The following is a 49,142-nucleotide window of genomic DNA, read 5'->3' as shown; positions in this document are numbered from 1 at the left end:
CTACTTAACATAATGATAATAATAATTGACCTAAAGTTGCCCCTAATACTGGGGTAGGCACGGGGGCGCTACTTAACATAATGATAATAATAATTGACCTAAAGTTGCCCCTAATACTGGGGTAGGCACGGGGGCGCTACTTAACATAATGATAATAATAATTGACCTAAAGTTGCCCCTAATACTGGGGTAGGCACGGGGGCGCTACCCCTACTCAAAATACTTAGTTTTTAAACTAACATAAGTATTACATAGCCTAAGAATATCAGCCGATAAAGTTTCTTAACAAAAGCGATCGCTACTAGTTATAATTTTCTGTAAGTTGAAAAAAACATTAAGATTAGCGTAAAAATTACATTAAAATAAAGATTACGCTTCTATTAAACTGACTAGCTAAATACCCAAATTAGGAGGAATATATATGGCTCTCGTACCAATGCGGTTGCTTTTGGATCACGCTGCTGAACACGGTTACGGTATCCCCGCTTTTAACGTCAACAACTTAGAGCAGATTCAAGCAATCATGAAAGCGGCGGTGGAAACAGATAGCCCCGTAATCTTACAAGCTTCTCGCGGCGCTCGTAACTATGCCGGGGAAAACTTCCTCCGTCACCTGATTTTGGCTGCGGTAGAAACCTATCCTGAGATTCCCATTGTCATGCACCAAGATCATGGTAATGCTCCTTCTACCTGCTATTCAGCTATCAAGAACAACTTCACTAGCGTCATGATGGATGGTTCTTTGGAAGCTGACGCTAAAACCCCTGCCAGCTTTGAATATAACGTTAGAGTTACCAGCGAAGTTGTTAACGTTGCTCACTCTTTGGGTGTCAGTGTTGAGGGTGAATTAGGCTGTTTGGGTTCTTTAGAAACTGGTGCTGGTGAAGCTGAAGATGGTCACGGTTTTGAAGGTACACTAGACCATTCTCAACTATTAACTGACCCTGATGAGGCTGTTGACTTCGTAGAAGCAACTCAAGTTGATGCTTTAGCTGTGGCTATCGGTACAAGTCATGGTGCTTACAAGTTTACTCGTAAGCCTACAGGTGAAATTTTGGCTATTAGCCGCATTGAAGAAATTCACCGCCGTTTACCTAACACCCATTTGGTAATGCACGGTTCTTCTTCTGTACCTGAAGATTTATTGGCGCTCATTAACCAATATGGTGGTGCTATTCCTGAAACCTACGGTGTACCAGTAGAAGAAATCCAAAAAGGTATTAAGAGTGGTGTACGTAAGGTAAATATTGACACCGATAACCGTTTGGCTATTACTGCGGCTGTGCGTGAAGCTTTGGCTTCTAATCCCAAGGAATTTGATCCTCGTCACTTCCTCAAGCCTTCTATTAAATATATGCAAAAGGTTTGTGCTGACCGTTATCAACAGTTTGGTACTGCTGGTAACGCAAGCAAGATTAAGCAAGTTTCTTTAGAAGATTATGCTGCTAAGTATGCTAAAGGCGAATTGGTCATGAGAGCGGCTGCTAAAGTTTAATCTTTTTCAGCAATAAATTAGGACATAGCAGTGCTATGTCCCTACAAGAATAAACCAGGTGACGCTAAAGTTTCCTGGTTTTATTAATTAATGTGATAGACTTAGGTAATAGCAGTAAATAAGGCTATTTGTATGACTACCAATTTACAATCTACATCCTTGAGTAGTTATCTTTATAATCAGGATTATTGTTTATGGCTAGAAACGACAGCTAAGTTATTGCGTAATCATCAATTAGATCACGTTGATTTTGAGCATTTGATTGAAGAAATAGAGGACATGGGGAAAGAGAAAAGACGTGAACTTAAAAACCGACTCATAGTTTTACTCATGCTCTTACTCAAGTACCAATATCAATCTGAAAAACGTTCTTCTAGTTGGGTAAGTACAATTTGGGAACAGTTTTATCAAATTGAATCTTTATTGGAGGATAGTCCTAGTCTCAAACCTTATTATTTAGAACTATTTTCTGATTGTTATTTAAAAGCTGTTCGCGCTGCTAGTACGGAAACTAAATTATCTATTCAGATGTTTCCTGTTGACTCTCCTTTTCTGCCTTTAGATGTCATTAATGCTGATTTTATAATCACGCTGCTTAGTCAAGAGGAAATTTAATTTTTATTTTTCGTTCAATTAGTCTAAATTGTCGTGAGCTAAACCCAAATTTAGTTTATGTTCATTGTGTATTTTCATATATCTTCTATAATATTTGTATCAAGTCCAATCACTTGCAGCCTCATTAATTATTTGTTCCATTTCTTCCAAAGTTGTAGGTTTAATGCCTTTTCTGTGCAAAATTCCAGATAATTTTTGAATAGGTATATTGAGAGGAATAAGTTTAACTATGCCATTTTCATCAATGACAAAATCAATTTTACTTCCTGTATCTAAATTTAGATAATCCCTAATTTATTTAGGTATAGTTACTTGCCCTTTTGTAGTAATTGTTGCGTTAGTCATTACTACTTTAACTCCTTACTTGAGAATATACTCAAAAAGGTTAAAAATTTAACTTTTTCCAAAAAACTTAATCATTCTAAAGCAATATACCTAATCAGGCTATTGGGGAAAAAAGGCCAAAAAATAGGGGGAAGTTGAACTTTCCCCCTGGTTATTGTTGTGATGATCATTTGGCTTGTGATTTTCTTTGAGTTTCTGTCTGAGCATTTGTCTTTGTTTTTTCAGTTGGCGTTTTCTCGCAGAACCACCTCGACCTTTATCGTTTCTGCCTTCTCGACGTGGGGATTCCCAGCGTTTTAGTCGCATAGTTTTTGTTGGTAAAGTTTCACGATGTGGTTCTAGAGTAACATAGTTTTTACTCGGTGGCTACTTTATTTTGCCGTAGGGAGAAAATATTTAACTTTGCTGAATATGACTATGTAACATGACTAAGGTTTCTGCTAATTGACTCAAGCGATTTTCTAGGTCTTGTTTGCGTCCTAAGAGTTGTCGTAATCTTTGGTGACGAGCGATCGCTATACTAACACTAGGAACTTGTTCAACTGGACAGGGACGAGACCATACTTGACCGGCTGTATCTACTCCACATAGTCGGTAGTCAGCATGTAGCGGTTTATGAGATCCTTTTTCACCATTAGCACAGATTTCTTCGACATAGTTCATGAGACGCTCTACTTCTGCATGGCGTAATGTCGCTGTTCCAACTGTTTCTATTTCTTGGACATTAGATTCCAACCAACCATTAATAATTGGTCCTTCCAAGTAAATATCCTGAATCTGCTGTATTATTTTTTGTAGTTCTAGTTGCCAATCAGCTACTTTATCTTGAATCTCTTGGAGCATATTCATCGCTAGTGCTGGGTTAGCACCGTGACGATGATTGCTGAAGGATGGAGTTTTAAATTTCGGGAGAGTTGGCGTTTTTTCTCCATTGTCTTGGGCTGGAAAGGCTGAGACGGAATTATGGTGAGGAAATAAATTTGCCTCTGGAGTTTCATGAATAACTGGATCTGCTTCTAAGTTACTATTATGGGTTGTATTTTGGGAATTTTCTGGAGATTCCTGGGGACGGATACTAATCCGAAAGGAAAAGGAACGTTTGCTTTCCTCACCTGGTTCTGTGGTGACATCATCATTGCGAGTTTTCAAATCATGTAGCGTGGCCTCTATCCGTTTTAACCCTGGTTTCATAACAATATCCTAAAATTTATGGTCTTTAGTAAGAAAGAATTCAGGAGTACAGAAGGGTGGTGATTTTGGGGATACTTGATTTAACTCGTGTATTCTTCCTGATGAAACATTATATGATCAAATGATGCGGAAAATAATTTTGGTGACAGGTGCAGCCCGCTCTGGTAAAAGTGAATGGGCGGAAGATTTGGCGATGAATTCGGAAAAAAAGGTTGTCTACATTGCCACAGCTACACAAAATCCTGATGATCTAGAATGGCTTGAACGCATTCAAAAACATCAACAACGCCGTCCTCAAGATTGGATAACTCTTGCTGTTCCTGTGGAACTAACTGCTGCTTTGGCTCAATCTCAGGCGCATACTTGCCTGTTGGTGGATTCTTTAGGAACTTGGGTGGCTAATTTTCTCGAAGAAGAGGATTTAGTTTGGGAAAATACTGTGCGGGAGTTTCTGGCAATTCTGCCATTAGTGAGGGCTGATGTCATATTTGTGGGGGAAGAAACAGGTTGGGGTGTAGTTCCAGCTTATCCTTTGGGACGCAAATTCCGCGATCGCCTGGGCGCTTTAGTGAGACAATTAGGGACAATATGTGAACCGGTTTATTTGGTAACGGGTGGTCATGCCTTGAATCTGAGTTTATTAGGTGTACCATTACCAGCAACTAAATAGGGGTAAAGGGACTGGGGAAAGATATTTGCAACTGACAACTGACAACTGACGCTAGAATAGGTCTTAAAGTGAAAATTCATTAATTCTAAATGTTTACCATTGACTTAAGCATCAGAAATACTGCTTTCCCCATATCAGTACAACGTAAGTCTACTGAAGATGCCGAGGCTGTTTACCAGCTAATTTTGGCGGCAATGCGTGCTGGAAATCCTGATATTGTGGAACTCAAGTGCGAAGGCAAAACAGAGAAAAAAATTGCTGTCCGTGCTAGTGAAATTTCGGGAGTTCAGATTATTCAAAAAGATAGTGCGTCTACTAGCAGTGGTAAACCACCGGGCTTTGCTGCTTTTACTGCTGAATAACACAAGGTATAAACATGACAGCAGTAGGCATTGAAGTTAATAATTTAAACTTCTTTTGGCCTAATGGGGAGCAAGTGATTAGATCTTGCTCTCTTCAAGTACCTAAAGGTGAGTTTTGGATGCTTCTGGGGACAAATGGCAGTGGTAAATCTACGCTTCTGAGATTAATAGCGGGTTTATTAGCTCCTCAATCTGGAGAGGTGACTATTTCACCTGCTGTTGGTTTTGTGTTCCAAAATCCTGATCATCAATTGGTAATGCCAACGGTTGGTGCTGATGTGGCTTTTGGATTGGTGGCGGAAAAGTTACAACCGGCGATGGTGAAGGCTAGGGTTGAGGAGGCTTTGGGGGCGGTAAATTTATTGTCTCTACAGCGACGACCTATTTACGCGCTTTCTGGTGGACAAAAACAACGGGTGGCTATTGCTGGAGCGATCGCTCGTCATTGTGATGTTTTATTATTAGATGAACCTACTGCTTTACTAGATCCAGATAGTCAACTCGATTTAGTGGCTAGTGTCCGTAATCTCGTTAAGAGTCGTGGCATTACGGCATTATGGGTAACTCATCGCTTAGAAGAGTTAAATTACTGTGATGGTGCTTTTTTATTGGAAAAGGGTTGTTTAGTTGATTCCGGTGAAGCGGAACGTCTCAAACAGCGATTAATTCAAGTACATCAATAGGCAGGAGTTCGGAGTTCGGAGGCAGGAGTTCGGAGGCAGGAGGAAGAAGAAATAAGTTTCTTACCTGTCACCTGTCACCTGTCACCTGTTCCCTGTTCCCTCTCTCAACAAGTGAATTTAATTTTGTCCGGCTATTTAATTAGGGTCTGGTTAATAACCCTAGAGCTGAGATATATCAAGAGTTTGAAGGTAAAAAAGGTGAAACAAGTGCAAGGAATAAGCGTTGAAACTACCAAAACCCTATCACTTGACCAAATTCAAGACTATTTTGATCTTCTTCTAATTCTTCCTCCTGACTCCTGACTCCTGACTCCTAGCCCTAACCAAAAGACTTTTTCAGCAACCCCTAATTAATTATGAATGAAGCTTTATTTAGTGTTGAAAATCTCCGTGTAGCTTATCCTCAACGTGATGAAGAGGTGGAAAGCTGGGCGGTTGATGATGTATCTTTTATTATTCAATCTGGGGAAAAAATGGGATTGGTGGGAGAGTCTGGTTGTGGAAAATCCACCATTGGACGGGCAATTATGCGTTTATTGCCTAATTCTAGTCGCACGGAAGGATTAGTAAAATTTCAGGGACAATCTGTATTAGATTTGACACCATTGCAAATGCAAAAGTTTCGTGGTGAAGCGGTAGCTTTGATTTTTCAAGATCCCATGACCCGCCTTGACCCATTGATGACAATTGGCAATCATTGTATTGAGACTTTACAAGCTCATACACCGGAGTTATCCAAACAGCAAGCGAAAGAAAAGGCTTTAGCGACTTTGGAAAAGGTGAAAATTCCTGCTAGTCGTTGGAGTCAATATCCTCATGAGTTTAGTGGGGGAATGCGTCAACGGGTAGCTATTGCTTTGGCTTTGTTGTTGAGTCCTAAGTTAATTGTGGCGGATGAACCAACGACAAGTTTAGATGTGACTGTTTCTGCTCAAATTCTCCAAGAACTAACGCGATTGTGTGGGGAAGAAAACATGGGATTATTATTGATTTCCCATGATTTAGCAATGGTGGGGGAATATTGCGATCGCATTGGAGTTATGTATCAAGGTAAAATGGTGGAAATGGGGAAAACGGAAACTGTATTTGCAAATCCCCAACATGAATATACTCAATCTTTATTAAAAGCAGCTTTACATATTCAAGCAGTTGACGAAGAGGGAACAAAGAATGGAGAACAGAGAACAGAAAAAGCAAATCCCATTTTAAAAATTACAGAACTTAAACAGCATTACACCATAGAACCGAATTTTATTGAACGGATATTTAAAGGAGAAGGACAAACCATTAAAGCCGTAGATGGCATTAATTTAGAATTGTATGCTGGGGAAATTTTAGGCTTAGTCGGAGAATCTGGTTGTGGAAAAAGTACACTTTCGAGAACCATCTTACAATTGATTAGTCCCACATCGGGAAAAGTCGAATTTTTAGGACAGGAATTAACCAGTTTGTCCCGTCAAGAAATCCGTTCTTCCCGTAGACAAATCCAAATGATCTTTCAAGATCCTCATGCTTGTTTAAATCCAGCCATGACGGTAGGACAAAGTATAGCAGATCCTTTATTAATTCACAATTTAGCTAATTCTGAAAAAGCGAAAGAACAGGTTTTATGGATGTTGGAAAAAGTGGGATTAACCCCAGCAGAATTATATTATCACCGTTATCCCGCCGATTTGTCTGGGGGACAACAACAACGGGTAGCCATAGCCAGAGCTTTAATTACTCGTCCCAAACTGATAATATGTGATGAACCAGTGAGTATGTTAGATGCCAGCGTGCAAACACAAGTTCTTGATTTGATGTTACAACTCAAAGCAGAATTTGATTTAACCTATTTGTTTATTACCCATGATTTGTGGTTAGCAAGATTTTTGTGCGATCGCATCGCCGTCATGAATGGTGGTAAAATAGTAGAATTAGGACAGACTAAACAAATCTTTGCCCACCCCCAACATCCCTACACCCAAACCCTTCTCGCTGCTGCACCTCTCCTCGCAAAAGCATGACAGTAGGGGCGGGGTTTCCCCGCCCTTTCAGGGGTTTCAAAGTCAAGAGAAATAATAAAATTACCAATTACCCATTACCAAACTAATTAATGTCTAAAAATCCGCCTCCCAATTCTTATCAAAGGAATACTTATTCCTCAGACAAATGGCAAGAGAGACTTGCACAAATAGCATATCGCTTTAATCGTCAATATCAAAATCAGAAATTTGAAGTTCCAGACGAAGTTCAAGAAATGCCAATATATAAAGAATGGAAAAATGGTAGATTAAGTGAAAGAATAGTTTCACCATTTTGGGAAATTGCTCAACCTCAAAAAAACGAACATTGTTTAGATATTGGTTGCGGTGTCAGCTTTTTAATCTATCCTTGGAGAGATTGGCAAGCATTCTTTTATGGACAAGAAATTAGTAATATCGCAAGAGATGGTCTTAACTCTCGCGGTTCACAGTTAAATTCAAAATTATTCAAAGGTGTGAAATTAGGACCATCCCACCATTTAAATTATCCTGAAAATCAATTTGATTTAATAATTGCCACAGGCTTTAGTTGTTATTTTCCCCTAGAATATTGGCAAGCCGTTTTAGTCGAAGTCAAACGAGTATTAAAACCAGGGGGAAATTTTGTATTTGATATTCTTAATTCCGAACAGCCTTTAGCGGAAGATTGGGCTGTACTAGAAACTTATTTGGGTGCAGAGGTGTTTCTCGAAACTGTTACAGAATGGGAAAAAACCATTAAAGCTGGGGGTGCTAAAATAGTCAAAAGACAATTAGGAGAATTATTCGAGTTGTACAAAGTCCGGTTTTAAAAAATTATCGAATAAATGGCCTCTTAACGCTGTATTATTTGGAAAGATTTTATCAAGAATTTTGCCCAAATAGCCGCAATGATGATCCGCCATGCCCTAGAATCTGATTTACCCGCCATTGTCGCCATTTACAACGCTGCTGTTCCTAGCCGCATGGCTACTGCTGATTTAGAACCTGTGTCTGTGGAAAGTCGTTTGGCTTGGTTTCAAGGACGAGTCCCCTCTAAGTTTCCCCTGTGGGTAATGGAAACGGAGGGTGTAATTGCTGGATGGTTGAGTTTTCAATCATTCTACGGTAGACCAGCTTACTATGCCACAGCGGAAATTAGTATTTATATTTCCCCAGATTTTCAAGGACGTGGTTTAGGAAAACAACTTTTAGAAAAAGCCATTCAGGAAAGTCCTAACTTAGGTTTAAAGACTTTAGTGAGTTTTATTTTCGCGCACAATCAACCCAGTTTAAAGTTATTTGCTTGGTTTGGTTTTCAAGCTTGGGGAAATTTACCGAAAATTGCTGATTTAGACGGAGTGGAACGGGATTTAATGATTTTGGGTTTGCGGGTGATGTAGGCATGAATTATGCTCAATTTGTTGATAATCATTAGGTGTATCAATATCAATTGCCCCCAAAGGAAAGGGAATACTAAAAACTTCGTGATAGTGGTTTTTAATTAATTTCTTCGCGCCTACATCTTCAGTTAAATTTGCTAATTTTGAGAAAAAACTCTGATTAAATAAAACGGGTACACCTAATGTATTTGCATATTCACAAGCAATAATAGGTTTCTTTGTATTATGGTATTTTGAGACTAAATTATTGATAATTTCAGCCGAAAGAAACGGCTGGTCACAAACAGTAATAACTACTGCATTTATATTTTGATAATCAGTGATAATTGATGAAATTCCTCGACGAATTGAAGAACTCATTCCTAAATGCCAATCTGGATTTTCAACTATTTTAATATCAGATTCGCTAATTTGAGAACGGATATTTTCTGCATTTGATCCCAATACTACTACTATAGGTTTGCACACCGAAGCAACTGCATTTTCAATTGTATGCCTTAGTAAGCTAATTCCTTGATAGGGTAAGAGTTGTTTCGGTCTACCCATGCGAGTTGATGCCCCTGCGGCTAGAATAATTATAGCAATATTTGATTTAGTCATTGTTCAATTTTAATTTCTTGCATCTGATTTCGAGAGTAAATTGGTTCATTGCGATCTTTTAAAAAACCACCATTACGACTTTTAAGTATAGCTTGAATTTCTGTAATTATAGATAATGCTATTGTTTCTGGTGTATCTGCACCAATATCTAAACCCACAGGAGTATATAACTTTTGTAATAGTTCTGGTGTTTGTTCTATTCCTTCAGTTAGTAAATCATTTAATAATCTTGCAGTTCGCTGTTTTGATCCTAAACAACCTAAATATTTCAAATTAGATGGTATTAGCAATTTCAAAATTTCTAAATCATCAAAATAATTATGATTCATGACCACAGCAATAGTATTTTCTTTGATAGATATATGTTGATGAACAATTTCCCGATGAGTTAGAATCACGTTATTAGCCATCATAAAACGTTCTTTAGTTGCTTCAATAGCACGACAATCAATAATAGTAACTTGCCAACCCAAAGCTTTAGCAAACTCTACAACTGGTACAGCATCACGACCTGCACCAAAAATAATTAGGTGTGGGGGAGGCTGAATGAATTCAATAAAAACATTAACTTCACCTGATAAAAGTTGATATTTATGAAAACTTGAATATTGATTTTTTAATGCCGATTTAGCATCTTTAATTAAGGATTGAGTTAAACTAGATTCAGCAATGTTAGTATTTATATTCCCGTCAGAATTGAGAATTAATCGCGCTCCTAACTGGACATTAATAGTACCCTCAACACTAAAAATAGTGGCAATAATTCCTGGTTTTTGATTGTTAAAACATTGATGAATAAAAGTTAATGGATTAAGTGAATCATCTTGATAAAGACACTCAATCAAAACATCTACCACACCATTACAACCCAAACCAAATCCCCAAATAATATCTTCATCAGCATTGGTGTCATAAGTAACCAGTTTTGGCTGACCATCTGTGATTAAGCGAGTATGTTGAAATACATCATTTTCCAGACAACCACCACTGATAGTTCCCACCATTTTACCTGTTGACGTGATCAACATTCGCGCTCCCGGTTGACGATAGCTAGAACCTTGAACATTGACAACAGTTGCGAGAAAAACTGGTTCACTATTGTCTTGACTGTCTAAAAATGCTGTAATAATAGAATTTATCTCTTTCATATTTTTGCAGTATCCTCATTTGGGAAACTGGTTTAATAAATTACGTCAACCACCCATCACTTCCCTTCGGGTAAGTGAGGGCTTGTAAAAGCCTAGTTGACCTTCGTAATCACCCCATCCTCAAAACCACAAATCAAACAAAAATCCTAAAGCTCTCTCTGCGACTCTGCGCCTCTGCGTGAGAAAAAAAGAAATTGATTCCCACACAGAGGCAAAACACACAGCTAAATTAACTTATCCGGCGTAATTGGTAACTCACGAATCCGTTTACCCGTAGCATGATAAACAGCATTAGCGATCGCTGGTGAAACACCTGTAATCCCGATTTCACCCACACCACGCACCCCAGCAGAATTAAAATTCAGATCAGGTTCACCCACAAAAGAAACTTCAATGCGGGGAATATCTGCATGAGTTGGGTAATGATAGGTAGCCAAATCATAAACCACCGGATAACCGATATTCGGATCAAACTGGCAATCCTCCATTAAAGCGTGACCAATCCCCATAATTACAGCCCCTCGCACTTGAGAAGCGGCAGTTTTAGCATTCATCACCTTGCCAATATTCATCACAGACACCCACCGCGTCACCTGTAAGCGGCCGATTTCTTCATCTAGGCTGATTTCGCAAAAATGTGCGCCCCAGGACTGGAAAGCCCATTTTTTAGCTTCCTCACCTGGTGCAGAAGAACCCGTCGCTTCAAAAGCAGCCCGTTGGGACTGACGCAGACTTGTAAACGCCTCTTGGGCAGTTTTCGCTTGGGCAGTTTTCAGCACCTCCTCACAGGCCGTCATCACTGCTGGTACAAGACTTGCCGTCATTTGCGAACCACCAGCAAGACCACCGTTAGGGAATAAAGAATCACCCAATTCCACCCGCACCTTTTCCACTGGTAGCCCTAAAGCATTGGCCGCCGTACTGGCAACAATGGTATAAGCACCCGTACCCATATCATTACCACTGGTGAGAACATGAGCCGTACCATCTGCTAATAATCGGACTTTGACTGAAGCTGAACTTCTTAAACCGGGAAAAGTGGAAGCAGCCATACCCCAGCCGATGAGTTTACCGTCGCGGGATAAAGAACGGGGTTTTTGAGTTCGATTTTCCCAACCAAATTGTTTTGCACCCACCTGCAAGCATTCCGCAAAATGTTTCGCAGAGAAAGGTAAACCCCGGCTTTGATGTTCCTTTGTTTCGTTCTTTAACCGTAATTCTACGGGGTCTATGCCCAATTCCCAGGCTAATTCATCCATTGCGGACTCTAAAGCATACAAACCGGGATTTTCCCCAGGCGCTCGCATAAAGGTAGGTGTACCAATATTCATGACTCCCATTTGTTGGGATGTTCGCAGATTCGGAGTAGCATACATTGCCGGGGTAATACCTGTACATGGTTCAGCAAAAACATCTACAGGGGAAGTATAAGATTTTGCTGTATGTTCAATTCCCTGCAAACTACCATCAGTTTTAGCAGCTAAACTAATAGTTTGCTCAGTTTGCGAACGGTGTCCCGCATTTGCTGTCATTTGTCGCCGACTGAGAACCACTTTCAGCGGACGCTGAAGTTTTCGCGCTGCTGCGGCACAGAGAATAGCGTGTGGCCAGGGAAAGGCTTTAGAACCAAATCCCCCACCTAAAAACGGCGTAATAATTCTTACCTGTTCTGGTGCAAGTCCAAATAATTCTGAATATGTGCGTTGGCTACCTCCTACCCATTGAGTCGGTTCATAGACTGTCAGCGAGTTGGAATTTTGCCACTGGGCGATAATGGCATGAGGTTCCATGGGTGCGTGGAGTTCCGTCGCTGTTTTGTAGGTAGCGGTAATTTTCGCTGCTGCACCTGCCATTGCATCCGTTGAATTACCAGTAGCAAAACTACCCTTGGCAAATTTCAAGTCTTCCCCAAACATGGAGGGAGCATTTTTTAAGGTAACTTTTTGGGCATCTAAAATTGGTTTTTGGCTAGTATATTCAACTTTAACTAAATGTGATGCTGCCTTTGCTTGTTCAAAGGTTTCTGCTACTACTAAACCGATAATTTGCCCGGCATAATGAATTGTGTCATCGGCTAAAGGTAGTCGCGCTTCGTAAATTTTAGAATTGACAAAATTATTGCTAGGCTTAGAAATTTTGGGGGCATTTTTATGGGTGAAAATGGCAATTACACCGGGATATTTTTCTGCTGTTTGGGTGTTGACACTTTTTATTTTTCCACTGGCAATACTAGCAGTTATTAAATAACCATGAACTAAATTTGGTATTTGATGTTCGGCGGCATAGGTGGCTGTACCTGTTACTTTTGCCTGTCCATCTTTACGATTAATATTGGTTGTAGTTATTTTATTCATGCTATACCTCCTCCTTGAGCCGAAACCGTGAGAGCGCGACGAATTGCCCGTTTTGTTAGTTCAATTTTATAACCGTTATGAGCTAAAGGTTTTGCTCCCTGTAAAGCGATATTTGCCGCTTGGCTAAATGTGGAAATATCTGCGGTTTTACCAATTAAAAACTTTTCTGCTTCTACTGCTTGCCAAGGTTTATGGGCGACTCCACCCATTGCTAAACGAGCATCTTTGATTTTGTCTCCAGCAATTTGTAAAGCAGCCGCTACAGATATTAAAGCAAAAGAATAGGAAGTGCGATCGCGCAGTTTTAAATAAACTCCTGATTTCGCAAAAGCTAAAGGTGGTAAAATCACAGAAGTAATTAATTCTCCTGGCTGTAAATTACTATCTTTTTCTGGTGTATTTCCTGGCAAGCGATGGAAATCTCCAAAGGGAATTTGTCTTTTACCTTGATGTCCTTCCACTTCTACCACCGCATCTAAAGCCGCCAATGCCACACACATATCAGAAGGATGAACTGCGACACATTGATCACTTGCAGCGAGTATTGCGTGCATTCGATTTATCCCCGTTGCTGCTGGGCATCCAGTTCCTGGCTCACGTTTATTACAAGCAAAAGCAGTATCGTAATAATAAGGGCAACGAGTTTTTTGTAAGAGATTACCACCGACTGTGGCCATATTGCGAATTTGTTGAGATGCACCAGACAGAATTGCCCTAGTTAACATCGGGTAATCACGGCGAATATCAGTATGATCAGCTACAGCCGTATTTGTCACCAACGCCCCTAACCGCAGACTACCATTAGCCATTTTTTCGATCTTCTGCATCTGTAGGCGGGAGATGTCAATTAGTTGTGATGGCTCGTCCACAAAGGCTTTGAGACGATCAACTAAATTTGTACCGCCACCAATAAACATAGCATTTTGGTCAGCAACGGCTCGGTTGACGGCATCTTTTACCGTGGTAGCGCGAATATAAGTAAAGTTATTCATTATACTGGTACTCCCTGGGATTCACTGGTAATGATATTTGCCATTGGCGAAGGAGGTTTTTGTCCAATTGCTTGTTGAACTGCGGCAACAATTCCGTTATAAGCACTGCACCGACAAAGATTCCCACTTAATCGTTCTTTAATTTCCGCTGTCGAAAGTTGAGCTAATTGGGGAGGAGCTTGTAAATCGGAGGTGACTGCACTAGCACAACCGCGTTTAACTTCCTCCAGTAGTGCCACAGAGGCGCAAATTTGCCCTGGTGTACAGTAACCACACTGAAAGCCATCGTTGTCAATAAAGGCTATTTGCATGGGGTGGAGACTATCACCGCTGGCTAGTCCTTCAATGGTGACAATTTTTTTGCCTTCCTGCATGACTGCCAAAGAAAGACAAGAATATACTCGTTCACCATCAATCAGCACAGTACACGCGCCGCACTGTCCATGATCACAGCCTTTTTTACTACCAACTAATCCTAAACGTTCCCGCAGGGCATCCAGGAGAGTCACACGCGGCTCAATACTGAGGGGGCGTTGCTCACCATTAACATTGAGTGTTATATTCATCTCGCCGTTGCCTCCTAGAGTAGTTTCTTTGGCTGCACTTTCTTGAGTCAGCAATGCAGGAACAGTAATAGCCGCCCCGGCTGCGGTGAATGCTTGTCCGAGAAACCCACGTCGGGATGTTTTCCCTGGTTTCTGGTTAGATTGTTCCATAATTGGGAATTGATAACAATATTACTGATGATATAGCAGGAGTCATGATGTAGGAGCGCAGAGTCAAAAGAGATCGCACTCAAGGGGGAAATTTTACTTCAAGTTTATGGAATGAATTAATACTGTCACTTCCACAAACATCCTCTAAAAGGTAGAGAATCTCAAAATCTAAACAGTTCCACCCATACCTTCGATAAATGTATCAATAAATAACTGGATTTTTTCGGAAACGCGCTCAATAGTTTTTTTCCGTTCTAAAATTTTGGGCTTAAAATTTAGTGAACTGACTATTTCTTGTTCTCTTGGTAAACGGTTAGCAAAGGCATAGTTATTGATGATTTTTAATAACTCTTCATGTTCAATATTTTCGGTGGTACAAAGTTCGGTAAAGGCTTTTGCTTTTTCGGTTATCCAGTATTCTTCAAAGGCATTCATCACATTTTCATCGGGCTGGAGTTGCGACAAATTATTGGCGATGAATACTTCAATTAAGGCGCGTTTGTTGCGTAATTGGACTTCACCTGCCATAATATCAAGGATTTCTTTTTGGAGTTTTTGAGTTGCGGCTGGATCTGTTTTGCTCATCCTTCTCAACAAATCGAGAATATACGCCACATTAATCTCATCTCGATGAATTAAACTCAGTTCAAAGTCTACATCATCAAGAATCGAAGTTCTTTCGCTGGTGCGTTCTCTTTTTACTTTTTCATGGATATCGAGATATTTACTTTTATAGTCTTCAAAGTTTTGCGCTGCCAGACTTAGATCGGTTTCTTCAAAGTCAGCGAAGGTAGTCAGAACATTTTTAAGGCGGAGTAGTTCCCGAAATTTAGTAACGAAGGTTAATTGGGCTTCTTCATCGGGTAAGGTATCTACACTTTTGATCGTCGGAGTGATGGCTAATAGCTCGCTGGCGGCTTGGTTGAATTGGGTTACATAGTCCTCATAAGGCTGGACTATTACTGTGTCTTGAGCATCCTTATTTGAGAATAGGGCGATCGCTTCATCAGTGGCTTTTTTAAGATTCCGAAAACAGACAATATTGCCCTGAGATTTTTTATCGTTGAGAATCCGATTAGTGCGAGAAAAGGCTTGAATCAGTCCGTGAAACTGGAGATTTTTATCAACATATAGGGTATTTAATCAGTGTTTCGATATTACTCACACAAAACATGGCGGTAAAGTCAGGGGCTTTAGTTTTTTGGGCGTGATGAGTGAGGATATAGTCAGTTATTTTTGCAAGTCGGATTGGGCTTTCTAGTGCTTCCTTGGTGTCAATTTCTTCTATGGCAATATCCAAATTAGTAGCACTTTTTTTCTGGCGTTTTTTTGGCTGTACTTCTTCTTGTTTAGTTTTACCCACATATTCCACCGCAAAGCGCAGAACATTTTCATCTTTGATAGCATCAATGATTACATATTTATGCAAACATTCATCAAATAATGATGCGGTTGTTTGTTGATGTTCTCTAGTTCCAAAGGCGTTATCTGTGAGAATTGGTGTACCTGTAAAGCCGAACATTTGAGCATTTTGAAAGAATTTTTTGATATTTCTATGGGTTTCTCCAAATTGGCTGCGGTGACATTCATCGAAAATAAATACAAATTTTTGCTCTTGCAGATGTTTTATTTTCTCAAGATAGCGTTCTTTAATAATGGCATTATTCAATTTTTGAATAGTGGTAACGATTAGTGTAGTCGTGTCGTCATTTAGTTGTTTAATTAGGTTATTGGTATTAGTGGTACTGTCTACGCTACCTTTGGCAAATTCATTAAATTCTTTGGCAGTTTGGTAATCTAGGTCTTTACGGTCAACTACAAATACAACTTTATAGACTTGGGGTAAATTGGTAATAATTTGACTGGCTTTAAAGGAGGTGAGGGTTTTACCTGAGCCTGTGGTGTGCCAGATATAGGCGTTTTTATTGCTATTTTTAACTCGTTCAACTAATGCTTCCGTTGCATAAACTTGATAGGGACGGAGGACTTTGAGGACATTAATGGCGGTGATGACAATGTAACGGGTGATCATTTTGGCGAGATGACAAGTTCTGAGAAATGTGTCAGCAAATTCGCTCAAATCAGATATACGATTATTTTCTTGATCTGTCCAATAAAAGGTTTGTTGGAATGATTGAGATTTATTGTTGGCGAAGTATTTTGTATTTACGCCGTTGCTGATAATAAATAGCTGCACATATTGAAATAGTCCTGCACCTGCGTCATAGGATTCATGTTGGTAGCGGTTAATTTGATGAAATGCAACTTTTAATTCTGAACCCCGTTTTTTAAGTTCTATTTGCACTAATGGTAAGCCGTTGATTAAAATAGTTACATCATAGCGATTTTTGCGTTTTCCTTCTATGGTGATTTGGTTAGTAACTTGAAATTCATTTCTACACCATTCTTCACAATTTAAGAAACTTATATAAATTGTTTCGGCGGGTTTGCCATTTTCTGCGTCCCGTTTTAAGGCGTATTTATCCCGTAATATTTTGGCACGTTCGACAACTGTGCCTGTATTTAAGTGGTTGAGAATGAGTTCAAATTCTGTTTTTGTTAGGGTGATGTTACCGTTATGAATTTCTAGCTGTTGTTTGAGGTTGGCTAACATTGCCGCTTGGTCTTTAATTTTGACTCTGGCATATTTCATGCCTTGCAGTTGGGTAATTAAGTCTGCTTCTAGTTGGGCTTCGGTTTGGGTAGTCATAATTTACACAAGACTGTAGGGATTCATTATTTTAACTGGTGTCAGTTTAAAATCATCAACATTGCGGGTAACTAAAGTCAATTTATGATGATATGCTGTTGCAGCAATCAAGCTATCCATTACGGCTAATTTTTTACCTTTTAATTCGGCATTTGCAGAAAATTTCGCCCAATTATCTAAAATATCATTGTTTAGCGGTAAAATATGAGAAGAAAATTCAGTTTCTACTTTTTGCAGCCATATTTTTAGTTTTTGATATCGTTCAGGTTGTGAGTCTTGGATTTTATAAATCCCTTTTTTTATTTCAGCGATGGTAATACTACTTAAAAATAGTTGTTCAATCGGTTGCTGATTAAACCATTGACTAACTTGGGGGTTGGGAGCTTTTTTAACAAACTCAGACATTACACAGGTGTCAATTAAATAAGTCATAGTTCAACATCCCTACCTGTGTCTCTATCACGTTCAAACAATGATGCAATATCATCTTCGGCAGATTCGTCGTCTATAAAACGTAGTCGCTCAAATAATGGCAGTTCTTTTTTTTGTTGCTGCAAGTAATTGGATAATATTTTAATGACCGCTTCCTGTGGGTTTTCGTAGTGACTGACTGCGATAATTTCATTAATTAGTTCATCATCTATTGTAATAATGGTCATGGCTTTGTCCTCGGTTGTGTAAAATCTGAATGATTTTGTTGAGAGATTGCCGGAATTAGGTGGAATCTTGAGTTATTGCCTTATATGCTGAAATTGGGTAATATTTCAGTTATACTAACAAACGGCTTGATAGTTAGATTTAACGGGTAGGGGTTTAGCAGTGCTAAACCCCTACAAATCTAGGTTTTTCCCAAGTTTACAAAAATCTATTTTCTACCCGCGCTTAGTATATCATAACAACCTGAGTATCCACAGGTTTAAACATTAGTATAAATGTTAGTTGTGTTATAGTCAATTCATTAAATAAACATTTGTTGTAGTAAGCCTTGTTTGTATTGTTTTACTGTTTCCAGATAGGTTTGAGATTGGGTAATTTTTTCGTCAAGTGTAGTTAAGAAATTAGCTATTTTGGTTTGTTCAGCTAAACAAGGAAAATTTATTTCAAATTCTTTGATTTGTTTTGCACTGATATGCGGAATACCTGAACTTGTTTTCACTTTATCAACATAAGCATGAAAACTAGTCGAATTTATATGCTGAAAAATAAAAAATATTGAAGATGTTGCTTTCTGTCTTAATCTTGCAACACGCTGAACAAGTAGAGAATTTACATTACCATCTTTTACAAGTGCAGAATTTCTACCAACTTTAGAACCATCCATACCAATTACTAAATCATTCTCTTTTAAAAGATACGGTCATCACTCATCAATAATTGATCAGCACTCCATGTTGCCGAAAAAGGCGGATTTGCCACAATCGCCTCAAAGCGTAAATCTCTATGTTGGGGATGTTCTAGGGTATCCTCTAGCTGGATATCAAAATCTGCATAATGGACATCATGCAAAATCATGTTCATCCGCGCCAAGTTGTAAGTCGTGCGGTTCATTTCCTGCCCGTATATCTTATCAACATGAGCCGCTTCCCGCTTCACCCGCAACAACAGCGAACCACTTCCACAGGTGGGATCATACACGGTTTTTAAGTTTGGTTTCTCACTCGTTACCAACTTGGCCAATAAAGTCGAAACAGGTTGCGGTGTATAAAACTCTCCGGCTTTCTTCCCCGCACCACTAGCAAACTCACCAATCAAATACTCATAAGCATCACCCAAGACATCGGCGTTTGTATCATCCAGCCTAAAGTCAATCTTATTCAGATGTACCAATATTTTAGCAACTAATTCATTTTTGGCTTTTTCATTTGCCCCTAGTTTGGATGAAGTCAAGTCTAAATCTTCAAACAAGTTACTAAAATCATCGGCGCTATCTGTCCCCAGGGTACTCTGTTCAATGTTTTTGAGAATCTTCGTCAGATCCTCCAAAATGAAGTTATAACCCTCACCCTCGTTATTAGTGTCCTGTTTATTGCTACCTTTGAGGGCGATGGTCTTAAAAAGCTCCGACGGACTCAAAAAGTACCCCAATGCTTCCACAGTGGCATCCCGTACCGCTTTGACAATCTCCACACCTTCGGCTGTATCTTCTGTTAATTCGGCAAATTTCAGCCCGTCTCCTTCTAATATGCCATCAGCAAAGCGTTCTATTTTCTCAGAAAGATATTTGTAAAAAATAAAGCCCAGCATATAGTCCCGAAATTCATCGGCGTTCATTTTCCCGCGTAAATCATCGGCTATCTTCCAAAGTTGCTGCTGTAGCTGACGACGTTGCTCTTCTGACATAGGTGATAAATTTAGTTGTTCAGTTTAGTTTTTATACTAAAAACGGTTGAGACATGGACTTTTGTAAAATCACGAAAACCGCAGATTTGTAGGGGTTTAGCACTGCTAAACCCCTACCCATAAAATCAAGTAATTAAGCCGTGTTGAGTATAAGTTATGAGGTATTCAAAGGGTTAAGTTCCTTTTGAGACCACGATAATGTTACCACTACAAACAATCTAATTGAGATTTTTGTGAGCGATCGCTCATTTACCTGTCAAAATAAATTTGAATAAAAGTCTTTTCGTTAGGGTTAGGAGTCAAGTTACAGTAATCATCACACCTGCACTTTCATTCCCTAATCTATCCACAGCACAGACTGCATAAGTTCCCGGTGGAACTGTCGCAAAGGTAGTACCAGCGGATAAAATGCGTTGAATTATCCAATTATTGCTATTTTGCAAATATAGAGTCCAAGAACGCACAGGTTGATTATCTCCTGCTTCCCAATTTAATTTTCCATCCATAAACTTGAGGTTTTTGGGAGGTGGTGGCGTGATGGAACTTTGCCATGACATAGTAGGAACTAAGGCAGGTGTGGGATAATCGGTTCTAAATTGGTCAGCAATGCCTTGACGATTTTCTTTAATGCCAGTCATGCTGAAAAAGATATTACCCAAAGATAAACTACCTGCTAAATTCCGAGAAATCTGAATCTGCTTGACAATTTCGCTGTTTTTCCATTCCTTCCCATCTAGTTGTCCGAGATTGTTACCTGCATAGACATGACGCTGTTTGGTATTAATTTCTGTCCACCATTTCAGCAAAGTTTGATAACCTTGTTTAGTTTGGTCAGTCCGCCAGTAAAGTTGAGGAGCAATATAATCTATCCAGCCTTGCTGTAACCATTTTTTAGAATCTGCATAGAGAACATTATAGGCATCTAACCCGACAATTCCCGCAGGTTCTCCAGAACGATAAATACCAAAAGGACTAATTCCAAATTTCACATGAGGTTTGGTGGCTTTGATTCCTTGGGAAAGTCGCAATACCATTTGATTGACGTTTTCCCGTCGCCAATCTTCTAAACTCAGTTTACCGCCACTGGCTTTATAAGCTGCGTAGGTTTTATGATCGGGAAAAGGTTTACCAGATATGGGATAGGGGTAAAAATAATCATCTAAATGAATCGCATCTAAATCATAACGGCGGACAACATCAATAATGACGTTGTATGCTCTGTCTTGAACGATTTTTGCACCGGGGTCCATCCATAGTTGACTACCCCATTGATAAACAACTTCGGGATTTGTCACGGCAATGTGGGGACGAACAGTAGAAACTTGACTGTTAGCTCTAGCGCGGTAAGGGTTAAACCAGGCGTGTAATTCAATATTGCGTTGATGACATTGGGCGATCGCAAATTCCAAAGGATCATAAAATGGTGATGGTGCTTTTCCCTGCGTTCCCGTAATCCAAGCACTCCAAGGTTCTAACTCAGAAGCATATACAGCATCACCTTCCGGTCTGACTTGCAAAACTAAAGCGTTAAAATTCAAAGCTTGTAACTGTTTAATAATCGCTACCAACTCCGCTTTTTGCTGTTCCACAGACAGTCCTGGCTTAGAAGGCCAATCACTATTCCACACAGTCGCAACCCAAGCACCTCGAAATTCTCGCCGATGATTTACTTTAACAGTATTGGAGGTTGTCGGTTTAGGTGTAGGAATCGTTGTGGTGATAGGCGCTGCAACAATATAATCAGAAGGAATTTTTTCCGCTTTTCCCAAATACACTAAAGCCTGATAAACCATCACTGCCACATCTGCACGAGTAGCAGCTGTTTTATAATTTAGTATTTTGACGTTGGGATAATTCACCACCCAACCAGCACGGGTCGCCAAACCTATTTGATTAATTCCATAGTAAGGAATTAAAGATCCATCTTGATAAATTTCTGCCAGTTTACTCACTAAATCCAGGTCAACTTTCCCCGCAATTCCCAAACCATTGACAATTGCGACTAAAGCATCACCCTTAGCAATACTTTCATCTACCCCAAACCGCTTGTTCGGATAACCTGTCAAAAATCCAGTTTCATAAACTTTCTTAATCGCGTTTATTGCCCAATGGGTCTGGGGAACATCTACAAAAGGGATATATGCACGTTTAACTGGTTGGGAAAAAACTGAAGCGATAATGGCAGCAAATTCAGCGCGAGTTACAGGGTTATTGGGGCGACAAGTTCCATCAGGATAACCGCTGATAATCCGCCGTGCTGCTAAAGCTTCTATAAATGGTCGGGACCAATGATTTTGAATATCGGAGAAAGTTATAGGAGTAGATACCATATTTAAGGAGATAGTTACATCTTCTGTTAATTTAGCAATTTTTAAGTCATAACTGCTAATTTTCTAGCAATGCAGTCAGACAGATAAGTTTTTTAAATCTCTCTTCTGCAAAAAAATCACATTTCTATGTTTGTTGAGAATATGCTCGGTTAATTCTCAAGATTATTGAGAATGAAATCAATAAGCCAACGATTTTACTAGGGTATTGACATCTGGAAATTTTATGTTATTGTCAAGATATATAATCTGCAAGTATTTATATCTAAAAATTAGGATTGCGGAAGGAAGGTTAATTTGTACAGTGTGTCATTCCTAGATGATACTCCTTGTCAATGCGTAAGTCCTATATCTTTATGCCAGAAGTTACACGGTTTTATGGAATAGTTATCAAAATTTTCTTTGCTGATCACCCACCTCCTCATTTTCATGCAGTTTACGGTGAGTATAATGCCTTAGTTGGTATTGAGTCTTTAAAAATTATTGAAGGAGATTTACCCAGTCGTGCTGAAAAAATGGTAATAGAATGGGCTACATTGTATCAGAAAGAACTGCTCAATATGTGGAATAGCCAAGAGTTTAATAAACTGCCACCTTTAAAATAATGGAGAGTTTTGATGAAACCTGCTCGTATTGTTTCTGCTCAAGCTATAGATGATCATAACTTGATCATTAAGTTTACAAATAACGAACTAAAAAAATATGATATCTCTAAATTATTAGATAACCCAATGTTTTCTCCTTTAAAAAATCCGGCATTTTTCAGAAATTTTATCATTGATTCAGGTGGTTATGCGTTGGTTTGGAATGAGGATATTGATATCAGTGAATATGAACTTTGGCAAAATGGAATCAGCATTACAAAGGAAGGTAACAGGGAACAGGGAACAGATAAAATCCAGTTTCATAAATTTTCTTAATCGCGTTTATTGCCCAATGTGTATCAGGAACATCTCCAAAAGGCAGATATGCACGTTTAACTGGTTGGGAAAAATGGCGTTGTTGAATTGAGGTATGAAATTCCCAAATTGAATCTTTAAAACTCAAACCTCAGTGCGTCTTTGCTACGGCAGTCGCTCATGGGGGAAACCCCCAAGACCGCGCTGCCTCGCCTTTGCGTGAGACTAAAATTCATACCCTTAATCAGCAACGCCCGAATTTACTAGGGTATTGACATCTGGAAATTTTATGCAATTGTCAAGATATATAATTGTATTCAAAAATTGATATAGCGGTATGCACTTGCATGAGATACATCATAGCCCCCTCATCGCTTGCGGGGAGGGGGTTGGGGGTGGGGTTCTTGTATCTCACTCAATCGAGAACCGCTATATTCCAAAATCCAGGGAATAAATTCCCTGTCTTATAGCTAAAGTCGGTTAAAACCGACTATTAGGAACGTAAAGTTTTATTTTTTTAGTTTTATTGAGTATAATTTGTGATAAATTTATCACAACTTGACAAGTAATACCAGTTACCATGAATAATCGTCAGTTGCTAGAAGTTAGCGAGTATGTATGCTTAGGGATATCAATATTGGGAACAATAGTAGCGACAGTGACGCAACAAGTAGTTTATGCGGTTATTCCCCTGAGTCTAAGTATAGCTTTAAATTTAGTCAATCGTCCTAAGTTGAATTATTCCCAATCACAAATTGAGCAATTACAAACAAGTTTGCAAAATATCACTGAAGAATTTTACCAAGTTGAAAAAACCATGAATACCTCTAATCAACGTTTGGAACAAATCGAAGCTTGGAGACAACAACTCAGCCAAATTATTGACCAAACAATTGAGATGGCAATTAATGAACGTTTGGGAAAACTTGAAGTTTATAAACAGGAAATTAGTCAAATTGTTGACCAGAAAATTAAAATATCAATGCAAAAATTGAGTACGGAATTTAATGCAGTTAATCAACAAATGCAAATTGTCAATAATCGGTTGCAGCAATTAGATATTTCTCTAGAAAGTTTGAACTCTAATGTTGATAAAGATGAATATTTGAGAAATATTGCAGAATTGAAAACTGAATTATCACAAATTAATCAACAGCTACAAGTCTTTAATTCTCGATTTGCAGAAATTGAAACTTCTATCAAAAATGGCAATGAAAGCAATCAACAGCAATTAGCAGAATTACGTGACAGTCAAGAAAATCAAAGTCAGGAATTTACTCAGATTCATCAACAAATCGAAGTTGTTAATTCTCGATTTGCACAAATTGATAATTCAACACAGAAATTACATCAAACAATTTTAGAACAAAACCAAGAAATAAGTGAAATTAAAGCAAAACAAGAAAGTGAAAGTTCCAACAATAACGACGTTTTCGATTCTATTAACCAACGGTTAACAAAATTAGATGGATTAACCGAATTAGATAGTTTATTTACAGCTTTAATACAACCGTTACAGGTTGAAAATAAATCAAATTTGCAAACAAATCCAATACCAGAAACAGCAAGTCAAGAAAGAGAAGAAATTAACAGAATTAATAACTTAGATTCTATTGGAAATTCTATTAATGAATCGTTGAAAACATTGGAGATATTGACGGAATTAGATACTTGGTTTAACCCGTCACAAGCAAATAAATCAAGTCTAGAAGAATCAGATAATTATCAAAAAACACTAGAAGTAATTCCTACCACATCTTCATCAGATGAAAACACCGAAAAATTAGTATTTGTTGGTACTCTCAAAGGACATGAAAATAAAGTTCTCTCTGTAGCTTTTAGTCCAGATGGGAGATTTTTAGCAAGTGGTAGTGATGATACAATCATTAAATTGTGGGATTTAGCAACTCAGCAACATCGCACCTTTGCAGGACATGGAGAATATTCTTGGTCTAGAGGGATTAATTCCGTAGGTTTTAGTCCAGATGGCAAATTTTTAGTCAGTGGCAGTGATGATAAAACTATTAAATTATGGGATGTAAATTTAGGAATAGAAGTTTTCACTTTTACAGGACACGAAGAAAGGGTTTATGCTGTTGCATTTAGTCCCTTGGGGAAAATTTTAGCCAGTGGAAGTAAAGACAAAACAGTTAAACTGTGGTCATTAGAAACAGGAAAAGAAGTTTACTCTTTCAAAAGTCATACCGATGATGTTTTATCTGTAACTTTTAGTCCCGACGGTAAACTATTAGCTAGTGGTGCAGGTGGTAATGATAAAACTATCAAAATTTTACAATTAGCTGAAAATAAAGTGAAAACTTTAACAGGACATTCTGATTGGTTTGGAGGGATTACATCTCTAGCATTTAGTCCCGACGGAAAAACTTTAATTAGTGGTAGTCAAGACAAAACTATTAAACTTTGGAATCTAGAAACTAGTCAAGAAATTAAAACTTTATCAGGACACTCTGATTATATTTGTGCCGTTGCATATAGTCCCAATGGACAGATTTTAGCGAGCGCTAGTAAAGATAAAACAGTGAAATTATGGTCAGTAGCTAGTGGAGAAGAAATTTCTAGTGTCAAATGTACTGATTCTGTAATTTACTCAATTGCCTTCAGTCCAGATGGTAAAATATTAGCGGCTGGAAGTGGAGATACAACCATTACTCTATTTCCCATAGCATAACGTTGATTCTACAGGTAGGGGTAAAGCATGAGCTAAACCTCTACACATCTGGGTTTTTAACGAAGCTATATTCAAGTAGAAAAAAGGAAAATTAAAAATCTTCACCTTTGCTCCTTTGTGCCTTTGCGCGTTCGCGCAGCGTGCCGTAGGCATAACATAATTTGAAACCGGGGAAGTCTGCAATCTGAGGATTATTTAAATGCTGCTATATTTAAGAATTGAAAATTTCGCCTTAATTGATCATCTGGAATTGGATTTTGGTGCGGGTTTGAATGTATTAACTGGAGAAACCGGCGCAGGAAAATCAATTATATTAGATGCCATTGATGCGGTTTTAGGTGGTAAAGTCTCCAGTCGAGTAATTCGGACTGGCACAAATCGCGCGATAGTGGAGGCGACTTTTAGCGTGACTCCGCCTTTAGCTGCTTGGTTGAGTGAACAAGAAATTGATTTAACCGATGATAATGCTGTGATCATTAGTCGGGAAATTGCCACCACTACTAGTAATATCCGCAGCAGATCAAGAGTAAATGGAGTGCTGGTAAATCGCCCCTTAATGGCAGGATTACGGGATAGTTTAGTAGAAATTACGGCACAAGGGCAAACCGTACAAGTGGGACAATCTGCCCAAGTTCGAGATTGGTTAGATTTATATGGTGGTGATGCTTTGTTGCACAAACGCCAAAATGTCGCTGCTGCTTTTATTCTATATCAACAAGCTCGTCAAGCACTAGAAAAACGCCGGACATCGGAACGGGAACGGCTGCAACAATTGGATTTATTAACATATCAAGTACAAGAATTGGGCGCTGCTAATCTTGATGATGCCCAGGAAATGGAACAATTAAATCAAGAACGAGAACGCCTCAATCATGTTGTGGATTTACAACAAATGAGTTACAAAGTTTATCAGGCTTTGTATCAAGATGATCAGGAAACTCGCACGGCTACTGATTTATTAGCCGATGGAGAGATGACATTAACTCACATGGTGGAGTATGATTCTCAACTACAATCTCTGTTGGAATTGGTGCGGGATGCGATCGCAGCGGTAATGGAAGTGGGGAGACAAATTAGTATTTATGGAGAAGGGTTAGAAGCAGATCCCCAGCGGTTGGAAGAGGTGGATGAACGGATACGGGAATTAAAACAAATTTGTCGCAAATATGGACCGACTCTGACGGAAGCTATTTCTTATTATGAACGTATTCAAACTGAATTAGCTGAATTAAATAATAGCGAACAATCTATCGAAACTTTAGAACAACAAGAACAATTATATTTACAAGAACTTTATCAAATTAGTCAACAATTAACCCAATTACGTCGTCAAACTGCGGCTAATCTAGAATCTCGCTTATTAGCTGAACTCAAGCCGTTAGCAATGGATAAGGTAAAATTTCAAGTAGAGATTGTCCCCATTTCTCCGACAGCTACAGGTGCAGACAAAATTACTTTTATGTTTAGTCCTAACCCCGGTGAACCTATTCAACCATTAACAGAAATTGCTTCTGGTGGGGAAATGAGCCGTTTTTTATTGGCTTTAAAAGCCTGTTTTAATCAAGGTAATGAAGTAGGAACAATGATATTTGATGAAATTGATGTGGGAGTTTCTGGAAGAGTTGCCCAAGCCATAGCGGAAAAATTGCACCAACTTAGTCAAGGACATCAAGTATTATGTGTAACTCATCAACCTTTGGTTGCAGCAATGGCAGATCGTCATTTTCGCGTTGATAAATTAGTTATTAATAAAGCCAGAAATAGTAATGATGAACAGCGGACTGTGGTGAGGGTGACAAGTTTAGATAATTTAACTACCCGACGGGAAGAATTGGCACAGTTAGCTGGTGGTAAATCTGCAAATGAAGCAATTTCTTTTGCGGAATCTTTATTATTACAAGCTGCTAATCATCGAGAAAAGAGAAAATAGATGGGGAAATTGTCAGAAATGGCTAACGCCACGCTACGCTATCAGGATGTCCAAGATTTACAGGATTTTTTATGAGATAATAGAAATAAAGAAACTGTGAACACACAATAAATTAAATTTTCCAGGAATAGTAATATGTATCAAACTGATCCGCCCCGTTCTCCTCAAGAAGTGTTACCAACAATGTATGATCTCAAAAGTGAAGATCCAGAGGAAAAAGGTTTGCCTGATCAATTTCATTTATTACAACCCCGTTTATTAGACGAAACGTTTAATTCTCCTACCTATCCTAGCGACAAAATCTTTACCGCTAGTGATATGAATTTATATTATGATCCTCATCATCCAACATGGTATAAAAGACCAGATTGGTTTGTATCTGTGAATGTTTCTCCTCTTTATAAAAATGGCGATTTACGACTGAGTTATGTAATCTGGCAAGAGGGAATTACTCCTTTTATTATCGTGGAATTACTCTCACCAGGAACTGAAAAGGAAGATTTAGGACACACTTTAAGAAATGTAGAAAAACCGCCAACAAAATGGGAGGTTTATGAGCAGATTTTGAGGATTCCTTATTATGCTATTTTTGACCGTTACAAGTATGAATTTAGAATGTTTAAATTAGATGGTGGACGTTATGCAGAAATTGATTTATCAAATTCTCGTTTTTGGATACCAGAAATAGAATTAGGTTTGGGAGTTTGGGAGGGAAGTTATAATAATATTCAGCAGCCTTGGTTACGCTGGTATGATGTTTCTGGTAATTGGGTTTTAACTCCTACAGAACAGGAAAGAAGACAGAAGGAAAGATTGATAGAACAGTTAAGAAATCTGGGTGTAGAACCTGATCTTTAATTTGTCTGATAGCGTAGCGTGGCGCAAGCCATATCAGGATATCCAGGATTTAATAAAGTCATCCTCTCAATTATTCTATTATCTATCAGACAAGTGGTAGCATTTGGAAAACTACAATTTCTAAATCGGGAAAATCTAAAGGGGATATTTTTTGCTGTTCTGTGATAATTGCTTGATTTTGATAACCTTCTGTTGTGGGATTTCTAAATACAATTAATTCGCGTTTCACTACATCTAACACCCAATAATCCTTAATTCCTGCTTGAGAATAAGCTTTAGCTTTGATTTCTGTATCTAGTTTTAAACTACTATCTGCAACTTCGATAATTAAATAAACTTCTGCTGGGGTAGGATGATGATCTGCATAGTCTAGGGGATCTATTTTCACTACAGCAATATCTGGTTCTGGTTCAGACCTTTCATTTAATTTTACAGGGTCTTGAACAGCTATCCAAGCCTGATTTCCTAAGCGATTTTGTAATAATTTATTTGTTCTTCCTACTGCTGAACTGTGGGCTGTTCCTTTAGCAATCATCCAGATTATTTTCCCCTCTAATAATTCTACCCGTTCACTTGGTTCAAATATTCCTGCTTCAGCCATTCTGTGGTATTCATCAACAGTCCACAGCCGCAATTGTAAGGGTGATTCTGTGGTTTGCATAGTTAATTAAGGTAAATATTTATTTTCTATTACAATACCTTGTCCAAATTAGAAAAAGCCTTGATTTGTAGGTTGGGTTGAAGCATGAAACCCAACAAATGCGTTGGGTTGCGCTGTCGCTTAACCCAACAAAGCAGGAAATGGACAAGGTATTGCTATTATAGAATTATTTGTCTGAATCAGGATGTCCAGGATTTAAGGATTTACAGGATTTTTGTCTGAATCAGGATATCCAGGATTTCAGGATTTTCAGGATTTTTTATGAGATAATACAAATAAAGACACTGTGAACATACAATGGCTACTCAATTAATGGTTCAACCTTCGTCTTTAATATCTTCTGGTATGAAGATGAGTGAATTTGGTAATATTTATCTATTTAAATTTACCGAAGAACTACAGATACGTTTTGAAGAACTATTAGCAAAGAAAAAATCTGATAAACTGACTTCTGAAGAGGAAGCGGAATATGTAGGTATCTCGGAGTTACAGCGAATATTTACCTTAATTAATGCTCAACTAGCAGCTAAAAGTAAATGGTGTCCGAACCAACTCGACGACTTATAAGAAAACGAGCTAAATTTCTCTGTGAATATTGTCACTCTCCAGAATATCTGAGTCCTGATCGTTTTACTATTGATCATATTATGCCGCAGTCTTTGGGGGGTTCAGACGAACTGGATAATTTAGCTTTGGCTTGTCATCGCTGTAATGAGCGTCATTATAATTTTATAGTAGCTACTGATCCTAAAACTCAAGAGCAAGTTGCTTTATTTAACCCTCGTCAGCAAGAATGGTCAGAGCATTTTATCTGGACAAAAGATGGTATAAAAATTGTAGGTACAACGCCTACAGGAAGAGCTACTAGCGATCGCTTTGACTTCAATGATAAACGACGTGATGAGCCTTCTATTCAAGTTGCTCGGCGTTTTTGGGTAGAAGCGGGTTGGCATCCACCACTATCAGATCCACGTGAAGAATAAAAATCAATTTCCTTGGATGTTGACTCCGACAGAACAGGAAAGACGACAGAAGGAAAGGTTGATAGAACAGTTAAAAGTGCTTGCTGTGGAGACTGATTTAGAGTAATCCTTTCATTACTGTTTAAAAGTAAGTCCTTTCATCAAAATTAGAATCAGTAAGTATACTCTCTGCTTTAGTTCTAGAGAATGCATTAAATTAAGTAAAAATACTATTATCCTATAATGCTTAAACTGTTAAATTTTATATATGTCGTTTGCTACTTATAAAGTATAAATGAGCAACAACTCAGCCAATAAGCTAAATCAGCTATATAGTGAGATGTTTATCCTGCTACAAAAAGAGGAAAAACTCCGTAAGCAGACAGCAGAAGTTTTAGCTAAGGCTAAAGCTACTATAGACCCCCGCCGTGAATTTAACAACTGGCTTAAATCTTCCGAGGGTCAATCTTGGAAGAAGAAGCAATTTGATTATCAAGAATGTAAATGCGCTTACTGTGGTGAATTACTTAGATTTGCAGATACAGTTGTACATCATGTACTTCCTTTGAAGGAATTTGGCAATGCTGCAAATAAACCTGAAAATTTCAAATTACTTCATCCCAGTTGTAATCTTACTATCGGAACTAAAATAGTTGAATTTTAACATATGTCAGGAGTAATTATTTATGGCTAGTAAGGAACAACTTATCAAGGAAGTAGCCCAAGAAATCAAATGGACTCAAGCAGATGTAAAGAGAGCATTAGATGGGTATGGTGATGTTCATACAAAAGAGGATATTTTAGCTTGTTGTCTGCGTTTTGCCGGACCAGAACTCAAAAAACGAAATTATCAAATAGGCTCTCTTAAAAAAGTAAGTAAGAATGATCAAGAAATTATTAAACAGCTAACTGAACAGCTTATAAACACTCAAAACTTCTTCCAAAATCAAATGGTTCCTACTTTAAAAGCTACAATTACAGCACAAGCAGAAAGGATAGAAGAACTTCTTAAACAAATGCCTTGGGCTAGTTGAGGATAAAGGCTATGATCAATGAATTACCGATGTTAACAAAACTACATCTAAAATCTTTTGAACTTTCTGACTATTTAGTTCAACAGATTTTTAGAGGTTTAGAAGTGATGCAAACAATCAGTGGATTTAAAGAATATTCTGTTGCTGATGTCAGAGACTCCGTTGAAGCTAAATTATCAAATCCTAAAACTAAACCAGAGTCTCGTCAAAAACTACAGAAAGTTCTAGACTGGATCAATGGAGACTCAAACGTTATTAAGGTAGATTTTCTGAAAAATTTACCTCCGGCAAAGAGACTGGAAGTATTGAGCGAAAGAATTGATGAGTTAGAGAAAAAGGAAGAATTGTTATCTCTGAAAACTGACAAGTTAATCACCAAAGCTAACAAGGCTCTGAAAAAGTAGATAGATGATCATTCAGTTTCATACATGATTACCCTTAACCAAATTTAACTGATGATCTATCTATTTAGTTAATGATAGTCGTGGGTTGGGTTGAACGAGGCGAAACCCAACAAACCGCCCCGAAAATGTTGGCTTGATAAAACCAACCTAACCTACAAACTTCTCACAATGGAGTAAGTCGCCAGATTTCAGTCTTTGAATAAAATCAGTCTGCTGTGCTTTGAGTATTGTTGTCCAGTCCATTTGTCAAAACTCACCTTTATCTGACAAGGAGTATTTATTCTATTATTCCCTATTAAGCAGCAAAAAGCACTAATTTATATCATATTGCAGTTTTTTGAGTCTAACCGAAAAGTATTGAATCCTCAAACCCTAAAAATACAACTCAAACAAACATCCTGCAAATCCTTTAATCCTGGATATCCTGATATGGCTTGCGCCACGCTACGCTATCAGACAATTTAATTTTATAATCCTAATTATCAATTGTTAATTACTTTTCCCAAAAGCGAAAATTGAAAGTTGCAGAGTCCCGACGGAAGCGCCGAGTAGGTTTTCTTTTGCGTCTCTTCGCACTTCTTTCACTCGGCTGTTCTGGATTTATTTCTTCCACAATCTCCTCTGATAATTGTGTTTGTAACGCCTCCTCGCTTCTCCACCAACCAATAATCCAACCACCACCAATTCCTGCGATCGCACCGAATATAATACTCATAGGGGCTGAATAACCGAGGAAAAGGCAGCCCATCATAAAAAACAACCAATATTTTAATCCAGCATCAATGCCATCATTAGATGCGACAGCAGCAGGTTCAGGACTATTATCATTAACAAATGTGAACCACCCCAAGGTGACACCACCCATAATGGCTATGAATAGACTGAGAGGAACTGAAGCATTAGCAATTCTGGAGATAATAAATAAAAATAATCCAAATAACAGTTGAGAAAGAAAGTTAGGTGAGGAAGAGAAAATATCGCCTAGTAGATTATTTTTTGGTGCCATAATGTTAGGAGTTAGAAGTCAGTAGTCAGGAGAAAAAATAATTATATCTCGTTATCTCGTTCCCATACTCTGTATGGGAACGAGGAAGAGGAAAAAGCACAACACCAAGCCAGTTTTACTCCTGACTGCTGTTGTAAATCAATTTTGATAATTGGGTGTCTAGCGGTTGAGTTGTATCCACAACTGTTATATAAGGTTGTTCTAGATTTGTAAATGGTTCAGATTGCTTGATTTGAGATGCTAATAAATCAGCGGTTGCATCAGCAATATCACCAGTACGGTTCAGGAGTCGTTCTTTGATCACCTCTAGGGGTGCGGTACAGTTGATAATATGCACAGGTAATTGATGCTGTGTAGCTTGGGAAATAGCTGCTTCCCGTAAATCCTGCCGATCATATTTGGCATCTAAAATTACAGACCAACCTTGATTAGCCAGTATAATTCCTAATGCTAACAATCGGCTATAGGTTTTTTGGGTCATTTTCGGTGTATAGATTTCATCCCCACCTTTTTCTAGGAGGGGAATTCCTGCTAAATGCTTACGCACAGCATCGGAACGGAGATGAACTGCGTTGAGTTTCCGGGCTAAATATTTAGCTGTGGTACTTTTACCAGCACCAGATAATCCTGACATTAAAATCAGTTTTCCCTGTTGGGGTTTGGTATATTCCCAGGCTTGACGGTAATATGCAGAAGCTGTTTTTGCAGATTCTTCTTTGACCGCAGCCGGGATATTAGGATCATCTAATAAGAATGAATTTACTTTAGCCCGTACATAGGCTTGACGGCTTAAGTATAAAGGTAATACCTGTAAACCTTCCCAATCTCCAGTTTGCTCTACGTAGGCATTTAAAAAGGCATTTCCTAAGTCTTTCCTTCCTCTGGCTTCAATGTCCATGACTGTAAATGCCACATCATACATGACATCTACAAAGCGGAAAGGCTCGTTGAATTCTATGCAATCAAATAGCATAATTTTCTCATGCCAAAGAGCAATATTTCTGAGGTGTAAATCGCCGTGACATTCACAAATATAGTTATTGTCAATTCTGCTTTTAAATAGTTCTGGATGTTGGATAAAGAAGTTGTCTGTATATTGTTTTGTTTCCTCAAATTGTTCTTTGGTTTGGGGACCACCAATATATTTTTCGGCTTGTTGGTAATTCTCATCAATTGCTAGTCGGACTTGGGAGACTTCTCCAAAACTGCGAATATAATCGTTGGTCTCGGTTTTTGCATGATATTGAGCGACAACTCGCCCCAATTCTTCTAAGTGACTTTCTGGCAAGTTTCCACTGGCAAAAAGTTCACTAAATAATGTTTCTTGGGGAAATTGACGCATCTTGACTGTGTATTCTACAGCTTCTCCTGCGCCACCTAAATGGTATTGTTCACCTACTAAGGTGACGGGGAGAACTTCTAAATATAATTCACCTGCACCTCTTTGATTTAGTCGCAGTTCTTCTTGACAAAAGTGGTGTCGTTTTTCTAAGGTGGAAAAGTCTAAAAAACCAAAGTTGGCTGGTTTTTTGAGTTTGTAAGCATAATCCCCGGTGAGGAGGACATAGGAAATATGAGTTTGAATTAGTTGAATTGGTTCTGTTACGGGATGAGGATAAAATCCTGATTGTAACATTTGTGAGATTAAGTTCGGGAGATTGGTTTCTGTCATTTTTATTGGTGATTGGTAATTGGTAATTGGTAATTGGTAATGGGAAAATTTCTGGACTGTTCCCTGTTCCCCGTTCCCTACTATAAATAATTTTTCCACAAAAAAACCAGGGCTAACCCTGGTTCTCTTCGTTATTATTACCTGAATTTTAGCCTTTAGCTCCGGCAAAAAAACTGAGGTGATAAGGTGTGCCTTTGGCGGGGTGAATCTGAAGTTCACGGATTACGGTTGTACCAGTCCACTCTAATTCAGGAATGCTGAGTTCTATTTCGGTTTTGTTGGGGGTAACTTGCTTGAGCAGGCGTTCTACAACTTTAGCGTCAAGAACTAGAGCAATTGATTCAATTCCTTTGTGACCATACAAGTTGGCGGGAATTAAGCCTGAACGGCGCAAAGCTCTGGGTTTGCTACCTTCGGGACGGGTTTTAGATTCGAGTGCGATCGCCATATAAGTTGTTAAGTTGTTAAGTTGTTAATTGTTAGTTATTCGTTGTCCGTTGTCCGTTGTCTGTTATTTTGCTACTGACCAATGACCACTGACCACTGACCAATGACTAAACAGGTGTACCGTTGGGTTGTAACAGGGCGCGTTTGGGACCGTGAATCGGGTCTTCGACAATGATAGTTTGATCACGACTTGCTCCCAAGGAAACAATTGCGATCGGCACTTTCATTAATTCTGCTAAGAATTTCAGATAGTCCAGTGCTTTTTGTGGTAACTCTTCCAGGGTACGACAGTGACTTGTTGAAACTTGCCACCCTGGTACAGTTTTGTAGATGGGACGACAACGCGCGAACTGACGAGCGCTGGTGGGGAAGTCTTCGCAGCGTTCACCATCAATTTCATAAGCCACACAAACATTGATTTCCTCTAATTCATCGAGAACATCTAGTTTGGTAAGTGCCATGCAATCCATGCCGTTAATACGGACTGCATAACGCCCTATAACCGCATCAAACCAACCACAGCGACGTTTGCGCCCTGTAGTTGTGCCAAATTCTGCACCGCGATCGCCTAGTAAGTCCCCAATTTCGCCATTTAGTTCTGTGGGGAATGGACCTTCTCCCACTCTTGTAGTATAGGCTTTGGATACACCAATTACCCGATCTATCATTGTCGGACCTAATCCACTACCAACGCAAGCCCCGCCAGCGACTGGGTTAGAGGAGGTGACGTAGGGATAAGTTCCATGATCCAGGTCAAGTAATGTCCCTTGTGCGCCCTCAAACAAAATATTTCGTCGTCGTAAAACTGCATCGTAGATTTTCAACGATGTATCAACGACAAAAGGACGCAAGCGTTCTGCATAACCTAAATACTCCTCAATCACTGCTTGTGGATTCAAGGGCGGTAGATTATACAGCTTTTCTAAAATGGTATTTTTATAGTTTATCGTCCGTTCTAACTGCTCAGGCAGACCATCGGTGTCCATCAGGTCTAACATCCTGATGCCTGTACGTTCCGATTTATCCGCGTAGGTGGGACCAATGCCTCTACCGGTGGTGCCGATTTTATGATTTCCCCGGACTTCCTCAGATGCCTTATCAATCATGCGATGATAGGGCATGGTGACATGAGCCGTCTGAGATATCAATAGATTAGCCGTGGAAATATTTAGTTGTTCTAGTTGTTCGAGTTCTTTAATCAAAACCTGTGGATCTATGACTGTGCCACAGCCAATGATACATTCGGTTTTTGGATACAAAATACCAGAGGGGATTAAGTGCAGCTTAAACGTCTGACCTTGGACTACGATTGTATGCCCAGCGTTAACTCCCCCTTGATAACGTACCACCACGTCTGCGGAGCGGCTGAGTAAGTCAGTTATTTTACCTTTTCCTTCGTCGCCCCACTGGGCACCTATGACAATGACGTTAGCCAAGAGATTATATTAAAGGGTAAAGTTTCCACAAATTACAATTATTAGCAGATCTCATATCTTTTGTCAAGAAATTGGGCATAAAATTATTCAAGAGTACAAATAATGATGAAACCAAAAATGGCTTTCAGTTTATCCAGAACGCTGAATCGTCTCAGTATTGACTATCAACATCCTCGCTGGTGGTTTGATGTATTAGTTATTGCCATGAGTTACTATATTACTTCTTGGCTGGGGCTAAAAAAATGCCTGTTTCTGCTTACGGGACTCCTGTTTGGACAGCCACATGGTTTGCAATTGGATGGTTGCTGTTGTGGGGGCGATCGCGCTGGTTAGGTGTATTTTAGGAGCAACGCTTACTAATTATATCGGTATTAAACCGCTGATCCTCGCTGTTTTTGGAGGTGCTGGGACTACTTTAGAATCATTGCTTTCAGTGACGCTGATTCTCAGATTAACTCGGACAAATTATTTCCTAAATCAAGTTAATTCTGTGGCAATTTTCTCATTTTGCAGTTTGCTTACTGGCACTGTTTTACAATTTTTGATAGGTGTAATGGCAGTTTGTTTAGGTGTTTAATTAATGATATCCCATCTCTGTAACAGGGGTTCAGAACATTTTTGATTGGTTTTTGGATGGGAGTGGGGGGGCTCGAACCCCCACGACCTTTTACGGTCAACGGATTTTCATTCTCTTGTAGTTTTCACTACTACTTAGGTGCTAAAGCAATCATAAGTTTTGAGAATTGGACTCTCCCTTTACCCTCGGCTTTACGTTAGGGTAGCTCCCGTCGAGTCTCTGCACCTTCCCAGTCAAATATTTTTCTGGGCTTGGCTCAGGATTGCCATATCTATAAGTAGATTTAGGTTTCCCTGAGTTTGAGAGCTGCCACTTGAAAGATTTCTCTATCAAGGCTCAATTCCTTTAAGTCCGTAGCGTCTACCATTCCGCCACACTCCCGTAAGGTTATTTACTGTTTTTGAGGCAGTATTCACCCGCTTGTCTGTTATACCACTAATTGCTTTTTTTTGGCAAGTAGATTTTAAAATTTTATTTGCTAACGCTAATATTTGACATTTAGCCCCGAAACAAAATATTAAACTAGCCAGTTAGTTCACGCTTAATGGCTGAAGACGATGATATCACAATTTTCGATTTTTGGACAATAGGTTTTAAGGAATATGGAAAATAACAGAATTACCGATTTCCTCAAACCAGCCATTCGGCATATCATTAAGAGGTGAATGCACCAAATATAGTTCAAATTGCGGTAAGAAATATGGTTGTAGCACTACTGTATCTGAGTTTGGCGGGCGCTTATTTGCTGGTAATACCCATTGCTGTATTTTTCTACTTGAGTTTAAGATGGTATAACTGTGGTTCTGTGGAACGGGTGTTTATGTACTTTTTAGTGTTCTTTTTCTTTCCGGGGTTGCTAGTTCTCTCCCCGTTTGTGAATTTGAACCCCCGTCCTCGAAAAATTGCTTAAATTAAAATTGGTAGGTCATAATTCTCATGCGACGTATTGACGCGATTGGTATTGGATTGGGCGTTTTTGTAGCTGGTGGCTTGGCTTATGTGGGTTTGCAAGTAGTGGGTTTAGATAGTCAGAATGCTGGTATCTGGAGTCAAGTTTTCTTGATGGCTGGCTTAATTGGCTGGTTATGCACCTATATTTTCCGAGCGATAGGGAATAAAATGACCTACCATCAACAACGGGAAGCTTATGAAACGGCTTTTTTGCAAAAGCGGCTTGATGAACTCTCTCCTGAAGAGTTAGCTAAACTGCAAGCAAAGATGGAAGAGGAAAAAGAATCTCAGGTTTAGAGTTATGATTGTTCAGTTGTCAGTTGTTGATTGTAACTACTGACTACTGACCACTGACTACTGACTAGGCGAAATGACTGCTATTTCTCGTTGCTTTGAAAATTTAAGACGGAATCAAGAGTGCGCGTTGATTCCTTTTATTACAGCTGGTGATCCGGATTTAGAAACTACTGCTAAGGCTTTGCAGGTTCTGGATCATTCTGGGGCGGATATTATTGAGTTGGGTGTACCCTATTCTGATCCTTTGGCTGATGGTCCGGTGATTCAGGCTGCGGCTACTCGCGCTTTGGAGAGGGGAACGACTTTAGAGCAGGTATTGGAGATGCTCAAGGGGATTAGTCCGAGTTTGCGATCGCCTATTATTTTATTTACCTATTACAATCCGATTTTACATCGAGGCGTTGATAAGTTTTTGGGGCAAATTAAGGATGCTGGGGTGGCAGGTTTAGTTGTGCCGGATTTGCCATTGGAAGAGTCAGCAGGGCTAATCAAACCAGCGGCAGAGATGGGGATAGATTTAACATTATTGGTAGCTCCTACGAGTTCTCCTGAAAGAATTGAAGCGATCGCTCGTGCATCTCAAGGATTTATCTATTTGGTCAGTGTTACTGGTGTCACGGGAATGCGAACCCAAATGCAAACGCGGGTTGGTGATTTACTGCAACAAATTCGTAATGTTACGGATAAACCTATCGGGGTGGGTTTTGGAATTTCTGAGCCTGAGCAAGCGCGACAGGTGAAAGCATGGGGGGCGGATGCGGCAATTGTCGGTAGTGCTATGGTGAAGCGACTGGCAGAAGGCACACCAGAACAGGGATTAGATGCGATCGCTCAATTTTGCAAAAGTCTCAAGACAGCCATTAAAAATCCCTCTTAACCAAAGAGAGCAATTGCCAAACAGTGTATTTTTTTGTTATTTTTTAGTGGACAATTGGACGGCGATCGTCTTAAATAATAACAGCATATCTTAGGATAGACAAAAAACTAACTGATACACTGGTTTATCTTGACTCTTAACTTAATATACTATCAAAGTAGGCAAAAAATTATGTGTGTGAGAGTGCATCAGTCACAACTGAGTTACTGTTCATTAGTATTCGAGGGGTAACAGCAATGAGCGAAAGTATGGCATTTATTGGCGGAGTCGCAGTAGCAGGGTTAGCGGCTTTAGTTTTGCTAAAAGGAACAAACACCCCAATACAATCGAATTTTGCTGTTAGTCCCCAAATTCCAGGGACAGTCATGGCACCCCAGGTAATGCAGTATCCTCCTAATTACGGGCAACCTGCCTATTCTAATCAGCCCCCAACTACTACTAATTCTGATCAGCGTCTAGAAATGGAAAAGCTGAAAATGAATATGCAAATAGAGAAGTTGAAAAGCGACAATGAACAACTCAAGTTACAAAATCAACAATTCCAGGTACAAGCTCAAAGTTTTACGCAACGGGAGTGGCAATTAGCACAACAAGCTAATCAACAAAAAATGGCCACTTTACAACAACCCGAACAAAATAATTGGTGGTCTTCACCTATGCTTTGGGCTGTTGGTGGTGCTACCTTGACTATTGGTGGTGGTGTTGTTGTTGCTGGTGTCTTATCTTTATTTGCACCAAAACAGCGTCCTACTCGGACTGTTCAGGTGATTCATCCCTACAATGGATCAACACCATCTTTAAATCCTGTGCGTCGCGCTGAGTTTTTACCATCTTCTCGCATGGAATCTAGAAGGATCGAAACGGCAGAATACGACGAAATGCACTAAACCATTGTGCTGAATAGTTCAGACACTGAGAAAGTAAAAACGAAACATCAAAATCCAATTAGTGGGGTTAAGTATTCAACCCCACTTTTTAGTGTTTGTGAGGGTAAAACCAACTGCATTAACATCTTCTTGCCTATTCAAGCATTTTACGAACCATCTACAACTAAACATGATTCTTCCCACCATCCAGAGAATTGGTTTGTGGGTATTATTCACCTTTGGCAATAATTGTTTCCATTATTATCTATTGCTGCCAGATTGCGTAATGGTATTATTTTCTTAATCAGACTTTAAATCTTGTGGAAATTATACCGATGCAGAAGATGCACTGAGTCGGGCTATGCTTAAAGCCTGGGAGAAAGTAAAAAAGTATGCTGGGGAAATTGTCAATATTAAGGCCTGGTTGACGCGACTAACTCGTAACCTTTGTATCAGAAATGTTGAATAGCGTAATAAAACTTTACATATTGAAATAAACTTAGCCTATAAGTGCTATTTTTCATCTTATCCAAATAAGTTTTCTAAACCAATGAACATAACTTATTTCCTGACACATATAGGACTGAAGATAACGGAGTTTATCTAATAAAGTTTTGCCAAATTCTTGCGGTATTTCTATTAGTTGCAATATCAAATAAGCGATTAAACAGCACATTATCTGAATTCTAATTCCATTCTCATTCTTTGTCATAAGTCTGTCTAACTTGAGGTGCATTTTTAAGAATTTCCATAACAATTCAATTTGCCATCTTTGTATGTAAATTTCCATAATCTCTTGATTACTAACTTGCTCTTCTCCTTCATTTAATAAGTTTGTTGCTAAACGAAATTCACTCTTAGTTTCTATATCACAAAATGCTACTACTCTAATTTCCACTTCTCTTTCATCTTTGCCAACTTTACAATTACCATTTTCTAGCATTTCTAAAGTGACATTATTTTTAATTCTTAAGACAAAAGCTTTATTTTTTTGTTGTTTTAATTCAGATATTCTTTCGGAGGATGCAAATCCTCTATCCATTATCCCTACTCCTTTTGACGGAATTGCTTCTACTGTTTCTTGTCCATATTTATGGTCATGTCCTTGCCCAAAATGAATCACCATTCCACCAACTTCTGATGTCAAACTATCTAACCCACAAAATAGTTTTACTTGATGATATCCTTGACTCCATAATAATTTACTTGTTAATGTAATAATTGTTGAATCTATAGGAAATAATGCTTGGGTTTCTTCCTTTCCTTTTTTCTTTCTCAGTTGATTGTTTAATTCAGTTATTATCTCCAAAAATACTTGAGTATCTCTCTTTTTACTTGCCTTGGAAAAATTTGATATTTTTAAATCTATCCCTTGATTATTTAGTCTTTGAAATAAATCTCTCATACTCACTATACTTTTATCCATGACATACTGTAACCACACTGATACAAATGAAAATGTGTCCAGAACTGGATAATCTTTTTTGGGCAATGGTTTCAATATTGTTTTGACCACTTCTGGGAAATTCTTTAAGCGCATAATTTGATAATTCTTTATCTATATTTTTTTAGATTGTATCAAATTATGGTACTTTTTTTTAATCTTTTCCTAACATTCAACACTTCTGCCTTTGTATAGATATTCATCGAGAACGCAGTCGGGACGCAAATAAGGTTGAAAATATAGAAGGAATTCCAGAGGAAAAAGGACTACTTTTCTGGGACGATAGGACAGAAAGTGCTTTAGAGACTGAAGAGAAAAAGATTGTCATTCGTAAAGCTATTGATAATTTACCAAACAGACTACGCGAGACGCACCAACATTTTTTCCTCCTTATAAAATCCCTTTTAATAACGATCAATATCTTCCCCATATTGATGGTGGGGTATCAACAAATAATCCAGATTTGGCAGCGATCGCTCATGCTTTATCACTGAAAAGACCTGACCAAACAAAAATAAAAATATCCCTGGTTCATCCCAACCCGAATCCTTTTGCTCAATACTATCAAAACATAAATAATAGCGTTTAGGAACAATAAATACACCCCGATAATCATAATCTGATTCAGGACGATTTAAACCATAACCATGACTACCAGCTAAACCCACAAAGATAGTTCTTTGTTCAACTTCAATTCTCTTCATTTTTATCTAATAAAAATTAGACTTTTATTCTCAGCATTAACCTAAATTGTAATGTGTAATTAGTACAATTATCAAATTTTTGCAAGATTCTCCCGATTTTGTTGGCCTTCACTACCCAACCTACAATTTTCTGAAGACTGGGAATTTTCAGTCATTGATGAAAAATCTGAAAGTGAATATGCAAAAAAATCCGAGCAACCCTATTAAGTCGCTCAGATTAGTTAAAAATTTTTCCATCTGTGTCAGGATTAACTACAAATTCAAGAATTACCTTTTCGGAAATTAGTAGAGAATAAAATTATATTTTCTAAAAGGTTGACTGATTAGCTATCAATCGAGTAATATACTAGACTGTCTGTCTAATTCCTGCTCGGATCAGGTAGACATACTTAAAAGGCTGGCAAAAGCTATAAATAGCGTCTCTACGGGAGATTATAGCCAGCTACCTGTACGGCACTCAAGGACGATTTTAATGACCTACGCGATTATTGAAACTGGCGGTAAGCAAATGAAAGTAGAAGCAGGTCGCTTTTACGACATTGAACTACTAACCGCTGAACCAGATGAAAAAGTTACCATCAACGCAGTATTACTTGTACATCACGAAGGCGCAGTTTCCATTGGACAACCTTTAGTAGAAGGTGCGACAGTGGAAGGGACAATTATGCGACATTTCAGAGGTCGCAAAGTCCTGGTGTATAAGATGAAACCTAAAAAGAAAACCCGCAAAAAACGGGGACATCGCCAGGAAATTACCAGATTTCTGATTAATTCTATCAATCTTAACGGTGAAGTATTAGCTTACGAAGAAGCCCCAACGATGGCTGAAAGTCCCGTTATTAATGCTGATTTCGTGGAAGAAACCGCAGAAGAATCATAAATAAGGTTAAATTGCTAGTTAAGGAATAGGCAAGAGGTGAGCAAAAGTAATTTAATTACCAATTATTAATCATCTTTTTCCTAGCCTAAACTAGATAACCAGCTGGGATAAATAAAGTAAATACAAAAGAGGAAATCATGGCTCATAAGAAGGGAACGGGTAGTACGCGAAACGGTCGTGACTCTAATGCTCAACGACTAGGTGTAAAGCGTTATGGTGGACAAACTGTACGCGCAGGTAATATTCTCATCCGTCAACGTGGTACTAAGGTTCATCCTGGTAATAATGTTGGTATCGGTAGTGATGATACTTTGTTCGCTTTAGTTGATGGTGTAGTTACATTTGAAAGAAGAGGTAAAAGCCAGAAGAAAGTTAGCGTTTATCCAGTGGCGGTAGAAGCAGTAGAAGCGGTAGCCGACTAGTACGGCAGAGCGGAAGTCAAAAGTCAAAACGAAGACAGTATAGGCTTTGTAACTATTTAGAATGGTTAGTTCACTTACGCCGCAGTGTACTAGTTATTTATTAGTCACTAGCCATTAGTTAATGACTAATGACTAATGACTAATGACAACTGACAGCTGACTAATTTCAAATGTAGTAATTGATAAGTGCGCCCAATCCTAAACCCAGCAGTGAGCAAAAAGATATATAGCCAAAAGCTAGCGCTGGTTTTAAACCAACTGATTGAAAGTCTATTTTAGCTAAAATGGTGGCGCAGATAATAAGTAAAGTATCAAGAAATACTCGAAACCAGGCAATCATTAGAAAAAATAGGAAAGCTGCTAAGATAGCCACCAAAAAAGTCCTCGCGTTTGACTTGAAGAAAATATGAGAATAATCATAGAGCTTTAACCAAGGGTTGGTGACGGAAATTAGAGACAGCAGGATAGTTAGCAGAGTTATCAGCCGTACATACCAAGGGGCTTTTTCTTCAAATATCACCCAGCCTAATGTACTGTAACTCAGTAATACAAGTGTTAGAGAAAACCAAGGAATTTTTTTCAAAATTGACATAAGTAGGTTAACAGAAAAATTCAAAGGTATGTAACGGTATGTAAAGTTGTCTTAATGCGAGGTTCTGGTTGAGTTTCAGCCATTTTACAAAACGCAGTATCCCTCATTTTTATTTTGTTCACCTACTTATAGCAAAAGTCAGGAGGTAGGGGCGCAGGGACTGACTGCGCCCAGTCAGAAGTCAGTAGGGCGGAAAAAGAAAATTTCCCCCCTAGTTCTTATAAACTTGGCGGTTGCCATAATTTTAAAAGTTCTGTACCCCACTCAGTTACAAATCGTTATATACTGGTATTTTCAATATCAGTTGCATTCATTATTTCACAGATTTACTGAACCTATAAGGTTTCTAAAGGTTGAATTTCACTCTTGATTCCCATTTTGAGAGAATAAATATCAACATTTAGTTAAATATGTTCATAAATATTTGTAAACTGTTAGCAGTTGAGTAGCCATCTGGCATATCATTAAGGATTGATCATGAGACAACTTGTTATCGTCGAGCGCGTATGCCTAATTGGTCATATCGTTTCTATGGTATTTGGACTGGTGGGAATACTGATTGTTATTCCCAATGCTGAGATGATTGTCAGCTTATCAGAAGTTGGACAAAGCGTTATGCAGTGGAGCATGGCGGGCGGCGGTGTGGTATATATGATTTTAGGAGCGCTGGGAGTGTTACTCTATGCTTACCGAACTTTAGGTTTGGGACGTGCTTTAGGATTTTTAATACCATCTGTATTAATTTCTTTGACTAGTGAATTATTAGGAACTAGCACTGGTTTTCCTTTTGGTCACTACAGCTATTTGAGTGGTTTGGGTTATAAAATTTCCGGGTTAGTGCCTTTTACAATTCCCTTGTCATGGTTTTATGTGGGATGTGTTTCTTATGTGTTGGCGCGGGCGGGTTTAGACGTAGATAAAAAACCCACTTTGTTCCGTCACGTCGGAGCAATTGTTTTGGGGGCTTTACTGCTCACTTCTTGGGATTTTGTGCTTGACCCAGCTATGAGTCAAACTTCTCTTCCCTTCTGGTATTGGCAACAACCTGGGGCTTTCTTTGGAATGCCTTACCAAAATTTCGCTGGGTGGATGGGTACTGGGTCGTTATTTATGACTGTTGCGGCTTTGTTATGGAGCAAAAGCCCGATTAAATTAGACAATTACCAATTGAATATCCCTTTATTAGTTTATTTGGGTAATTTCGGTTTTGCGACAGTGATGAGTTTGGCGGCTGGGTTTCCTATCCCGGTATTGCTAGGTGTGGCTTTAGGTGTGGCTCCTGCTGTAATACTGTGGTTTAAGGGTTCTAACGCACCTGCAACGGTGAATATTGAAGCAGCGACTAAGGAAGTTGCTGTTGCTAATGTGAAAGTTGCTTTCAAATAAGAATAGGGAAGAGGGAGTAAGAAAAGCAATTTTTGTAATTTCCTCTTCCCCAATTACGTCAGGTGTTAGGTGTCAGGAGTCAGAAGTTAGGAGTTAGAAAGAAGAACGAAGAAGGAAGAATTATCTAGAACATAAAAAAGTGCCTGATTTTTTATGTTATCAATGTTTATTTTTGCCGATTATAAATTTTGAATATCTCTGAAAATATTTATTTTTAAGGGTTTAGATTTGTTAAGTAATCACTATATAGTATTAAAAAAAAGGGATACATTTATGCTATATCCCTAGATATTGTTATTTTAGTAGTTATCTTCAGGATCAATACAATTGAGGGCGGGGAAACCCCGCCCCTACAGGCTTTACGATTTGCTGACTGTAGCTCAACCGCTTATTAATCTTGATTACGAGGGGCATTGAAGGCTTCCCAAGCAGCCTTAGCAGCATTTTGGAATCTCTCGCCAAAATCTATGACATCCTTAGACAGTAAGTACCAATTATTCTCTAATTCTTCTTGAATTCTTGCCCAAGAATATTCTAAACGGTCACGTTCAATGAGTTTGTCTCTTTCAATAGCTTCCCGGACTTGACGTACAGCATTCAAATAGGTTTCACGGGTAATAGTACCGGCAGATTCAGCTTCAGCTTGGGCGCGTTTTTTAATTGCTTCTAATAGTGCTGTAGTTTCCTGCTTAACTTCGTCTGTTTCACCATTTTGGCTAGTTTGCAGACTAATTTCGACGATTTCTATAGATTCAATATTGTTAGTAGTCATGGTTGCCACATCCTGTTGGTAAAGTTTACTTGTGGATGAAAATTGCACCTGTAGTCATCATAATTTGGTCATCAGTTAATTGGGGATTTATCAATATACTTATGACCAAAGATAGATTATTAACGACTAATAAGTTGCCCTTCTAATTGCAATAAAGCTTCTACACGGGCTTCAGTTACTGGGTGACTAGAGAAAAGATTTCCCAAAAACTGCCCAGAAATAGGATGAATAATTAATAATGGTTCAAAAGCTGGATTAGCATTTAAAGGCATTTGTCTGGCTGTAGATTCTAACCTTTGTAAAGCCCTAGCTAAGGCGCGAGGATTACCTGTTAATTTGGCTGCACCAGCATCAGCAGAAAACTCTCTTGTGCGGGAAATTGCCAACTGAATAATTGTTGCAGCAATGGGGGCAAATAGGACTGTTGCTAATACACCCAAAGGATTTCCACCTCTTTCATTATCTCGTGAACCGCCACCAAACCACATACTATAACTGAGCATTTGCGCGAGGAAAGAAACAGCCCCAGCCACAGTAGCCGCAACCGCTTGAGTTAAGGTATCACGATTGATAATGTGGGTAAGTTCGTGGGCAATTACACCTTCTAATTCATCCTCTGGGAGGATGTCTAAAATCCCGGCGGTGACAGCCACAGCCGCGTGTTCAGGATCTCGTCCTGTGGCAAAAGCATTGGCAGTGGGACTAGGAACAATGTACACTCCCGGCATAGGAATATTGGCACGGGTAGATAATTTTTGGACAATACGATACAGTCCTGGTGCTTCTGCTGCGGTGACAGGTTGGGCATTATATACTGCTAAAGCAATCTTATCTGATTGATACCAAGAGAATAGATTAGTTGCTGCTGCTAACCCAATTCCGATGACTAAACCCCCCGTACCACCAATTACCCAGTAACTAATTGCTATTAACAAGCCACTGAGAGTAGCCAGTAAAATAGCAGTTTTCAGTTGATTTCCCATCTTGATAACTCTCCTACTTATGCTGTATTAATTTTTGTAACCTTGTCTGGACAACAGCATCCTTTTAGCCACTCCCTAATTGTATCGAGTTCAACTTTGAGGTACAGTGATGAAAACCTGTCGTTAGAGTACGGTTTTCCGTTTTATAGCAGTTCTCGTTTAAGTAAGATACAAAAACCCCACCCCCAACCCCCTCCCCGCAAGCGAGGAGGGGGCTATGATGTATATTGAAGTTCATACTGCTATGGGTTAATTAAATAAAAGATTGATAATGTTACAACAGGCAGAAATTCGTGTTCCCATTGCTATTAGTTTAGGGGCAATAGCTGGGGCTTTAAGTCGCTATTATTTAACTTTGTGGTTTACGAACCGCTTTGGTTTCAGTTTTCCCTATGGAACTTTTTTTATTAATATTAGCGGTTGTTTAGCAATGGGGTTTTTCGCAACTTTAGCTATGGAAAAAACAGCGATGATTTCTCCAGAAATTAAGTTAATTGTCGCTACAGGATTTTTAGGCGCATATACTACTTTTTCTACTTTTGGGTTAGATACAGTTGGCTTTTTACAACGTGGTAATTGGTTAGCTGCTGCTGGTTATTTTTCAGGTAGTACAATTTTAGGAATTATCAGTGTGCAATTAGGGATGGTTTTTGCTAGAATGTTCAATTAAAAGTTATTGAAAATAAATTAGTATAGAAAATGGTGCAAACACAATCTTTTATCAACGAGAATTCTTTAACAGAAATATTACCTGGAGGGAGTAACCCAGATGCTTTTGAATTAGCAGAAGCATGGTATCCAGTTCACTATCTTCAAGATTTAGACAAATCCAAACCCACACATTTCACTCTTTTAGGTAAAGATATTGTAATTTGGTGGGATCATAAAAACTCATCTTGGCAAGTATTTATAGATCAATGTCCTCACCGTCTTGCACCTCTTTCGGAAGGCAGAATTAATGAAGATGGATTGTTAGAATGTCCTTATCATGGTTGGTCATTTGCTGGAGATGGAAGTTGTCAAAAAATTCCCCAACAGGTTGCAGGTGCAAAAGCAGAAACTTCTCCCAGGTCTTGTGTAACATCTTTACCAACAACAGAACGACAAGGATTATTATTTGTCTATGCTGGTAATTCAGAAAATGCTATAAATACGAAAGTTCCTGTAATTGAACCCATAGAAGCAGCGCCGGAAGGATGGGTAATTATGAACACTTTTCGAGATGTTCCTTATGATGCTTTAACATTATTAGAAAATATCCTTGATCCTAGCCATATTGCCTTTACCCATCATCGTACAGTGGGAAATCGTGCCAATGCTGCACCCTTAGAATTAGAAATAGTTGAATCGGGAAAATATGGTTTTGCAGGGATTTGGAAACAAGGATTAAAAGCAGGACAATCGGGAAAACTTTCCACAACATTTATTGCTCCTGGTTTAATGTGGCATGATATTAATGCTGAAAAAGGCAGAATTTTAACCGTTGTTTATGCTGTGCCGATTCGCAAAGGTGAATGTCGGATAATTGCCCGTTTCCCGTTTAAGTTCAAGTCTAAACTACCAGGATTTTTTATTAAAATTCGCCCTCGTTGGTATGTCCATATTGGTCAAAATGGCGTTTTAGAAGATGATCAAATTTTTCTCCATTATCAAGAACGTTATTTAGCTGCTAAAGGTGGTAGTGCTAATTTTAATAAAGCCTTTTATCTGGCGACAAAAGCAGATACTTTTGTGGCTGAGTTACGTAAGTGGGTAAATCAATATCATGGGGAAACATTTCCCGGAGAATCTTTACCACCACTTTTACTAAATAGAGAATTACTGCTAGAAAGATATCATTCCCATACAGAAAAATGTGCTAGTTGTCGTCAGGCTTTAAAGAAAATTCAACAGTTAAAATTTTGGTGTGGTGTTCTTACAATTCTCACTTTAGCTAGTAGTCCGTTATTCGCATTTTTGGTGGAAACAAAATCAATTCTATTTGCGATGACAGAAACATTTATTCCTCTTTTATTGGGTGCAGCTTGGTGGAAATTAAGTCAGTTGGAAAGGGAGTTTTATGAAGGGAGAATGATCCCCCCGCGCAATTTACCGGAGAAAAAAAGATAAATTGGCGATGAGAAATCTCATCTTCCTCCTTTGCTCCTTTGTCTCTACCCTTCGGGATCTCTAAGAGAGATTGCGCGAAACGAAACTCAACTATAAAGAAGTGGGGAATCTGAGTATTTTACATTTTAAGACTTGACAAGACGCAAAACTTACATTATACTTATGTTATGAGTGGAAATCTGTCCGCGCATATATAGTAATATTTCGTATTATTCACATTATTATTTTTACTTATATCTCAAAGATACCCGACTTCTAGGATAATTGATTTTGATACAGGATGATTAGATCAAAGAAGTCGGGTATCTGAATTTTGTCTGAATCAGGATATCCAGGATTTGAGGATTTACA

54 protein-coding genes and 2 pseudogenes are annotated in these 49,142 nt (G+C 38.7%); 31 read left to right on the top strand and 25 right to left on the bottom strand.

The window, feature by feature from the left end; translation table 11 throughout:
• Positions 1–421: 421 nt before the first annotated feature.
• Positions 422–1,495: a class II fructose-bisphosphate aldolase gene (gene fba, locus CA730_RS03005; RefSeq protein WP_096663806.1), complete on the top strand. Its 1,074-nt coding sequence runs from the start codon at positions 422–424 to the stop codon at positions 1,493–1,495.
• Between the two features lie 132 nt (positions 1,496–1,627).
• On the top strand, positions 1,628–2,110 hold the full coding sequence (locus tag CA730_RS03000) for a DUF29 domain-containing protein (RefSeq protein ID WP_096663801.1): 483 nt from the start codon (positions 1,628–1,630) through the stop codon (positions 2,108–2,110).
• Positions 2,111–2,209: 99 nt separating this feature from the next.
• On the opposite strand, the gene CA730_RS25385 is transcribed toward CA730_RS03000, so the two are convergent.
• The 3 genes from CA730_RS25385 to CA730_RS02985 form a co-directional block, all read right to left on the bottom strand.
• Entirely contained in the window at positions 2,210–2,404 is a 195-nt protein-coding gene (locus CA730_RS25385) for an AbrB family transcriptional regulator (protein ID WP_231940109.1), read from the bottom strand.
• Positions 2,405–2,554: 150 nt separating this feature from the next.
• Positions 2,555–2,761, bottom strand: a complete 207-nt coding sequence (locus CA730_RS02990) for a hypothetical protein (protein WP_096663798.1) — start codon at positions 2,759–2,761, stop codon at positions 2,555–2,557.
• Between the two features lie 90 nt (positions 2,762–2,851).
• The gene (locus CA730_RS02985) at positions 2,852–3,646 is read right to left on the bottom strand and encodes a hypothetical protein (RefSeq protein ID WP_096663795.1); all 795 of its coding nucleotides are present in this window, start codon (positions 3,644–3,646) and stop codon (positions 2,852–2,854) included.
• A gap of 124 nt (positions 3,647–3,770) precedes the next feature.
• Between CA730_RS02985 and cobU the strand changes: the two genes are divergently transcribed.
• The 6 genes from cobU to CA730_RS02955 all read left to right on the top strand — a co-directional run bounded on the left by cobU (position 3,771) and on the right by CA730_RS02955 (position 8,746).
• Positions 3,771–4,316, top strand: a complete 546-nt coding sequence (gene cobU, locus CA730_RS02980) for a bifunctional adenosylcobinamide kinase/adenosylcobinamide-phosphate guanylyltransferase (RefSeq protein ID WP_096671241.1) — start codon at positions 3,771–3,773, stop codon at positions 4,314–4,316.
• 89 nt (positions 4,317–4,405) lie between these two features.
• Positions 4,406–4,678 (top strand): hypothetical protein, encoded by a 273-nt coding sequence (locus CA730_RS02975; RefSeq protein WP_096663792.1) that lies wholly within the window; start codon positions 4,406–4,408, stop codon positions 4,676–4,678.
• A gap of 14 nt (positions 4,679–4,692) precedes the next feature.
• On the top strand, positions 4,693–5,361 hold the full coding sequence (locus tag CA730_RS02970; RefSeq protein ID WP_096663789.1) for an ABC transporter ATP-binding protein: 669 nt from the start codon (positions 4,693–4,695) through the stop codon (positions 5,359–5,361).
• Between the two features lie 356 nt (positions 5,362–5,717).
• On the top strand, positions 5,718–7,367 hold the full coding sequence (locus tag CA730_RS02965; protein WP_096663786.1) for a dipeptide ABC transporter ATP-binding protein: 1,650 nt from the start codon (positions 5,718–5,720) through the stop codon (positions 7,365–7,367).
• 89 nt (positions 7,368–7,456) lie between these two features.
• Entirely contained in the window at positions 7,457–8,176 is a 720-nt protein-coding gene (locus tag CA730_RS02960; protein ID WP_096663783.1) for a class I SAM-dependent methyltransferase, read from the top strand.
• A gap of 78 nt (positions 8,177–8,254) precedes the next feature.
• Positions 8,255–8,746: a GNAT family N-acetyltransferase gene (locus CA730_RS02955; protein ID WP_039204590.1), complete on the top strand. Its 492-nt coding sequence runs from the start codon at positions 8,255–8,257 to the stop codon at positions 8,744–8,746.
• Here the strand turns inward: CA730_RS02955 and CA730_RS02950 are convergent.
• From CA730_RS02950 to CA730_RS02900, 12 genes are all read right to left on the bottom strand, one after another.
• Positions 8,717–9,346 (bottom strand): nucleotidyltransferase family protein, encoded by a 630-nt coding sequence (locus CA730_RS02950; RefSeq protein ID WP_096663781.1) that lies wholly within the window; start codon positions 9,344–9,346, stop codon positions 8,717–8,719. The two genes, CA730_RS02955 and CA730_RS02950, sit on opposite strands and share 30 nt — an antisense overlap.
• Positions 9,343–10,494, bottom strand: a complete 1,152-nt coding sequence (locus CA730_RS02945; protein WP_096663778.1) for an XdhC family protein — start codon at positions 10,492–10,494, stop codon at positions 9,343–9,345. The genes CA730_RS02950 and CA730_RS02945 overlap by 4 nt, the downstream gene beginning before the upstream one ends.
• Positions 10,495–10,718: 224 nt before the next feature.
• Positions 10,719–12,848 (bottom strand): xanthine dehydrogenase family protein molybdopterin-binding subunit, encoded by a 2,130-nt coding sequence (locus tag CA730_RS02940; protein ID WP_096663775.1) that lies wholly within the window; start codon positions 12,846–12,848, stop codon positions 10,719–10,721.
• Positions 12,845–13,840 carry an FAD binding domain-containing protein gene (locus CA730_RS02935; RefSeq protein ID WP_096663771.1) on the bottom strand — a complete coding sequence of 332 codons (996 nt, stop codon included), beginning with the start codon at positions 13,838–13,840 and terminating at the stop codon, positions 12,845–12,847. Before CA730_RS02935 ends, CA730_RS02940 begins: the two co-directional genes overlap by 4 nt.
• Positions 13,840–14,556, bottom strand: coding sequence for a 2Fe-2S iron-sulfur cluster-binding protein (locus CA730_RS02930; protein WP_096663768.1), 717 nt, complete (start codon positions 14,554–14,556; stop codon positions 13,840–13,842). The genes CA730_RS02935 and CA730_RS02930 overlap by 1 nt, the downstream gene beginning before the upstream one ends.
• A gap of 168 nt (positions 14,557–14,724) precedes the next feature.
• Complete coding sequence (locus tag CA730_RS25075; RefSeq protein ID WP_407919796.1) at positions 14,725–15,654, bottom strand: type I restriction endonuclease subunit R, EcoR124 family; 930 nt, start codon at positions 15,652–15,654, stop codon at positions 14,725–14,727.
• 25 nt (positions 15,655–15,679) lie between these two features.
• The gene (locus CA730_RS25070) at positions 15,680–17,266 is read right to left on the bottom strand and encodes a type I restriction endonuclease subunit R (RefSeq protein ID WP_197705492.1); all 1,587 of its coding nucleotides are present in this window, start codon (positions 17,264–17,266) and stop codon (positions 15,680–15,682) included.
• A gap of 3 nt (positions 17,267–17,269) precedes the next feature.
• Positions 17,270–17,698, bottom strand: coding sequence for a type II toxin-antitoxin system VapC family toxin (locus CA730_RS02920; protein ID WP_096663765.1), 429 nt, complete (start codon positions 17,696–17,698; stop codon positions 17,270–17,272).
• Entirely contained in the window at positions 17,695–17,925 is a 231-nt protein-coding gene (locus CA730_RS02915) for a type II toxin-antitoxin system VapB family antitoxin (protein WP_096663762.1), read from the bottom strand. The genes CA730_RS02920 and CA730_RS02915 overlap by 4 nt, the downstream gene beginning before the upstream one ends.
• A gap of 299 nt (positions 17,926–18,224) precedes the next feature.
• Positions 18,225–18,587 (bottom strand): restriction endonuclease subunit S, encoded by a 363-nt coding sequence (locus CA730_RS02910; protein WP_096663759.1) that lies wholly within the window; start codon positions 18,585–18,587, stop codon positions 18,225–18,227.
• A 23-nt stretch (positions 18,588–18,610) separates the two neighbouring features.
• The gene (locus CA730_RS02905) at positions 18,611–19,606 is read right to left on the bottom strand and encodes a type I restriction-modification system subunit M (protein ID WP_096663756.1); all 996 of its coding nucleotides are present in this window, start codon (positions 19,604–19,606) and stop codon (positions 18,611–18,613) included.
• 299 nt (positions 19,607–19,905) lie between these two features.
• Positions 19,906–21,936, bottom strand: coding sequence for a glycoside hydrolase family 10 protein (locus CA730_RS02900; protein ID WP_096663753.1), 2,031 nt, complete (start codon positions 21,934–21,936; stop codon positions 19,906–19,908).
• A gap of 353 nt (positions 21,937–22,289) precedes the next feature.
• Here CA730_RS02900 and CA730_RS02895 point away from each other — a divergent pair, with 353 nt between their 5' ends.
• From CA730_RS02895 to CA730_RS02875, 5 genes are all read left to right on the top strand, one after another.
• Entirely contained in the window at positions 22,290–22,538 is a 249-nt protein-coding gene (locus CA730_RS02895) for a DUF4160 domain-containing protein (protein WP_096663750.1), read from the top strand.
• A 12-nt stretch (positions 22,539–22,550) separates the two neighbouring features.
• Positions 22,551–22,853 carry a DUF2442 domain-containing protein gene (locus tag CA730_RS02890; protein ID WP_096663747.1) on the top strand — a complete coding sequence of 101 codons (303 nt, stop codon included), beginning with the start codon at positions 22,551–22,553 and terminating at the stop codon, positions 22,851–22,853.
• Positions 22,854–23,412: 559 nt separating this feature from the next.
• The gene (locus CA730_RS02885; protein ID WP_096663743.1) at positions 23,413–25,521 is read left to right on the top strand and encodes a WD40 repeat domain-containing protein; all 2,109 of its coding nucleotides are present in this window, start codon (positions 23,413–23,415) and stop codon (positions 25,519–25,521) included.
• Between the two features lie 199 nt (positions 25,522–25,720).
• Positions 25,721–27,451, top strand: a complete 1,731-nt coding sequence (gene recN / locus CA730_RS02880) for a DNA repair protein RecN (RefSeq protein WP_096663740.1) — start codon at positions 25,721–25,723, stop codon at positions 27,449–27,451.
• 135 nt (positions 27,452–27,586) lie between these two features.
• The gene (locus CA730_RS02875; protein WP_096663737.1) at positions 27,587–28,309 is read left to right on the top strand and encodes a Uma2 family endonuclease; all 723 of its coding nucleotides are present in this window, start codon (positions 27,587–27,589) and stop codon (positions 28,307–28,309) included.
• Positions 28,310–28,394: 85 nt separating this feature from the next.
• Here the strand turns inward: CA730_RS02875 and CA730_RS02870 are convergent, their stop codons facing one another.
• A complete protein-coding gene (locus CA730_RS02870; RefSeq protein WP_096663734.1) occupies positions 28,395–28,970 on the bottom strand; it encodes a Uma2 family endonuclease in 576 nt (191 codons plus the stop codon).
• 297 nt (positions 28,971–29,267) lie between these two features.
• On the opposite strand from CA730_RS02870, the gene CA730_RS02865 reads away from it, so the two are divergent.
• From CA730_RS02865 to CA730_RS02845, 5 genes are all read left to right on the top strand, one after another.
• Entirely contained in the window at positions 29,268–29,537 is a 270-nt protein-coding gene (locus tag CA730_RS02865) for a hypothetical protein (RefSeq protein WP_027403169.1), read from the top strand.
• On the top strand, positions 29,507–29,953 hold the full coding sequence (locus CA730_RS02860; RefSeq protein WP_096663730.1) for an HNH endonuclease: 447 nt from the start codon (positions 29,507–29,509) through the stop codon (positions 29,951–29,953). Before CA730_RS02865 ends, CA730_RS02860 begins: the two co-directional genes overlap by 31 nt.
• 274 nt (positions 29,954–30,227) lie before the next feature.
• Entirely contained in the window at positions 30,228–30,596 is a 369-nt protein-coding gene (locus CA730_RS02855; RefSeq protein ID WP_096663727.1) for an HNH endonuclease, read from the top strand.
• Between the two features lie 22 nt (positions 30,597–30,618).
• Entirely contained in the window at positions 30,619–30,966 is a 348-nt protein-coding gene (locus CA730_RS02850; RefSeq protein ID WP_096663724.1) for a hypothetical protein, read from the top strand.
• 11 nt (positions 30,967–30,977) lie between these two features.
• Positions 30,978–31,370 (top strand): hypothetical protein, encoded by a 393-nt coding sequence (locus tag CA730_RS02845; protein WP_096663721.1) that lies wholly within the window; start codon positions 30,978–30,980, stop codon positions 31,368–31,370.
• A gap of 493 nt (positions 31,371–31,863) precedes the next feature.
• On the opposite strand, the gene CA730_RS02840 is transcribed toward CA730_RS02845, so the two are convergent.
• The 4 genes from CA730_RS02840 to CA730_RS02825 all read right to left on the bottom strand — a co-directional run bounded on the left by CA730_RS02840 (position 31,864) and on the right by CA730_RS02825 (position 35,931).
• Positions 31,864–32,376, bottom strand: a complete 513-nt coding sequence (locus CA730_RS02840) for a hypothetical protein (protein ID WP_096663717.1) — start codon at positions 32,374–32,376, stop codon at positions 31,864–31,866.
• 115 nt (positions 32,377–32,491) lie between these two features.
• A complete protein-coding gene (locus tag CA730_RS02835; RefSeq protein ID WP_096671239.1) occupies positions 32,492–34,048 on the bottom strand; it encodes a bifunctional aminoglycoside phosphotransferase/ATP-binding protein in 1,557 nt (518 codons plus the stop codon).
• A 148-nt stretch (positions 34,049–34,196) separates the two neighbouring features.
• Positions 34,197–34,496 carry a 50S ribosomal protein L25 gene (rplY, locus tag CA730_RS02830; protein ID WP_096663714.1) on the bottom strand — a complete coding sequence of 100 codons (300 nt, stop codon included), beginning with the start codon at positions 34,494–34,496 and terminating at the stop codon, positions 34,197–34,199.
• Positions 34,497–34,602: 106 nt separating this feature from the next.
• The gene (locus CA730_RS02825; protein WP_027403163.1) at positions 34,603–35,931 is read right to left on the bottom strand and encodes an adenylosuccinate synthase; all 1,329 of its coding nucleotides are present in this window, start codon (positions 35,929–35,931) and stop codon (positions 34,603–34,605) included.
• 102 nt (positions 35,932–36,033) lie between these two features.
• On the opposite strand from CA730_RS02825, the gene CA730_RS24095 reads away from it, so the two are divergent.
• From CA730_RS24095 to CA730_RS02795, 8 genes and pseudogenes are all read left to right on the top strand, one after another.
• The gene (locus CA730_RS24095) at positions 36,034–36,264 is read left to right on the top strand and encodes a hypothetical protein (RefSeq protein WP_157749907.1); all 231 of its coding nucleotides are present in this window, start codon (positions 36,034–36,036) and stop codon (positions 36,262–36,264) included.
• Entirely contained in the window at positions 36,230–36,508 is a 279-nt protein-coding gene (locus tag CA730_RS02820; RefSeq protein ID WP_096663711.1) for a hypothetical protein, read from the top strand. The genes CA730_RS24095 and CA730_RS02820 overlap by 35 nt, the downstream gene beginning before the upstream one ends.
• A gap of 700 nt (positions 36,509–37,208) precedes the next feature.
• Positions 37,209–37,418 carry an NAD(P)H-quinone oxidoreductase subunit L gene (gene ndhL / locus CA730_RS02815; protein ID WP_096671237.1) on the top strand — a complete coding sequence of 70 codons (210 nt, stop codon included), beginning with the start codon at positions 37,209–37,211 and terminating at the stop codon, positions 37,416–37,418.
• A gap of 26 nt (positions 37,419–37,444) precedes the next feature.
• Positions 37,445–37,756, top strand: a complete 312-nt coding sequence (locus CA730_RS02810; RefSeq protein ID WP_096663707.1) for a DUF3007 family protein — start codon at positions 37,445–37,447, stop codon at positions 37,754–37,756.
• A gap of 73 nt (positions 37,757–37,829) precedes the next feature.
• Positions 37,830–38,633 (top strand): tryptophan synthase subunit alpha, encoded by an 804-nt coding sequence (gene trpA, locus CA730_RS02805; RefSeq protein ID WP_096663704.1) that lies wholly within the window; start codon positions 37,830–37,832, stop codon positions 38,631–38,633.
• A gap of 236 nt (positions 38,634–38,869) precedes the next feature.
• Positions 38,870–39,520, top strand: a complete 651-nt coding sequence (locus CA730_RS02800) for a heterocyst differentiation related protein (RefSeq protein ID WP_096663701.1) — start codon at positions 38,870–38,872, stop codon at positions 39,518–39,520.
• 6 nt (positions 39,521–39,526) lie between these two features.
• Positions 39,527–39,748 carry a hypothetical protein gene (locus CA730_RS24090; RefSeq protein ID WP_157749906.1) on the top strand — a complete coding sequence of 74 codons (222 nt, stop codon included), beginning with the start codon at positions 39,527–39,529 and terminating at the stop codon, positions 39,746–39,748.
• An 82-nt stretch (positions 39,749–39,830) separates the two neighbouring features.
• Positions 39,831–39,968 (top strand): annotated as a pseudogene (locus tag CA730_RS02795) (RNA polymerase sigma factor); the annotation flags it as partial.
• Between the two features lie 51 nt (positions 39,969–40,019).
• Here CA730_RS02795 and CA730_RS02790 read toward each other — a convergent pair.
• Together CA730_RS02790 and CA730_RS02785 are read right to left on the bottom strand one after the other, a co-directional pair.
• Positions 40,020–41,039, bottom strand: coding sequence for a transposase (locus CA730_RS02790; RefSeq protein ID WP_053537527.1), 1,020 nt, complete (start codon positions 41,037–41,039; stop codon positions 40,020–40,022).
• A 362-nt stretch (positions 41,040–41,401) separates the two neighbouring features.
• Positions 41,402–41,647: pseudogene (locus tag CA730_RS02785) on the bottom strand (DNA polymerase beta superfamily protein); the annotation flags it as partial.
• A 472-nt stretch (positions 41,648–42,119) separates the two neighbouring features.
• Here CA730_RS02785 and rplU point away from each other — a divergent pair.
• On the top strand, positions 42,120–42,527 hold the full coding sequence (gene rplU / locus CA730_RS02780) for a 50S ribosomal protein L21 (RefSeq protein ID WP_027403158.1): 408 nt from the start codon (positions 42,120–42,122) through the stop codon (positions 42,525–42,527).
• A 137-nt stretch (positions 42,528–42,664) separates the two neighbouring features.
• Positions 42,665–42,949, top strand: a complete 285-nt coding sequence (gene rpmA / locus CA730_RS02775; protein ID WP_096663698.1) for a 50S ribosomal protein L27 — start codon at positions 42,665–42,667, stop codon at positions 42,947–42,949.
• A 166-nt stretch (positions 42,950–43,115) separates the two neighbouring features.
• Here the strand turns inward: rpmA and CA730_RS02770 are convergent, their stop codons facing one another.
• Positions 43,116–43,541, bottom strand: coding sequence for a hypothetical protein (locus CA730_RS02770; RefSeq protein WP_096663695.1), 426 nt, complete (start codon positions 43,539–43,541; stop codon positions 43,116–43,118).
• Between the two features lie 477 nt (positions 43,542–44,018).
• On the opposite strand from CA730_RS02770, the gene cruF reads away from it, so the two are divergent.
• A complete protein-coding gene (cruF, locus tag CA730_RS02765) occupies positions 44,019–44,927 on the top strand; it encodes a gamma-carotene 1'-hydroxylase CruF (protein ID WP_096663692.1) in 909 nt (302 codons plus the stop codon).
• Between the two features lie 391 nt (positions 44,928–45,318).
• On the opposite strand, the gene CA730_RS02760 is transcribed toward cruF, so the two are convergent.
• Together CA730_RS02760 and CA730_RS02755 are read right to left on the bottom strand one after the other, a co-directional pair.
• On the bottom strand, positions 45,319–45,699 hold the full coding sequence (locus CA730_RS02760) for a hypothetical protein (protein WP_096663689.1): 381 nt from the start codon (positions 45,697–45,699) through the stop codon (positions 45,319–45,321).
• Positions 45,700–45,818: 119 nt separating this feature from the next.
• A complete protein-coding gene (locus CA730_RS02755) occupies positions 45,819–46,682 on the bottom strand; it encodes a zinc metalloprotease HtpX (RefSeq protein WP_096663686.1) in 864 nt (287 codons plus the stop codon).
• 271 nt (positions 46,683–46,953) lie between these two features.
• On the opposite strand from CA730_RS02755, the gene crcB reads away from it, so the two are divergent.
• A complete protein-coding gene (gene crcB, locus CA730_RS02750; protein ID WP_172891152.1) occupies positions 46,954–47,352 on the top strand; it encodes a fluoride efflux transporter CrcB in 399 nt (132 codons plus the stop codon).
• 29 nt (positions 47,353–47,381) lie between these two features.
• Positions 47,382–48,791: an aromatic ring-hydroxylating dioxygenase subunit alpha gene (locus tag CA730_RS02745; RefSeq protein WP_096663681.1), complete on the top strand. Its 1,410-nt coding sequence runs from the start codon at positions 47,382–47,384 to the stop codon at positions 48,789–48,791.
• The last annotated feature ends 351 nt before the right edge of the window (positions 48,792–49,142 follow it).

The organism is Dolichospermum compactum NIES-806, from assembly GCF_002368115.1.
Classification (GTDB): domain Bacteria; phylum Cyanobacteriota; class Cyanobacteriia; order Cyanobacteriales; family Nostocaceae; genus Dolichospermum; species Dolichospermum compactum.
This window is presented reverse-complemented; position numbering and strand designations above follow the sequence as displayed.

Coding starts and splice junctions, on each gene's coding strand:
- fba (WP_096663806.1), top strand. CDS start 422: ATGGCTCTCGTACCAATGCGGTTGCTTTTGGATCACGCTGCTGAACAC.
- CA730_RS02865 (WP_027403169.1), top strand. CDS start 29,268: ATGGCTACTCAATTAATGGTTCAACCTTCGTCTTTAATATCTTCTGGT.
- CA730_RS02960 (WP_096663783.1), top strand. CDS start 7,457: ATGTCTAAAAATCCGCCTCCCAATTCTTATCAAAGGAATACTTATTCC.
- CA730_RS02755 (WP_096663686.1), bottom strand. CDS start 46,682: ATGGGAAATCAACTGAAAACTGCTATTTTACTGGCTACTCTCAGTGGC.
- CA730_RS02870 (WP_096663734.1), bottom strand. CDS start 28,970: ATGCAAACCACAGAATCACCCTTACAATTGCGGCTGTGGACTGTTGAT.
- rplY (WP_096663714.1), bottom strand. CDS start 34,496: ATGGCGATCGCACTCGAATCTAAAACCCGTCCCGAAGGTAGCAAACCC.
- CA730_RS02975 (WP_096663792.1), top strand. CDS start 4,406: ATGTTTACCATTGACTTAAGCATCAGAAATACTGCTTTCCCCATATCA.
- trpA (WP_096663704.1), top strand. CDS start 37,830: ATGACTGCTATTTCTCGTTGCTTTGAAAATTTAAGACGGAATCAAGAG.
- CA730_RS02745 (WP_096663681.1), top strand. CDS start 47,382: ATGGTGCAAACACAATCTTTTATCAACGAGAATTCTTTAACAGAAATA.
- CA730_RS02820 (WP_096663711.1), top strand. CDS start 36,230: ATGGTTGCTGTTGTGGGGGCGATCGCGCTGGTTAGGTGTATTTTAGGA.
- CA730_RS25070 (WP_197705492.1), bottom strand. CDS start 17,266: ATGACTACCCAAACCGAAGCCCAACTAGAAGCAGACTTAATTACCCAA.
- CA730_RS02920 (WP_096663765.1), bottom strand. CDS start 17,698: ATGACTTATTTAATTGACACCTGTGTAATGTCTGAGTTTGTTAAAAAA.
- rplU (WP_027403158.1), top strand. CDS start 42,120: ATGACCTACGCGATTATTGAAACTGGCGGTAAGCAAATGAAAGTAGAA.
- CA730_RS02915 (WP_096663762.1), bottom strand. CDS start 17,925: ATGACCATTATTACAATAGATGATGAACTAATTAATGAAATTATCGCA.
- CA730_RS02885 (WP_096663743.1), top strand. CDS start 23,413: ATGAATAATCGTCAGTTGCTAGAAGTTAGCGAGTATGTATGCTTAGGG.
- cruF (WP_096663692.1), top strand. CDS start 44,019: ATGAGACAACTTGTTATCGTCGAGCGCGTATGCCTAATTGGTCATATC.
- CA730_RS02875 (WP_096663737.1), top strand. CDS start 27,587: ATGTATCAAACTGATCCGCCCCGTTCTCCTCAAGAAGTGTTACCAACA.
- rpmA (WP_096663698.1), top strand. CDS start 42,665: ATGGCTCATAAGAAGGGAACGGGTAGTACGCGAAACGGTCGTGACTCT.
- CA730_RS02895 (WP_096663750.1), top strand. CDS start 22,290: ATGCCAGAAGTTACACGGTTTTATGGAATAGTTATCAAAATTTTCTTT.
- CA730_RS03000 (WP_096663801.1), top strand. CDS start 1,628: ATGACTACCAATTTACAATCTACATCCTTGAGTAGTTATCTTTATAAT.
- crcB (WP_172891152.1), top strand. CDS start 46,954: ATGTTACAACAGGCAGAAATTCGTGTTCCCATTGCTATTAGTTTAGGG.
- CA730_RS02930 (WP_096663768.1), bottom strand. CDS start 14,556: ATGGAACAATCTAACCAGAAACCAGGGAAAACATCCCGACGTGGGTTT.
- ndhL (WP_096671237.1), top strand. CDS start 37,209: ATGGTTGTAGCACTACTGTATCTGAGTTTGGCGGGCGCTTATTTGCTG.
- CA730_RS02900 (WP_096663753.1), bottom strand. CDS start 21,936: ATGGTATCTACTCCTATAACTTTCTCCGATATTCAAAATCATTGGTCC.
- CA730_RS02760 (WP_096663689.1), bottom strand. CDS start 45,699: ATGACTACTAACAATATTGAATCTATAGAAATCGTCGAAATTAGTCTG.
- CA730_RS02855 (WP_096663727.1), top strand. CDS start 30,228: ATGAGCAACAACTCAGCCAATAAGCTAAATCAGCTATATAGTGAGATG.
- CA730_RS02935 (WP_096663771.1), bottom strand. CDS start 13,840: ATGAATAACTTTACTTATATTCGCGCTACCACGGTAAAAGATGCCGTC.
- CA730_RS02990 (WP_096663798.1), bottom strand. CDS start 2,761: ATGCGACTAAAACGCTGGGAATCCCCACGTCGAGAAGGCAGAAACGAT.
- CA730_RS24095 (WP_157749907.1), top strand. CDS start 36,034: ATGATGAAACCAAAAATGGCTTTCAGTTTATCCAGAACGCTGAATCGT.
- CA730_RS02940 (WP_096663775.1), bottom strand. CDS start 12,848: ATGAATAAAATAACTACAACCAATATTAATCGTAAAGATGGACAGGCA.
- CA730_RS02890 (WP_096663747.1), top strand. CDS start 22,551: ATGAAACCTGCTCGTATTGTTTCTGCTCAAGCTATAGATGATCATAAC.
- CA730_RS02810 (WP_096663707.1), top strand. CDS start 37,445: ATGCGACGTATTGACGCGATTGGTATTGGATTGGGCGTTTTTGTAGCT.
- CA730_RS02910 (WP_096663759.1), bottom strand. CDS start 18,587: ATGGATGGTTCTAAAGTTGGTAGAAATTCTGCACTTGTAAAAGATGGT.
- CA730_RS02840 (WP_096663717.1), bottom strand. CDS start 32,376: ATGGCACCAAAAAATAATCTACTAGGCGATATTTTCTCTTCCTCACCT.
- CA730_RS02985 (WP_096663795.1), bottom strand. CDS start 3,646: ATGAAACCAGGGTTAAAACGGATAGAGGCCACGCTACATGATTTGAAA.
- CA730_RS02965 (WP_096663786.1), top strand. CDS start 5,718: ATGAATGAAGCTTTATTTAGTGTTGAAAATCTCCGTGTAGCTTATCCT.
- CA730_RS02950 (WP_096663781.1), bottom strand. CDS start 9,346: ATGACTAAATCAAATATTGCTATAATTATTCTAGCCGCAGGGGCATCA.
- CA730_RS02850 (WP_096663724.1), top strand. CDS start 30,619: ATGGCTAGTAAGGAACAACTTATCAAGGAAGTAGCCCAAGAAATCAAA.
- CA730_RS02800 (WP_096663701.1), top strand. CDS start 38,870: ATGAGCGAAAGTATGGCATTTATTGGCGGAGTCGCAGTAGCAGGGTTA.
- CA730_RS02860 (WP_096663730.1), top strand. CDS start 29,507: ATGGTGTCCGAACCAACTCGACGACTTATAAGAAAACGAGCTAAATTT.
- CA730_RS02945 (WP_096663778.1), bottom strand. CDS start 10,494: ATGAAAGAGATAAATTCTATTATTACAGCATTTTTAGACAGTCAAGAC.
- CA730_RS02845 (WP_096663721.1), top strand. CDS start 30,978: ATGATCAATGAATTACCGATGTTAACAAAACTACATCTAAAATCTTTT.
- cobU (WP_096671241.1), top strand. CDS start 3,771: ATGCGGAAAATAATTTTGGTGACAGGTGCAGCCCGCTCTGGTAAAAGT.
- CA730_RS02835 (WP_096671239.1), bottom strand. CDS start 34,048: ATGACAGAAACCAATCTCCCGAACTTAATCTCACAAATGTTACAATCA.
- recN (WP_096663740.1), top strand. CDS start 25,721: ATGCTGCTATATTTAAGAATTGAAAATTTCGCCTTAATTGATCATCTG.
- CA730_RS02955 (WP_039204590.1), top strand. CDS start 8,255: ATGATGATCCGCCATGCCCTAGAATCTGATTTACCCGCCATTGTCGCC.
- CA730_RS02905 (WP_096663756.1), bottom strand. CDS start 19,606: ATGTCAGAAGAGCAACGTCGTCAGCTACAGCAGCAACTTTGGAAGATA.
- CA730_RS02970 (WP_096663789.1), top strand. CDS start 4,693: ATGACAGCAGTAGGCATTGAAGTTAATAATTTAAACTTCTTTTGGCCT.
- CA730_RS02770 (WP_096663695.1), bottom strand. CDS start 43,541: ATGTCAATTTTGAAAAAAATTCCTTGGTTTTCTCTAACACTTGTATTA.
- CA730_RS02790 (WP_053537527.1), bottom strand. CDS start 41,039: ATGCGCTTAAAGAATTTCCCAGAAGTGGTCAAAACAATATTGAAACCA.